General features: G+C 48.9%; 61 protein-coding genes and 2 tRNA genes (2 of these 63 cut by a window edge). 25 read left to right on the forward strand and 38 right to left on the reverse strand.

What is annotated here, in order from left to right; all coding sequences use genetic code 11:
• A protein-coding gene (fliS, locus tag U0008_RS12745) for a flagellar export chaperone FliS (protein WP_025796593.1) crosses the window boundary here: on the forward strand, positions 1–137 show its 3' end. 277 nt of this gene lie to the left of the window's left edge; the window shows 137 of its 414 coding nt (coding positions 278–414); its start codon lies off the left edge, out of view; the stop codon is at positions 135–137.
• Positions 137–499 carry a flagella biosynthesis regulatory protein FliT gene (gene fliT / locus U0008_RS12750; protein WP_043493742.1) on the forward strand — a complete coding sequence of 121 codons (363 nt, stop codon included), beginning with the start codon at positions 137–139 and terminating at the stop codon, positions 497–499. The genes fliS and fliT overlap by 1 nt, the downstream gene beginning before the upstream one ends.
• Positions 500–704: 205 nt before the next feature.
• Here the strand turns inward: fliT and U0008_RS12755 are convergent, their stop codons facing one another.
• A complete protein-coding gene (locus U0008_RS12755) occupies positions 705–965 on the reverse strand; it encodes a putative hemolysin (protein WP_043493872.1) in 261 nt (86 codons plus the stop codon).
• Between the two features lie 272 nt (positions 966–1237).
• On the opposite strand from U0008_RS12755, the gene U0008_RS12760 reads away from it, so the two are divergent.
• Positions 1238–1900 carry a DUF3313 domain-containing protein gene (locus tag U0008_RS12760; RefSeq protein WP_025796596.1) on the forward strand — a complete coding sequence of 221 codons (663 nt, stop codon included), beginning with the start codon at positions 1238–1240 and terminating at the stop codon, positions 1898–1900.
• Positions 1901–2164: 264 nt separating this feature from the next.
• On the opposite strand, the gene U0008_RS12765 is transcribed toward U0008_RS12760, so the two are convergent.
• From U0008_RS12765 to fliE, 5 genes are all read right to left on the reverse strand, one after another.
• Entirely contained in the window at positions 2165–2482 is a 318-nt protein-coding gene (locus U0008_RS12765; protein ID WP_043493744.1) for a hypothetical protein, read from the reverse strand.
• Positions 2483–2608: 126 nt separating this feature from the next.
• On the reverse strand, positions 2609–2821 hold the full coding sequence (locus U0008_RS12770; protein WP_025796600.1) for a hypothetical protein: 213 nt from the start codon (positions 2819–2821) through the stop codon (positions 2609–2611).
• A gap of 207 nt (positions 2822–3028) precedes the next feature.
• Positions 3029–3379: a DUF1869 domain-containing protein gene (locus U0008_RS12775; RefSeq protein WP_043493747.1), complete on the reverse strand. Its 351-nt coding sequence runs from the start codon at positions 3377–3379 to the stop codon at positions 3029–3031.
• Between the two features lie 12 nt (positions 3380–3391).
• The gene (locus U0008_RS12780) at positions 3392–3724 is read right to left on the reverse strand and encodes a TehB family protein (RefSeq protein WP_043493749.1); all 333 of its coding nucleotides are present in this window, start codon (positions 3722–3724) and stop codon (positions 3392–3394) included.
• A gap of 1001 nt (positions 3725–4725) precedes the next feature.
• Positions 4726–5040 carry a flagellar hook-basal body complex protein FliE gene (fliE, locus tag U0008_RS12785; protein WP_025796725.1) on the reverse strand — a complete coding sequence of 105 codons (315 nt, stop codon included), beginning with the start codon at positions 5038–5040 and terminating at the stop codon, positions 4726–4728.
• 296 nt (positions 5041–5336) lie between these two features.
• Here fliE and fliF point away from each other — a divergent pair, with 296 nt between their 5' ends.
• From fliF to fliR, 13 genes are all read left to right on the forward strand, one after another.
• Positions 5337–7052 carry a flagellar basal-body MS-ring/collar protein FliF gene (gene fliF, locus U0008_RS12790; protein ID WP_043493754.1) on the forward strand — a complete coding sequence of 572 codons (1716 nt, stop codon included), beginning with the start codon at positions 5337–5339 and terminating at the stop codon, positions 7050–7052.
• Complete coding sequence (gene fliG, locus U0008_RS12795; RefSeq protein WP_025796729.1) at positions 7049–8041, forward strand: flagellar motor switch protein FliG; 993 nt, start codon at positions 7049–7051, stop codon at positions 8039–8041. The genes fliF and fliG overlap by 4 nt, the downstream gene beginning before the upstream one ends.
• The gene (gene fliH / locus U0008_RS12800) at positions 8034–8795 is read left to right on the forward strand and encodes a flagellar assembly protein FliH (RefSeq protein WP_043493756.1); all 762 of its coding nucleotides are present in this window, start codon (positions 8034–8036) and stop codon (positions 8793–8795) included. Before fliG ends, fliH begins: the two co-directional genes overlap by 8 nt.
• Positions 8792–10153 carry a flagellar protein export ATPase FliI gene (gene fliI / locus U0008_RS12805; RefSeq protein ID WP_025796732.1) on the forward strand — a complete coding sequence of 454 codons (1362 nt, stop codon included), beginning with the start codon at positions 8792–8794 and terminating at the stop codon, positions 10151–10153. The genes fliH and fliI overlap by 4 nt, the downstream gene beginning before the upstream one ends.
• A gap of 66 nt (positions 10154–10219) precedes the next feature.
• A complete protein-coding gene (gene fliJ / locus U0008_RS12810; protein WP_025796734.1) occupies positions 10220–10660 on the forward strand; it encodes a flagellar export protein FliJ in 441 nt (146 codons plus the stop codon).
• Entirely contained in the window at positions 10657–12066 is a 1410-nt protein-coding gene (locus U0008_RS12815; protein ID WP_043493759.1) for a flagellar hook-length control protein FliK, read from the forward strand. Before fliJ ends, U0008_RS12815 begins: the two co-directional genes overlap by 4 nt.
• An 823-nt stretch (positions 12067–12889) precedes the next feature.
• Positions 12890–13369 (forward strand): flagellar basal body-associated protein FliL, encoded by a 480-nt coding sequence (gene fliL, locus U0008_RS12820; protein ID WP_025802264.1) that lies wholly within the window; start codon positions 12890–12892, stop codon positions 13367–13369.
• Positions 13370–13374: 5 nt separating this feature from the next.
• Positions 13375–14388, forward strand: coding sequence for a flagellar motor switch protein FliM (gene fliM / locus U0008_RS12825; protein ID WP_025802266.1), 1014 nt, complete (start codon positions 13375–13377; stop codon positions 14386–14388).
• The gene (fliN, locus tag U0008_RS12830) at positions 14381–14806 is read left to right on the forward strand and encodes a flagellar motor switch protein FliN (protein ID WP_025802268.1); all 426 of its coding nucleotides are present in this window, start codon (positions 14381–14383) and stop codon (positions 14804–14806) included. The genes fliM and fliN overlap by 8 nt, the downstream gene beginning before the upstream one ends.
• Positions 14806–15207: a flagellar biosynthetic protein FliO gene (gene fliO, locus U0008_RS12835; RefSeq protein ID WP_043493762.1), complete on the forward strand. Its 402-nt coding sequence runs from the start codon at positions 14806–14808 to the stop codon at positions 15205–15207. The genes fliN and fliO overlap by 1 nt, the downstream gene beginning before the upstream one ends.
• The gene (gene fliP, locus U0008_RS12840; RefSeq protein WP_043493764.1) at positions 15207–15953 is read left to right on the forward strand and encodes a flagellar type III secretion system pore protein FliP; all 747 of its coding nucleotides are present in this window, start codon (positions 15207–15209) and stop codon (positions 15951–15953) included. The genes fliO and fliP overlap by 1 nt, the downstream gene beginning before the upstream one ends.
• Before the next feature lie 25 nt (positions 15954–15978).
• On the forward strand, positions 15979–16248 hold the full coding sequence (fliQ, locus tag U0008_RS12845; protein ID WP_008813840.1) for a flagellar biosynthesis protein FliQ: 270 nt from the start codon (positions 15979–15981) through the stop codon (positions 16246–16248).
• 8 nt (positions 16249–16256) lie between these two features.
• Positions 16257–17042, forward strand: a complete 786-nt coding sequence (gene fliR / locus U0008_RS12850) for a flagellar biosynthetic protein FliR (RefSeq protein WP_043493767.1) — start codon at positions 16257–16259, stop codon at positions 17040–17042.
• An 85-nt stretch (positions 17043–17127) separates the two neighbouring features.
• Here the strand turns inward: fliR and flgL are convergent, their stop codons facing one another.
• The 11 genes from flgL to flgB all read right to left on the reverse strand — a co-directional run bounded on the left by flgL (position 17128) and on the right by flgB (position 27564).
• On the reverse strand, positions 17128–18108 hold the full coding sequence (gene flgL / locus U0008_RS12855) for a flagellar hook-associated protein FlgL (protein ID WP_025802278.1): 981 nt from the start codon (positions 18106–18108) through the stop codon (positions 17128–17130).
• Between the two features lie 15 nt (positions 18109–18123).
• Entirely contained in the window at positions 18124–19809 is a 1686-nt protein-coding gene (flgK, locus tag U0008_RS12860; RefSeq protein WP_043493769.1) for a flagellar hook-associated protein FlgK, read from the reverse strand.
• A 319-nt stretch (positions 19810–20128) separates the two neighbouring features.
• On the reverse strand, positions 20129–21067 hold the full coding sequence (gene flgJ, locus U0008_RS12865) for a flagellar assembly peptidoglycan hydrolase FlgJ (protein ID WP_043493771.1): 939 nt from the start codon (positions 21065–21067) through the stop codon (positions 20129–20131).
• Positions 21067–22188, reverse strand: a complete 1122-nt coding sequence (locus tag U0008_RS12870) for a flagellar basal body P-ring protein FlgI (RefSeq protein WP_043493876.1) — start codon at positions 22186–22188, stop codon at positions 21067–21069. Before U0008_RS12870 ends, flgJ begins: the two co-directional genes overlap by 1 nt.
• Before the next feature lie 65 nt (positions 22189–22253).
• Entirely contained in the window at positions 22254–23057 is an 804-nt protein-coding gene (gene flgH, locus U0008_RS12875; protein WP_025802286.1) for a flagellar basal body L-ring protein FlgH, read from the reverse strand.
• A 14-nt stretch (positions 23058–23071) separates the two neighbouring features.
• Complete coding sequence (gene flgG / locus U0008_RS12880; protein ID WP_004092136.1) at positions 23072–23854, reverse strand: flagellar basal-body rod protein FlgG; 783 nt, start codon at positions 23852–23854, stop codon at positions 23072–23074.
• 39 nt (positions 23855–23893) lie between these two features.
• Positions 23894–24649 (reverse strand): flagellar basal body rod protein FlgF, encoded by a 756-nt coding sequence (locus U0008_RS12885; RefSeq protein WP_025802288.1) that lies wholly within the window; start codon positions 24647–24649, stop codon positions 23894–23896.
• Between the two features lie 68 nt (positions 24650–24717).
• A complete protein-coding gene (flgE, locus tag U0008_RS12890) occupies positions 24718–25974 on the reverse strand; it encodes a flagellar hook protein FlgE (RefSeq protein ID WP_025802290.1) in 1257 nt (418 codons plus the stop codon).
• 53 nt (positions 25975–26027) lie between these two features.
• A complete protein-coding gene (gene flgD / locus U0008_RS12895; RefSeq protein WP_025802292.1) occupies positions 26028–26729 on the reverse strand; it encodes a flagellar hook assembly protein FlgD in 702 nt (233 codons plus the stop codon).
• 11 nt (positions 26730–26740) lie between these two features.
• Positions 26741–27145, reverse strand: coding sequence for a flagellar basal body rod protein FlgC (gene flgC / locus U0008_RS12900; protein WP_025802294.1), 405 nt, complete (start codon positions 27143–27145; stop codon positions 26741–26743).
• A gap of 5 nt (positions 27146–27150) precedes the next feature.
• The gene (flgB, locus tag U0008_RS12905) at positions 27151–27564 is read right to left on the reverse strand and encodes a flagellar basal body rod protein FlgB (RefSeq protein WP_025802296.1); all 414 of its coding nucleotides are present in this window, start codon (positions 27562–27564) and stop codon (positions 27151–27153) included.
• A 227-nt stretch (positions 27565–27791) separates the two neighbouring features.
• Here flgB and flgA point away from each other — a divergent pair, with 227 nt between their 5' ends.
• From flgA to U0008_RS12920, 3 genes are all read left to right on the forward strand, one after another.
• A complete protein-coding gene (gene flgA, locus U0008_RS12910; RefSeq protein ID WP_043493775.1) occupies positions 27792–28472 on the forward strand; it encodes a flagellar basal body P-ring formation chaperone FlgA in 681 nt (226 codons plus the stop codon).
• A 186-nt stretch (positions 28473–28658) separates the two neighbouring features.
• On the forward strand, positions 28659–28958 hold the full coding sequence (flgM, locus tag U0008_RS12915) for a flagellar biosynthesis anti-sigma factor FlgM (RefSeq protein ID WP_025802300.1): 300 nt from the start codon (positions 28659–28661) through the stop codon (positions 28956–28958).
• A 13-nt stretch (positions 28959–28971) separates the two neighbouring features.
• Positions 28972–29397, forward strand: a complete 426-nt coding sequence (locus U0008_RS12920; protein WP_025802302.1) for a flagella synthesis protein FlgN — start codon at positions 28972–28974, stop codon at positions 29395–29397.
• A 246-nt stretch (positions 29398–29643) separates the two neighbouring features.
• On the opposite strand, the gene U0008_RS12925 is transcribed toward U0008_RS12920, so the two are convergent.
• The 9 genes from U0008_RS12925 to efeU form a co-directional block, all read right to left on the reverse strand.
• Positions 29644–30048, reverse strand: a complete 405-nt coding sequence (locus U0008_RS12925) for a flagellar protein FlhE (RefSeq protein WP_043493777.1) — start codon at positions 30046–30048, stop codon at positions 29644–29646.
• On the reverse strand, positions 30048–32123 hold the full coding sequence (flhA, locus tag U0008_RS12930) for a flagellar biosynthesis protein FlhA (protein WP_043493780.1): 2076 nt from the start codon (positions 32121–32123) through the stop codon (positions 30048–30050). The genes U0008_RS12925 and flhA overlap by 1 nt, the downstream gene beginning before the upstream one ends.
• Complete coding sequence (gene flhB, locus U0008_RS12935) at positions 32116–33267, reverse strand: flagellar biosynthesis protein FlhB (RefSeq protein WP_043493782.1); 1152 nt, start codon at positions 33265–33267, stop codon at positions 32116–32118. The genes flhA and flhB overlap by 8 nt, the downstream gene beginning before the upstream one ends.
• A 180-nt stretch (positions 33268–33447) precedes the next feature.
• A complete protein-coding gene (locus tag U0008_RS12940) occupies positions 33448–33792 on the reverse strand; it encodes a TehB family protein (protein ID WP_040044580.1) in 345 nt (114 codons plus the stop codon).
• 18 nt (positions 33793–33810) lie between these two features.
• On the reverse strand, positions 33811–34953 hold the full coding sequence (norW, locus tag U0008_RS12945; RefSeq protein ID WP_043493785.1) for an NADH:flavorubredoxin reductase NorW: 1143 nt from the start codon (positions 34951–34953) through the stop codon (positions 33811–33813).
• Between the two features lie 10 nt (positions 34954–34963).
• A complete protein-coding gene (gene norV / locus U0008_RS12950; RefSeq protein WP_025802316.1) occupies positions 34964–36361 on the reverse strand; it encodes an anaerobic nitric oxide reductase flavorubredoxin in 1398 nt (465 codons plus the stop codon).
• Between the two features lie 221 nt (positions 36362–36582).
• Entirely contained in the window at positions 36583–37881 is a 1299-nt protein-coding gene (gene efeB / locus U0008_RS12955) for an iron uptake transporter deferrochelatase/peroxidase subunit (RefSeq protein ID WP_043493789.1), read from the reverse strand.
• 65 nt (positions 37882–37946) lie between these two features.
• Positions 37947–39071: an iron uptake system protein EfeO gene (efeO, locus tag U0008_RS12960; RefSeq protein ID WP_043493791.1), complete on the reverse strand. Its 1125-nt coding sequence runs from the start codon at positions 39069–39071 to the stop codon at positions 37947–37949.
• 44 nt (positions 39072–39115) lie between these two features.
• Positions 39116–39961, reverse strand: a complete 846-nt coding sequence (gene efeU, locus U0008_RS12965) for an iron uptake transporter permease EfeU (RefSeq protein WP_025802322.1) — start codon at positions 39959–39961, stop codon at positions 39116–39118.
• A 425-nt stretch (positions 39962–40386) separates the two neighbouring features.
• Between efeU and U0008_RS12970 the strand changes: the two genes are divergently transcribed.
• The 4 genes from U0008_RS12970 to mtfA all read left to right on the forward strand — a co-directional run bounded on the left by U0008_RS12970 (position 40387) and on the right by mtfA (position 46059).
• A complete protein-coding gene (locus U0008_RS12970) occupies positions 40387–40569 on the forward strand; it encodes a GDFGVC terminal motif YodC-like protein (RefSeq protein ID WP_040044585.1) in 183 nt (60 codons plus the stop codon).
• 276 nt (positions 40570–40845) lie between these two features.
• Complete coding sequence (locus tag U0008_RS12975; protein WP_043493794.1) at positions 40846–42480, forward strand: phosphoethanolamine transferase; 1635 nt, start codon at positions 40846–40848, stop codon at positions 42478–42480.
• Between the two features lie 430 nt (positions 42481–42910).
• Entirely contained in the window at positions 42911–45103 is a 2193-nt protein-coding gene (locus U0008_RS12980; protein WP_043493797.1) for a sensor domain-containing phosphodiesterase, read from the forward strand.
• 161 nt (positions 45104–45264) lie between these two features.
• Positions 45265–46059 (forward strand): DgsA anti-repressor MtfA, encoded by a 795-nt coding sequence (gene mtfA, locus U0008_RS12985; protein WP_043493800.1) that lies wholly within the window; start codon positions 45265–45267, stop codon positions 46057–46059.
• On the opposite strand, the gene U0008_RS12990 is transcribed toward mtfA, so the two are convergent.
• The 5 genes from U0008_RS12990 to U0008_RS13010 are packed head-to-tail and all read right to left on the reverse strand — an operon-like array spanning position 46052 to position 49227.
• Entirely contained in the window at positions 46052–46705 is a 654-nt protein-coding gene (locus U0008_RS12990; RefSeq protein ID WP_043493802.1) for an energy-coupling factor ABC transporter ATP-binding protein, read from the reverse strand. The two genes, mtfA and U0008_RS12990, sit on opposite strands and share 8 nt — an antisense overlap.
• Positions 46699–47511: an energy-coupling factor ABC transporter ATP-binding protein gene (locus U0008_RS12995; RefSeq protein ID WP_051874149.1), complete on the reverse strand. Its 813-nt coding sequence runs from the start codon at positions 47509–47511 to the stop codon at positions 46699–46701. The genes U0008_RS12990 and U0008_RS12995 overlap by 7 nt, the downstream gene beginning before the upstream one ends.
• Entirely contained in the window at positions 47481–48203 is a 723-nt protein-coding gene (locus U0008_RS13000) for an energy-coupling factor transporter transmembrane component T (protein WP_043493804.1), read from the reverse strand. The genes U0008_RS12995 and U0008_RS13000 overlap by 31 nt, the downstream gene beginning before the upstream one ends.
• Entirely contained in the window at positions 48203–48784 is a 582-nt protein-coding gene (locus U0008_RS13005; RefSeq protein WP_043493807.1) for an ECF transporter S component, read from the reverse strand. Before U0008_RS13005 ends, U0008_RS13000 begins: the two co-directional genes overlap by 1 nt.
• Positions 48781–49227 carry a PPC domain-containing DNA-binding protein gene (locus U0008_RS13010; RefSeq protein WP_025802340.1) on the reverse strand — a complete coding sequence of 149 codons (447 nt, stop codon included), beginning with the start codon at positions 49225–49227 and terminating at the stop codon, positions 48781–48783. Before U0008_RS13010 ends, U0008_RS13005 begins: the two co-directional genes overlap by 4 nt.
• Positions 49228–49402: 175 nt before the next feature.
• On the opposite strand from U0008_RS13010, the gene U0008_RS13015 reads away from it, so the two are divergent.
• Both U0008_RS13015 and U0008_RS13020 read left to right on the forward strand, forming a co-directional pair.
• Positions 49403–49478, forward strand: a tRNA-Asn gene (locus tag U0008_RS13015).
• A gap of 202 nt (positions 49479–49680) precedes the next feature.
• A tRNA-Asn gene (locus U0008_RS13020) sits at positions 49681–49756 on the forward strand.
• Between the two features lie 180 nt (positions 49757–49936).
• Here U0008_RS13020 and tmaR read toward each other — a convergent pair.
• The 7 genes from tmaR to U0008_RS13055 form a co-directional block, all read right to left on the reverse strand.
• Positions 49937–50260, reverse strand: a complete 324-nt coding sequence (gene tmaR / locus U0008_RS13025; protein ID WP_025798203.1) for a PTS system regulator TmaR — start codon at positions 50258–50260, stop codon at positions 49937–49939.
• 252 nt (positions 50261–50512) lie between these two features.
• Positions 50513–51925 (reverse strand): NADP-dependent phosphogluconate dehydrogenase, encoded by a 1413-nt coding sequence (gndA, locus tag U0008_RS13030; protein WP_043493810.1) that lies wholly within the window; start codon positions 51923–51925, stop codon positions 50513–50515.
• A 230-nt stretch (positions 51926–52155) separates the two neighbouring features.
• On the reverse strand, positions 52156–53322 hold the full coding sequence (locus tag U0008_RS13035) for a nucleotide sugar dehydrogenase (RefSeq protein ID WP_043493813.1): 1167 nt from the start codon (positions 53320–53322) through the stop codon (positions 52156–52158).
• Between the two features lie 48 nt (positions 53323–53370).
• Positions 53371–54387 (reverse strand): UDP-glucose 4-epimerase GalE, encoded by a 1017-nt coding sequence (gene galE / locus U0008_RS13040; RefSeq protein ID WP_043493816.1) that lies wholly within the window; start codon positions 54385–54387, stop codon positions 53371–53373.
• A gap of 14 nt (positions 54388–54401) precedes the next feature.
• The gene (locus U0008_RS13045; protein ID WP_043493882.1) at positions 54402–55304 is read right to left on the reverse strand and encodes a sugar phosphate nucleotidyltransferase; all 903 of its coding nucleotides are present in this window, start codon (positions 55302–55304) and stop codon (positions 54402–54404) included.
• 1 nt (position 55305) lies between these two features.
• Positions 55306–56262 carry an NAD-dependent epimerase/dehydratase family protein gene (locus U0008_RS13050; protein ID WP_043493820.1) on the reverse strand — a complete coding sequence of 319 codons (957 nt, stop codon included), beginning with the start codon at positions 56260–56262 and terminating at the stop codon, positions 55306–55308.
• Positions 56263–56275: 13 nt separating this feature from the next.
• A protein-coding gene (locus tag U0008_RS13055; RefSeq protein WP_043493822.1) for a glycosyltransferase crosses the window boundary here: on the reverse strand, positions 56276–56937 show its 3' portion. 358 nt of this gene lie beyond the right edge of the window; only the last 662 of its 1020 coding nucleotides appear in the window; its start codon lies off the right edge, out of view — the gene reads right to left on this strand; it ends in the stop codon at positions 56276–56278.

The raw sequence follows: 56937 nt of genomic DNA on the forward strand, positions 1-56937 counted from the left end.
TTAAACGCCTGTTACATGCTAATCTTCATAATGATGAAGTTACAATCCAACATGTCACGGACCTGTTAGATAACATTGCCGATGCGTGGCGTCAGATCGGCCCACAATCTCAACCTACTCAGCAGGACCACTTATAATGTACGGAATACAGCCTTTGTCACACGCGTACCGTCACATCCTTTCGCTCAGCGAAAGCATGCTGGAACTTGCTAAGCGTTCTGAGTGGGACTCGCTCGTTAAACTGGAGATGGAGTATCTGCAAGCGGTGGCAAAAACCACCGAGTTGATGCCAATTTCCGAAGTAGACTCCGCGATACAGGCGGAGCTGCGCCGCATTTTAGCTAAAATTCTCGATAACGAAGCAGAAATTAAGCGCCTACTTCAGGCGCGCATGGATGAGTTGAGCCAGATAATAGGAAAAACTTCACGCCAACAAGCCGTCACCCACACCTATGGGCAATTTTCCGACAACGAAGGGTATCCTGGCGATTTGCTTTAATTTTTTTATTCAACACCAGTCATTTCCATACTCAGGCATAAATTTTAGTAAAACGCTTTAAACAATAATATTTCAATAAGAAAGACAGCGAATGATTATATCAGCCATATTGCTATGGCATTAATAATCAACATTAATTTTTAGTAAAAAGCGAATACGCTTAACTACATTACTTTTAATAAAAATTATATTCCAGGTGAATTAATTAGGAATGGTCACGTCGGTATAGTGCCCATTCATCTATTCTCTCTCCCGTTGGTAATAAACAGTCCGTACTCACGCCAAGCTCGGTTGTTTTATTAATTTCTTTGCCTCCCAGTTTTAAACAATACACTGAGGCTGGATTTGGCATCCCTATCGCTCCCTTTGCAGGCGTTGCATCTGCAGGAGAAACCGTGTTACTTGACACACAACCCGCTAGCATAAGGCTGCTCATCCCAACAATTGCCAACATACGTACTTTCATCATTTTGTTAATCATCCTAAGAAAACAAAAAAAACATTCTCGTTTTTCTCACCCGCACAAACAGGTAATTACTCCTGTTCATTATAGGGTTTATCAGCAAAAACGTTAACTTTTTATATAAAAAATAAATGAATTATATAATTACATTATTTGAAATAATTTATTGGTTAAAAATAGTGAAACTGACACCACAAAACTAATCAATTTATAGGTAAACCTATGAGATTCTGCTATATCTTAGCTTGGCGCTTCTCTCATTTGGAAAAGGATCTATGGCTACGCTTCGTAATCTTAAAACTGCGCTATTAATCGGCGCACTGGCTCTAACCGGCTGTGCAACCAAAACTGCAACCCCTGAGCAGTATTCAGGTTTTTTAAAAGACTATTCAAACCTAACAGAAACTAAGTCATCTTCAGGTTTGCCCGTTATGCGCTGGGTTGATCCAAGCTTTAAATCCAGCCACTACGACAAACTGATTTACAACCCAGTGACCTATTATCCTGAGCCTAAACCTACCACGCAGATTGGTAAAAACGTGTTAGATGGCGTGCTTAACTATACTAATACCAAGCTAAAAGCGGCGGCAGCCCAGCGTTCTACGCTAGTGACACAGCCCGGTCCAAACACGTTGATTTTCCGCGGCGCTATCACCGCGGTTGATACCAGCAAAGAAGGATTGCAGTTCTATGAAGTGATCCCAATTGCAATGGTTGTAGCGGGTACACAAGCCGCAACCGGCCACCGCACCATGGATACGAACTTGTTCTTCGAGGGTGAGTTAATTGACTCTCAAACCAACAAAACGGTAATGAAAGTGGTACGTAAAGGTTCAGGCAAACAATTGTCTAATTCTAATCAGCTGCTGACCGTAGATGATCTGAAAACTGTCATTGATAACATGGCAACCGACGCCACCATGTTCGATGTGAAATAATTCATCACAGCGAGTAAGACAGAACTTTTATAGCCAGCCGCTAAACTCGGCTGGCTTTTTTTATGCCCTTTGCCGTTGGTAGAACATCGAGGCAAAAAAAATCCCGCACCAAACGGCACGGGAAACCATACTAGAAATTTGAAAACAAACGTTCTGAAGCAATGAGCGATGGGTTTGAGCAATCTGAACGATTCCCCATCGCTGTATACAAGATTATATAGCGAGTGAGTTTAAAGTGCAAACACCCAATGCAAGCTCAATGCGTTAGCGTTTTTTTACTGCGTAGGAGCAGGTGTAGGCCATGCGTTTCAGCGTTGGGACAGTGCTTGCTAGCGGAGGAATTTGTGTCGCATTATCAAAGCCATTTTCTTTGCAGTAGCTTAACGCATCGGCGTCCATCGCTGCTTTATTCACTTTTTCAGGATCGTAACGATAGATAACGGCCTGATTGGCTTCATGCTCATCTAATCTCACAAAACCATTTGGTGTACTTACACACCCAACCAAAACGGCAGGTAACAACATGGAGAACAATGCAGGTAAAGACACGGGTAACAACGGAGAAAGGATATATTTCTTCATAAGAATCTCACACAAGGTTTGTTCTTATGATAGCCGTAAGCGATTCAGCCATAAACCAGATAAATACGAATAACGCTCTTTCTGTAGGAAAAAAGACCACTTTCGCAGTCTTTTCATCTAACGTGGTTACAGTTTAAACAAGCCTTTAATGACAATTTTGGCAATAGCCGGATTGTTTTCTTTGGCTCCTTTAATCAGGTATTGATTAATCGCCGCCAAAATTTCATGCGGTGATGGCTCTTCTTTTTCCGCGCTGACAAGATGCGAGCCATTTCCTTGAAAAATGACTTTGCCATCGACATCTAAACCTTCATAGTAACTAATGTAGCTAACCTTCATATCAAATCCCGTATATTTTATCTGATTTATAAACCGCTGTTATATCTAACAGCACGTTAGGTCATTATTTTATCATCTAAAATCGGGTTAGATATGTAGACTCTCTTACAACTGAATTCAATTTTACAGCACAACAAATATCATATTTTGGTCAGCATAGGTACCGATACGCCAACCACAATATGATATTCTTCCAAACAGATATTGTTACCAACCACACACGTTAGTTTCTTCGTCGGAGTCATAGCCGCGAACGATATTGATGAGATCTTTAAGCGCATCAGATGACGTAGCAGGATCTTTTAAATCTTCAAGTGTTGAAAAATGTTTATCCACTGATACGCCATTATTTTTATTAGTGACTGTCAGTGTAAAACCTGCACCATTATTATTTTTATCATCGAGATTATTAATAAGTTCAATAACCAATCCGGTCGCAACATCTGGAATGTATAATGCCATCGGTTTTAGATACGTTTTCTCTGCGCTATGCTGGCTACTCTCATTAGAGAGAGCAATGGCATAACCTTTATTCTCAACTGTATTTTCAACTGTCATTATACTGCCCTCTTACTCTTCTAATAAAATATTGGGATCAACGTAAAAATCTACGTTAAACACCGTATCTTCAGATAAGGCTTCAATCCGGTGCCATTTTTCAGGAGGAAACACGCCAAACTGCCCAGCCTCAATGGTAAGCGTTTCGATAACTTCAGGGCTGGTTTCGTCTGCGTAGCCGTAATAACGAATAGTCCCCTGCATCACACACAGGCGAGGATAGACACCTTGACGTGTGCCCGCGTCTAGATGGCGTTTCCAAATTGAAGCGGGAGCCGTCTCTTTCGTCCACAAGGGCGTCGTGCGTGTATGAACATAGTTGGTTGGTATAATGATGCGTTGCATATTTAAACCTCATATTAACTACCGCTCATCAAGAATATGGGCAGTACATGTGAATATGATGCATATCATATACCTTTTATTGGGCGACGTTAAACGATTAACTTGAAGACATATATTTTTTCAAAAAAATAAAGGTCATCCTAATACCTCTTTCTATTTACACCAAGAGATAGACGCCACCCTCTTAAGGGTTATACGCAAGCGCATCACTATTTTTTAAATCAATGAATAAAATTAAAGTGAGGATGAGAATTATATATTTACAATACTCTGCGTGGACTTACATGAATTAAGAATATTCTGATGAGAATGAGATTAAAACAGAATAGATCTATCGTTCTTTTTTCATACAAACAATCTGAGGAAAATTTCCCCACAGCATTAGCATGGTTTTAGAGCAGTCCGTTGCGGATGAAGAATATCGACAGAAAGTGACACCTACGAACCGCAGTGTACTAGGTGCGTATCGTCGTCTAAACAATTATAAGGAAGATAAACAGACACTAATCAATGCGATAGCGGATACACCGAAAAGTGAGCCTAGCGCTAATAGCAAATACATCTGTTTGATTTTATAACCCATATTGCCGCCTATGCTTATCTGAAATGAGGCCTACCTAATAGGTTCCGACCATTATCTTCAAATACTAGCCACGCAACGTACACCTTACAATCATACTAATCCGATAATGGCTCCGCTCCCTATGTTCGGTATAACATTGCAACGTCGTTCATCATTCACATAATACTGACTCAAAGATAAACGCTGTTAACATCAAGTGTAGCTATCAACGGCACAACGCCACCTAAACAACTCGGTGAGTCGATATAAATAATAATCCCTAAAATTCAAATTGCCGTATTAAATAATCTATACACCCAAAATAATTTAAGTTGCTTAAAGTATAAGGCGTATAAATCACCCAACTTCGCCGCCAGCGTCGCGCCACAACAAAGTTGAGTGGTTAATATTAAGCATTACAAACAGATAACTAAGACGATTAAACCTGCATATTCATAATATCTTGATAGGCCGCAACTAAACGGTTACGCACCTGAATCCCCATCTGTAGCGAGATCCCTGACTTTTGCAAATCAACCATCACGTCGTTTAACGCTACGCCCGGCACGCCCATTTCAAAGTTTTGCGCCTGAATCTTGGCATTATTCTGCGTATCACTGATACGGTTCACTGCGGCTTTAAGTTCAGCGGCAAATGCCCCCTGTGGGGCCTCACTGTTTTGGCTGCGGTTTGCAGCTGATACAGCCGTTGCCTGAAGCTGCTGAAGTACACCTTCAATACCCACTATCGCCACTGCCGATACCCTCTTTGTCTGTGTTTACCAAATGGCTTTTACCCATAAGGCATCACCCTAACATAGAGATCAAAGAGTAAAGCCGCTAAATAGACGCAAAAATAGGGCCTTATTCTCCCATCAAATTCCCTCTCTACGCAGAATAATACCCTGCCTACTTTTGTAAGCCGCAGACCTTCCAAGAAAAGGCTCTGATTGAATACATTTCGCTGATAGCGCGTCAGGGAGTTCGTTTTGCAAGACATCAATTTATTCCGAGATTCTTTCTCGGCCCAACTGAAAGACAAGGTAAGCACATGAACGCTTCAGCCAACGGTAGCGCTGGCACCACAGCAAAAAGCGGGGATGGCGGTTTCGCTAGCATAGTGAATCGTCTGCGTGCTAACCCCAAAATTCCACTGCTCATTGCCGGTGCGATTGCTATCGCCGTTATTGCAGTACTGGCTCTGTGGGCTAAATCGCCTGATTATCGGGTTCTTTATAGCAACATCAGCGATCGGGACGGCGGTGCTATTGTCACCCAACTCACCCAGATGAACATTCCCTATCGCTTCACGGATAATGGCACTGCGCTGTTAATCCCGGCGGAAAAAGTTCACGAGACTCGTCTACGCCTCGCGCAGCAAGGCCTGCCGAAAGGAGGAGCCGTTGGATTTGAGCTTCTGGATCAAGAAAAATTCGGCATCAGCCAGTTCAGTGAGCAAATCAACTATCAGCGCGCGCTGGAAGGCGAACTTTCTCGCACCATCGAAACATTAGGCCCCGTTCAGACAGCGCGCGTTCATTTAGCATTACCGAAACCTTCACTCTTTGTTCGAGAACAAAAGCAGCCTTCAGCATCCGTTACCTTAAATCTGCAACCAGGCCGCGCTTTAGATGAAGGACAAATCAACGCCATTGTCTATATGGTCTCCAGCAGCGTTGCAGGCTTACCCGCGGGGAATGTCACCGTGGTCGATCAAGGCGGACACTTGCTGACTCAGTCAGACGGTACTGGCCGCGATCTCAACGCCACGCAGTTGAAATACGCGAACGAGGTCGAAAGCCGAATTCAGCGCCGCATCGAGGCTATCTTGCAGCCGATGGTCGGCAACGGCAACGTGCATGCGCAGGTTACCGCGCAAATTGATAACGCGGTTCGTGAACAGACCGACGAAGAGTACAAACCGAATCAGGGCACTAATCAGGCTGCGGTTCGCAGCCAACAGCTGAGCGACAGCTCTCAGTCCGGCGGTCAACTCTCTGGCGGCGTTCCTGGTGCATTAACCAATCAGCCTGCCCCACCTCCGACGGGGAATATCACGAATCCTCCGCAGGCTGGCGCAAATGCCAATGCGGCGAACGCCCAGCGCCCTGCCTCCACCATTGACACCAACGGTCGCCGGAGTAGCTCCGCATCCAATGCACGCCGTGATGAAACCATCAACTATGAAGTGGATCGGACGATTCGTCACACCCAGCAAAAAGCGGGCAACATCGATCGCCTGTCCGTAGCCGTCGTCGTTAACTATGGCACCAACGCTAGCGGTAAAAGCATTCCGTTAACGCCACAGCAAATTGAGCAGGTCACTTCGCTGGTTCGCGAAGCCATGGGCTTCTCCGCAACGCGCGGCGATACGTTAAACGTGGTCAATACGCCGTTTACCGCCGATGTTGAAGACAACAATGCGGTTCCATTCTGGCAACAAGCAAGCTTCTTTGATCTGCTAATGACGATCGGGCGCTACCTGTTGGTACTGATTGTGGCCTTCATTCTGTGGCGCAAACTGGTGAAACCGCTGTTGAACAAACAGCTGGCTAACGCGCAGCCTGCTCGCCGAGTTGAGCCTACGCCAATTGTCACCACGCCGGTTCAACCGGCTAAACCAAGCAATGAAGAAGTGCAGAATCGTCGTAAAACACAGCAACGTGCCACGGCTGAACAGCAGGCACAGCGTGTCCGTGATATGGCTGAGCAAGACCCTCGCGTGGTTGCGCTGGTCATTCGCCAATGGATGAGTAACGAGCAATGACCATGACCCCAACTGAAAAAAGCGCCATTTTATTGATGACCATCGGTGAAGACCGCGCGGCAGAGGTGTTCAAGCACCTCTCTACCCGCGAGGTGCAGCATCTCAGCACCACGATGGCGACCATGAGTCAGGTTTCTCACCAGCAGTTAGGCGAAGTGCTCAACGAGTTTCAAGACGAAGCTGAGCAGTACGAAGCGCTCAGCGTCAACGCCAGCGACTATCTGCGTTCAGTATTGGTTAAAGCGTTAGGTGAAGAGCGTGCTTCTAGCCTGTTGGAAGACATTCTGGAGTCGCGCGAGACCGCCAGCGGCATCGAAACGCTCAACTTTATGGAACCTCAGGCCGCAGCCGATATTATTCGCGATGAACATCCGCAGATTATCGCCACTATTTTAGTGCATCTGAAACGCGCTCAGGCCGCTGATATTCTGGCTCAGTTTGACGAACGCCAGCGCAACGACGTGGTACTGCGTATCGCAACCTTCGGTGGCGTTCAGCCGACGGCACTACAAGAACTGACCGAAGTACTAAACGGTTTGTTAGATGGTCAAAACCTCAAGCGCAGCAAAATGGGCGGTATCCGCACGGCGGCAGAGATCATCAACCTAATGAAAACCCAGCAGGAAGAGTCTGTTATTGAAGCCATGCGTATCTACGACGGTGAACTGGCGCAAAAAATTATCGACGAAATGTTCCTGTTCGAAAACCTGGTCGACGTCGACGATCGCAGCATTCAGCGCATCTTGCAGGAAGTGGAGTCCGAATCTCTGCTCATCGCCCTCAAAGGTGCCGACGAAGCGCTGCGCGAGAAATTTATGCGCAATATGTCGCAGCGTGCAGCCGATATTCTGCGCGACGATCTCTCCACGCGTGGGCCAGTTCGTCTATCGCTGGTCGAAAGCGAACAGAAAGCGATTCTGTTGATCGTTCGCCGATTGGCGGAAAGCGGCGAAGTGGTGATCGGCGGCGGCGAGGATGCTTATGTCTAATCCTCCTAACCCGAAAGATGGATTCCGCAAAGCGGTATTCCCCAAAGCCACCATTGAAGAAACCAATCAGCAATGGCAGCGCTGGGAGATGCGTGATTTTTCAGCGCCGCGTAAGCCTAAAATGCCCGCGTTTAAAATGGAGCCTCTGCCTCCTGCTGCGGAGTCTACCCCCGCAACCATTGCGCAGGCTGAGTTAGAACAGCTACGTGAAAATGCTCAAATGCAGGGTTACCAGCACGGATTACAGCAAGGCGAAAAACAGGGCTACGATGCAGGCTTTCAACAAGGCCTCAACGAAGGTCGTTCTCAGGGATTGCAGCAGGCGCAAACTGAGCAACAACCCGTACTCGACCATTGGCGACAGCTTGCTCAAGAGTTCCAGCATTCATTACAGGCCATGGACAATGTGATTGCCGCACGTCTGATGCAAATGGCGCTGACCGCCGCCAAGCAAATCATCGGTCAGTCGCCGGTGTGCGATGCCAGCGCGGTGCTGCAACAAATTCAGCATCTGATCAATCAAGAACCGCTGTTTAGCGGCAATTTACAGCTGCGGGTGAATCCGCAAGATTTGCCGATTATTCAGCAACAGCTCGGCGTACAGTTAGAACAGCAGGGCTGGCGTTTACTTGCCGATACCCAGCTACACCGCGGCGGCTGCAAAATCAGCGCCGAGGGCGGTGAACTTGACGCCAGCATCGCCACCCGTTGGCAAGAATTATGCAAACTGGCGGCTCCGGAGTTGCCACTATGACTCAACGCCTCAACACGTGGCTAGGCACCTTAGATGCCTTTGAAAAGCGCATCCCGCAGATCCCACCTGCGCGGCGCTACGGTCGTTTAACCCGAGCGACGGGGTTAGTTCTCGAGGCCAGTGGTTTACAGCTGCCTATCGGCGCAACGTGCCTGATTGAGCGCTATGACGGCGTGAAAATTCAGCAGGTTGAAGCTGAAGTCGTTGGCTTTAATGGGCAGCAGCTGTTTCTCATGCCGTTAGAAGAAGTTGATGGCATTGTGCCTGGAGCGCGAGTTTGCTCCCAAAGCGGTGGTTTACAGTCCGGTGGTAAACAGCTTCCGCTTGGCCCCATGTTACTAGGACGCGTGCTCGACGGCGGCGCAAAGCCCCTTGATGGACTTCCTCCACCGGAAGAGGCCGATCTCGGCGGGCTCACCACGCTGCCTTTTAACCCTTTGCAGCGCACGCCGATCGTTGACGTGCTCGACGTTGGCGTTCGTGCCATTAATGCCCTGCTGACCGTGGGACGTGGACAGCGTATGGGGCTTTTTGCCGGTTCCGGCGTGGGTAAAAGCGTGCTGCTCGGCATGATGGCGCGTTATACACAGGCCGATGTCATCGTCGTGGGGTTGATTGGTGAACGTGGCCGTGAAGTTAAAGACTTTATCGAGAATATTTTAGGCGACGAAGGACGTAAACGTTCGGTAGTTATCGCCGCACCGGCCGATGTCTCTCCCCTGTTGCGTATGCAAGGGGCCTCTTACGCCACGCGCATTGCGGAAGACTTTCGCGATCGCGGCCAGCATGTATTGCTGATCATGGATTCCCTCACCCGCTATGCCATGGCGCAGCGTGAAATTGCACTGGCTATCGGTGAACCGCCAGCGACCAAAGGTTATCCACCGTCGGTATTTGCCAAACTACCGGCGCTGGTTGAACGTGCGGGTAATGGTACTCACGGTGGCGGTTCGATCACCGCGTTTTATACGGTACTCACCGAGGGTGACGATCAGCAAGACCCTATCGCCGACTCGGCGCGCGCTATTTTGGATGGACACATCGTTCTGTCACGCCGCCTAGCCGAAGCGGGACACTATCCGGCAATTGATATTGAAGCGTCGATCAGCCGCGCGATGACGTCGCTTATCAGCGATGACCACTACGCCCGTGTCAGACGCTTCAAACAGCTACTTTCGAGCTATCAGCGCAACCGCGATCTCATCAGCGTGGGCGCTTATGCCAAGGGCTCCGATCCGCTATTGGATCAGGCCATTACACTTTATCCGCATTTGGAAGCGTTTTTGCAACAAGGGATCTTCGAGCGCAGCGGCTATGCCGATGCCTGCTCAAGTCTTCAGGCTTTGTTCCCCGCATAGGGGTACTCAATAGGCATCTCTGTACGCTGGATAAGTTCAGCGCACACGCAGAGATAGGAGGTAAAAATGTCTTCACCGATGGGCACGCTACGTGACCTTGCACAGCAAGATGTTGATGATGCCACCACCGCACTAGGCAAGTCGCAGCAAGCGTTTTTACATGCAGAACAGCAGCTAACTATGCTGCTCAATTATCAAGATGAGTACCGTCAGCGTCTCAATCAGGGGATGAGCGGCGGAATGGATGCATCTAGCTGGCGAAACTATCAGCAGTTTATTCGCACACTGGATCAGGCGATTGACCAACATCGCCTACAGTTAAACCAGTGCAATATCAGGCTCGCGACCGCCACGCGTTGCTGGCAGGAAAAACAGCAACGCCTGAATGCTTTTTGTACGCTCCACGAGCGCCAAGAGCATCAGCTAAAAATGCAGCTCAATAAACAAGATCAAAAACGGATGGATGAGTACGCCCAGCGTGCCGCCATGAGGAGAGAAAAATCATGACGTCCCCACTGCTTGCTGCTGCGATAACAAATCCTACAGCAACCAATGCGAGTGCCTCGTCGGCCAAATCATCGAAGAAAGCGGCTGCGCCTTTCTCTGACGTGCTGTCTCAGGCACACTCACCGAGCAAAGAGAATCGGGTACCACAAGCTAAAGCCAATAAAACGACTTCAGGTTTGGCCGAAAAAACAGACCTTAAAACGTTGCAAGCAGCGCTGACCAAAGCATTACAAAATCAGTCCGCTAAGGGTAAAGATGCCCAAAAACTAGTCGATCAATTAGCATCGCTAGATCCTAAACAGCAGCAGAAATTGCTAGCATCGCTAGACCCTAAACAGCAGCAGAAATTGCTGGCATCGCTCGGTGCCTCTCTCGCAGAGATAAAACCGGCTGGCAAAGGCGATCACCCGCCTGCGTTGACGGAGACAATAACAGACAAAGGCACCGAACAAGCGGGACAAGCCGCCATCAGCGCCCTGTTTGCTATGCTGCCCGATGCTTTGCCAAAAGTTGCCGCGTCTGACACCGCAAACGGCCCTGAAATCAACGTGGCGTTGAATGCAGTCACATCCGATCGCGCAGCCCCCCTTATGAATTTGCTTACGGGTGACGACAAAAAAGATGCCAAGCTAGATCTTGGAACATTATTAAAATCCGATAAGCCAACCGCCGACGCGGACGTGGACGCCCAACCATGGGATCTCTCGTTAGCCACGGTGCCGGGTAAAAAGAGTGATCCATCAGCACTTAAATCTAGCGTTGAAACCAGCGCCACACCGCTAAACACCACCGAGATCCCGCTAAAACTGGCCCCTCAAATGGAGGATGCTCGCCTGCCGCGCAACGATCTCAATCTTTCGCAGCAGCCAGCGCATACGCTAAGCCAAGCGATGCACAATATTGCGGTGAGTAGCCCAGTAGTTACCCCACAAGCAACCGCGGTTCCTGCCGCGCCGATGCCAACGCCGGTGCTGAATGCTCAGTTAGGCAGCAGTGAATGGCAGCAGGCATTGAGTCAGCAGATCCTCATGTTTAATCGCAGCGGTCAACACAGCGCCGAACTGCGCCTGCATCCACAGGATTTAGGATCGCTGCAAATCAGCTTACGCATCGATGATAACCAAGCGCAGCTGCACATGGCATCGGGTCACAGCCAGGTGCGCGCAGCGCTGGAAGCTGCCCTTCCCCAACTGCGCACCGCATTGGCGGACAGCGGTATTCAGCTAGGGCAAAGCAGCGTGGGCAGCGAAGCCCAACCGCAGTGGAACGGCAGCCAGCAAAACGCCTCCGACCGACAAGCCACTTCCGGCGGATTTAGTGTGGATGGGAATAATGACGATAGGATCGTTACGGCCAGCGTTTCGGCTAAGTCGGTGAGAGTTGGGGGAGTGGATATCAGTGTTTAAATTTCATTTCATTAGATTGAGTGGAGTTGTGGGGTAAGGTTTCGTTCGTTTAGCTTACATGTGGTTGCGATGTAAGATTTCGTACGCTTTTAAGCTCCGAGTTACTCTTTAATATGGTGCCCGCGTCCGAGCAAGGCGGCTCAATCGCCGCCGCCTTGCATCCCGGCTTGGCACCGTTTTTCAGCCTGCTTCGCAGGTTCCCTCATCTCGTCATTCCGGCTTTAACGGAACGAACGGCAATCGCCATCCTGGCTCCTCCGTTCTTTCGCCGACGTCCCTGTCGGCGAATCCTAGCCTTCATTCCTCTCCTCGGCAGAAAAACAACGTGCCGGAAAAGGTCAAACCCAAAAGATAACAGACAAAAACTTTATCTGTTTTTTAGTTTAAGTATTGGGAGAAAGAGCAACGCTAACAGGATGTTAGCGTTAGGGGAGGAGGCGCCAAGGATGGCGCATGCCGACCCGGCGCGGAGATGGCATCTCGGATAAAAGCGCGCGAGTTGAGAGCCCCCGCGCAACGGGGCTCTCATCGGACGCCTTCGATTGGGCTACATATGAAAACAGTTATTGATAGGCGGTCGAAACCTTACACCATATCGCACAGAGAACAGCTGGCCGAAATCTTACACCACACTCCCTCATCCCCACCGCCGAGCTAATACCCAAGATTGCACAACAACTGCCCAAGGCATTAGCCATCCACCGCAATTAACCCCATTTTCACCCTCTATTCCCCCCATTGAACACCCGCGAGCCAAGGATAATAGACAGCACAAGTAAAATTCATGTGCGCTTCTTCGCACCGTAACAGGAATCATCCCCTTATGTCTGAAACCACACTCCCCAAGAACACTAAGCGGCGTGCCAAGTGGGTATGGATACTGTTAATTCTTATTGCTGCGGGTGCTGGTGGCGGTTTTTATGGCTGGAAATACTATCAGCATCAAGAATCCCTCGCCGAAAGCAAACCGGTTCCACCGCCGATGCCGGTATTTATGCCTCTCGATACCTTCACCGTTAACCTGATCAGCGACGGTGAAGATGCCGATCGTGTGCTTTATATCGGTTTAACCCTGCGTTTACCCGATGAAGCCACGCGTAAACGTATGAACGATTATCTGCCTGAAATGCGCAGCCGTTTATTGATGCTGCTTTCGCGCCAACACGCCGCCACGCTGGCCAGTGAACACGGTAAAACTCAGTTAATGACTGATATTAAAGCCGTGCTCATGCCGCCAATTGCTCCCGGTCAGCCAAAGCAGATCGTTAGCGACGTGTTGTTTACAGCCTTTATCCTGCGGTAATCACTATGTCTGATAGCATTCTGTCACAGGCCGAAATTGACGCGTTGCTGAACGGCGATAGCGACAATGGAAAGCCTGACAACGAAATTCCGCTCGCGGGCAGCGAAAGCGACGTTCGCCCCTACGACCCGACCACTCAGCGTCGGGTGGTACGTGAACGTCTGCAAGCACTGGAAATCATCAACGAGCGCTTTGCCCGTCAGTTTCGTATGGGGCTATTTAACCTGCTGCGCCGTAGCCCTGATATCACGGTCGGTGCGGTTAAAATTCAGCCCTATCATGAGTTCGCCCGTAACCTTCCGGTGCCAACCAACCTCAACCTTATTCACCTCAATCCGTTACGCGGCACCGCGCTCATGGTATTTGCGCCAAGCTTAGTGTTTATGGCGGTGGATAACCTGTTTGGTGGCGACGGTCGCTTCCCAACTAAAGTCGATGGACGTGAGTTCACCCATACCGAACAACGCGTGATTAAACGCATGCTGCGCTTGGCGCTGGATGCCTATCGCGATGCGTGGAGCGCCATTTACAAACTGGAAGTGGAATACGTTCGATCTGAAATTCAGGTGAAATTCACCAACATCACCACTTCACCGAACGATATCGTGGTCACAACGCCTTTCACGATTGAAGTGGGTGCGCTGAGCGGCGAATTTAATATTTGTATTCCTTTCTCGATGATTGAGCCGCTGCGCGAGCTGCTGGTTAACCCACCGTTAGAGAACTCTAAGCAAGAAGATCAGCACTGGCGCGATACGCTCAGCAAACAGGTTCAGCACTCTGAACTAGAGCTCGTCGCCAACTTTGTTGATATTCCTTTACGCCTGTCCGAAGTGCTTAAGCTTCAGCCTGGCGATGTATTACCCATTGAAAAACCTGAAAAACTTATCGCCAATGTGGATGGCGTTCCCGTTTTAACCTGCCAATACGGCAGCCAAAATGGCCAATATGCACTGCGCGTAGAACGATTAATCAACCCTATTTTAAATGCTCTGAGCGAGGATCAGCCCAATGAGTGACGTCAACAAGCCGTCTGCCGAAGGTCATGACGACGCCGCCGACCTGTGGGCGGAAGCGATGAACGAACAGCAAACCACCGAAAATACCTCGGCGGGAAATGCTGCGGATGAGATTTTCCAAAATCTTGATAATCCATCACCGTTAGCCGGCAATCTGCACGATATTGATTTGATTTTAGATATTCCGGTCAAACTGACGGTGGAATTAGGTCGTACCAAGATGACGATCAAAGAGCTGCTGCGTTTGTCGCAGGGTTCGGTGGTTGCGCTTGACGGTCTGGCCGGCGAACCGTTGGATATTCTGATTAACGGTTATCTGATTGCCCAAGGTGAAGTGGTGGTGGTTGCCGATAAGTTTGGCGTCCGTATCACCGACATCATTACGCCATCTGAACGCATGCGTCGTCTGAGCCGCTAATGATCCCCGCTACTTCAACATCCACCAGCGCGCCTGCGGCACCCGCGGTGCCAACGGGCAGCGTACTGACACAGGTTGGCAGCACGCTGGGTGCCATACTGCTGCTGATTTTAATTATCGGCTGGCTGGTTAAACGCTTAGGCTTTGCGCCTAAAAACAGCCGCAATAGCATGCTTAACGTGCGTGCCAGCTGTTCGCTCGGCGCACGTGAGCGCGTGGTGGTGGTTGAAGTGGACAATCAATGCTTGGTGCTCGGTGTAACCAGTCAGAACGTCACCCATCTGCATACTTTCACCGCTCCCCTTGCTGAAGATGAACCCGTTGAGAAAAAACAGGACTTCAGCCAGATTTTCAAGCAGGTGATACAGCAACAATTTGGTAAGCGCGGAGATAAGTCTTAATGCGCACTCAGCGTTTAATCCTTGGCCTTGGCGCCATAATATTACTTCTGGCTAGCCCATTGGCGCTGGCGCAACTGCCCGGCATTGTTTCACAGCCGCTGGCAAACGGCGGACAAAACTGGTCGTTGCCGGTTCAAACGCTGGTTTTCCTCACCTCTTTAACGTTTTTGCCCGCCGCATTGCTGATGATGACCAGCTTTACCCGCATCATCATCGTGTTGGGATTATTACGCAGCGCATTAGGCACACCGTCTGCGCCACCCAATCAGGTTATGCTAGGGCTGGCGCTGTTTCTCACCTTTTTCGTGATGTCACCGGTGTTTGATAAAATTTATCAAGACGCTTATCAGCCTTTTAGCCAAGACAAAATCACCATGGACGTCGCCATGGATCGCGGTGCCCAGCCGCTGCGCGAATTCATGCTGCGCCAAACTCGAGAAACCGATCTGGCGCTGTACGCCAAATTAGCTAATCTGCCGCAGATGTCAGGCCCAGAAGACGTACCGATGCGTATCCTGCTGCCCGCTTACGTCACCAGCGAGTTAAAAACGGCCTTCCAAATTGGCTTCACCATTTTCATTCCCTTTTTGATTATCGACCTGGTGGTTGCCAGCGTGTTGATGGCGCTCGGGATGATGATGGTTCCACCTGCCACCATTTCGCTGCCGTTCAAATTAATGCTGTTTGTCTTAGTCGATGGTTGGCAGTTGTTATTGGGCTCGCTGGCGCAGAGTTTTTACAGTTAACCGCCTCACTCACTGAGTAAAAAATATGACTCCAGAATCCGTAATGGCGCTCGGTTATCAGGCGATGAAAGTGGGATTGGCCTTGGCGACACCGTTGCTGTTAGCTGCGTTAATCAGTGGTTTGGTGATCAGTTTGCTACAGGCCGCCACCCAGATTAACGAAATGACGCTGTCGTTTATCCCTAAAATTCTGGCCGTGTTCGCGACCATGGTCATTGCGGGTCCGTGGATGCTCAGCCTTTTGCTGGATTACATGCGCACCCTTTTCACCAGCATTCCCTCCATCATCGGCTAACGCGGGCGATGATCTCATTTGACACTTCCCAACTGGCCTTATGGCTGGGTCAGTATTTCTGGCCGTTTGTACGTATGCTGGCTTTAATCAGCACCGCACCGCTGCTGAGTGAAAAAGCCATCAGTAAAAAGACCAAGGTTGGCTTGGCGATGGCGATTACTTTTCTGCTAGTGCCTAATTTAGGCAGTAATCCAACGCCAGTGGTTAGCATTAGCGGCCTATGGCTGGTTACCCAGCAAATCTTGATTGGCGCCGCACTTGGCTTAACCATGCAGTTTGCTTTTGCCGCCGTTCGCCTCGCGGGCGAAGTGATTGGTCTGCAAATGGGACTTTCATTTGCCACCTTTTTTGACCCTTCTGGTGGCCCCAACATGCCGATTTTGGCGCGTTTGCTTAACCTGCTGACCATGTTGTTATTTCTTAGTTTTAACGGTCATCTGTGGATGATTTCTATTCTGGCAGACAGTTTTCAAACCCTGCCCATCAGCGAGCAACCGCTTAACGGCAACGGTTTTTTGATGCTTGCTCAGGCCGGTAGCCTGATTTTCATTAATGGGCTGATGCTGGCGCTTCCCCTTATTACCTTGTTATTGTCACTTAATACCGCGCTGGGGCTGCTCAATCGCATGACGCCACAGCTCTCTATTTTCGTGGTGGGTTTTCCCCTCACGCTCACCATCGGTATGCTTTCGCTTAGCCTGATGATGCCGATGCTGGTGCCCTTCAGTGAACATCTCTTCAGCGAGATTTTCGAGCGTTTAACCCAAGTGATCGGCGGCATGCAGGGGTTGTGATTTCACCGCTCCGCGTAACTCGCTTGCATAAAAAAGCCCCGCTATTGCTAGCGGGGCTTTTTGTTTACATAGCGTATGACGGAGATTAGCGAATCATCTGGAACAGAGACATCCCCTGCATATCCGTAAACGCTTTATAAGATGCTTGTAGAGACACCTGACGCAGGCTGTAGTCTGAAATGGCCTGATACCAATCAACGTCCTGTGTTTGGCTGATTCGGCTGGTGTAAGTCATGGCACGTTCGCTGCCTACCGCATCCAGAGAATCCAGTTCTTTCAGGTTAGTCCCAAGCTCAGCGCGTACCTGTGAGACGTTATTCAAACTGTTACGCAGACCGCGGTTGGCGGAGTCAAGCGCATCACTTACGCCCTTTTTCACCGTTTCATCCGCGCCTGCAATCGGGGTTTTCAGCGCATCAATCGCCTTTTGCAAAGTGCTAAAGATATCGCTATTCACGGAACCATCGGGCTCTTTTACCGGATTGCTGGATGCTTGTTGGAACACATCGGAACCGGTGTGGCTGATGGTCATATCGCGCGCCGCATCAACTTTTTGCGTCACAGCTGTATCACCGCCCTTATAGGTTACGGTCACGCTGCCGGTCGCCGGATCGGTCACTTTCGTGAAAGGCGCAGTATCATTTTTGAAACCGGCAAACACGTAGCGGCCATTGCCGTCGGTGCTGTTGGCCAGATTCAGTAGCTGATCGCGAATACCTTCCAACTGTTTGGCGATAGAAGCGCGGTCATCATCACTTTTGCTGCCTGAAGACGCGCCATCGACGAGTACCGGCGTGGCATCTTGCAGGGAGGAAGTCACCTGCTGCAACACGCTCTCTTCCAGCGATACGCCTTGACGCGCATAGCCGCGCGCCATCGTATACTGGTCGTTTTGAGCCTGAGACTGCTTCAAACCAACCAGTTGCGATGCCGCTAGCGGATCGTCTGAAGGGTTGATCACTCGCTTACCGCTTGAGAGCTGCTGGCCAACGCGCTGCCATTCAGACTGTGCATCGGTGATACCACCCATATTCTGTTGGTACATCATGCTGGTGCTAAGACGCATGGAATAACATCCTTCTTATCGAATATTAAGCAGAGCGCTAAATAGCGTCGTCGCCGTCTGAATAACCTGAGCATTTGCCTGATAATACTGCTGGAAACGCATCAGATTGCCGTACTCTTCATCAAGATTTACACCTGAAACCGACTGCTGTTGTAGAGCCAACTGTTTCACTACGTTGCCCTGTGCGGTGCTATCCACTTTCGCACTGTTAGTTTGGTTACCAACAGTGCCCACTAACCCTGCATAGGCTTCGTTGAAGGTGGATTTGCCCCCCACGGTCTGCGCTTTTTGCAGATCCAACATTTTCTGGGCGTTGGTGTTATCACCTTTACCGGTGGAATCAATCACCAAGTTGCCGCCTGCATCGTACTTCGGAGTACCCGCACCGATTTTGGCCGCGTCGGTAATCGCCACGCCAAAACCTTGTACCGCGCTTGAGGTGGTTTTCAGCGTGAAGCTATCGTTCTTCGCTGCTGCTGGCGCAACCGTGACTTCTAAACCATCAAACTTCAATTTGCCATTCGCATCAGGCGTAAGGTTGGTGATTTTGCTGTTGTCGGAAAGGCGCGTTATCTGCCACTTGCCATCTTTGTCATATTCCAAACGGTAATCTGTTGCCTTCGTTTGGCTAACGTCCGTGTAGGTGGCCGAAATAGATGCGCCCGCCGCTTGGCTATTATTGCTGTTAGCGTAAGAAGAAGGCTGACCAATGGTGAAGAACGGCTCGTTGCTCGTGAGATCGCCATTGAGATCGACACCGGCTTGCTGAACTTTATTAAAGCTGTCGGCCATAGAAAGCGCGATCTGCCCAAGCTGGTTGCGCGCGTTATCCAGCGCGCCGCTGCGGAACTGCAATATGCCGCTCAGACTACCGCCGGTGATGCGGCCTTCAGGCACTTCGCTGGCCGCTCCTGACCCGCGATTATAGCCAACCGTCAGACGCTGAGGGTTGGCGCTCGAAGGGATAGCTTCTAGCTTGTAGCTAGTTCCACCCTGTACCAGCGATAAACCACCGGCAAACGAGACGCTCATTGAGCCCTCTTGCATGGTGATTTCTACATTCGCAATCTGATTCAGCTCGGTGGCCATCTGATCGCGCAGGTCGAGAAGATCGTTTGGTGCGTTGCCACCGCTTGCGCCGGTAAGGCGTGAGATTTGATCGTTAAGGCTGGCAATCTGTTTGGTGTAATTATTGATCTGTTCAACGCTGTTACTGACGGTCAGATTCGCGTTGCTCTCAAGATTCTTCAGATATTCATCTGTGGTTTTAAACTGATTCACCAAGCCGTTAGCCTTAGCTAATACGGTTTGGCGTGCTGCCGGATCGCTAGGGTTGCTGACTAAATTTTGCAGGTTGGAGAAGAAATCCTGCATATTCGCCGACAGACTGTTGTTGCTGTCTGCCAAGAGGTTATCGATTTGCGATACCTGCTGGTAATACGCGGTGGTCGAGGCGTAATCACTCTGTCCTTGGCGCAGTTGGTTAACGATAAAAGAGTTATATTCGCGGTTAATACCGCTTACGTTAACCCCGTTGCCGATAAAGCCCGTTGGCGTGCTGGTTCCGCCGCTTTGTGCAAAGCTGACGGTTTGGCGGTTATAGCCTTGGGTGTAAACATTGCTCAAGTTATTACTCGCGACGCTCAGCGCGGTCTGTGCGGCGCTTAGTCCACTCATTGCGCTGTTGATTAAGTTAGCCATTCGGGTTCCTTTAAACTTTAAAAAGCCTCACGTCATCACGCGGCAAGGCTCTTGTTGTTGAAGTTGTTATCGGCGGGGTGGAGGTAAACTTGAGGAGAAACTGTGGCTCAAAGCGAACTTATTTTGCCGTTTTTTCTCTCTCAGGCTTTCGATGTTGAAATGAAATACCCCCTCCCAACCACCCCCTTGTCAGGGGGAGGAGCATATCGAGATTTCATGCGACTCCAGCGGCTCTCCTTGAGGAAGAACGCATCGAGCTTTGATGCAACTCCGTTCGGTTCCCTCCCCTGTCAGGGGGAGGGTTAGGGTGGGGGCTGCCCTAAAACAACTTCTCCAAATCCGTGGTATAGGCCTTCACCGCCTGCGCACCCGCATTTTTAATCTGCCCTATCACCTGCACCAGTTTGCTGGCGTAGTTCGGGTCAGTGGCGTAGCCCGCTTTCTGTAAAGCGTGCGCAGCCTGCTCTGGCGTATTGGCATTGGCGACGTTGGCATAGCGTGGATTATTGGTAATCAGTTGAACGTAATCGCTGATCGCTTCCAGATAAGAACCATAAACACGGAACTTGGCCTTCACTTTGTGTGCCGCTCCGTTTTCATATTCCGTGGTGGCGATCTCCGTGGTTGGGCCGTCCCAGCTTTTCCCTGCTTTGATACCAAACAGGTTGTAGCTGCGCGAGCCATCCGGCGTAGGAATTTCACGCTGTCCCCAACCGGATTCCAGCGCAGCCTGTGCCACAATCAGCTGATGCGGAATCCCGCTTTGCTGGCTAGCGACCCGTGCCGCACCGCTTAACTGGGTGACAAATTCCCCGTTGTTGGTGGGCATCGGTGAGCCATGCTGCGGAATACGCGGCATCGCTCGACGCATCACCTGTTCAAGCGCCCGAACCGGCATACTTTGGATAGTCTCGCCATCCAGCGCCATTGGGGTACTTCCCACGCTGTCTGGAATAGACGTTTTACTACCGGAAAGCTGCTGAACCAGCATATCGGCAATGCCTAAACTGCCCGACATCTCCTGCGCAATCTGCTGGTCATACATCGACGTATACAGCTTAGTTTGTTCGGTGCTTAGCTCCCCATCCTGAGGCAAGGCCGCACGCATGCTTTTCAGCATCATTTGTACGAACATCCCTTCCATCTGCTTGGCGGTTTCACGAATCGCTTGTTCCGATCCCGCTGCCGTATGGCGTTTGAGCTGGTTTAGCGCCTGCGCGTCATACGCCGCACTTCCTAGAGAGAAGCTATCATTCATCAGATAATTTCCAATTTGGCACGTAAACAACCGGCGCTTTGCATGGCTTGCAAAATGGACATCAGATCGTTAGGAGTTGCGCCCAGCGCGTTCAATGTGCGCACTACGCTGTTTAGGTTGGCGCTAGAGCGAACCTGCTGTAGCGAGCCCTGCCCCTGCTGAACCGAAATCTGCGTATTTGGCGTTACCACCGTTTGCCCACCGCCAAACGGCGTATTGGGCTGGCTGACGGTGTTTTGACGATCCACCACTACCGATAAATTCCCCTGCGCAACGGCACAGGAATCCAGCTCAACGTTACGGTTCATCACCACTGAGCCGGTACGCGAGTTAACGATAACCTTGGCGTCAAAGCTGCCGACAGACACTTCAATGTTCTGAATATTCGCCAGCACCCGCACCTGATTACTATTGCCCTGCGGCACCAAAACCTGCACGGTACGAGCATCTAGCGGCGTGGCCGAACCCATTCCACCAAAACGGTTAATTGAATCGCTGATCCGTTGTGCCAAGCTGAAGTCTTCATCATTAAGCTGAAGGTTAATGACATTGCTGTTACCAAAGGTGCTGGCAATTTCACGTTCAATGGTGGCACCGCCGGTGATACGCCCGCCCGCTAACTGATTCACCTGAACGCTGCTGCCACCCGCCGAGGCTCCGGCTCCGCCCACTAACACGTTGCCTTGTGCAAGTGCATAAACCTGATTATCAACCCCTTTCATCGGCGTCATCAGCAACGTACCGCCACGCAGGCTTTTCGCGTTACCCATCGACGACACTACGACGTCAATGTTTTGCCCTGCCCGCGAAAACGCGGGCAGCTTGGCGGTTACCATCACCGCAGCCACGTTTTTAAGCTGCATGTTGGTTCCCGCCGGCACGGTAATCCCCAGCTGTGACAACATGTTGTTCAGGCTTTGGGTGGTAAACGGAGTTTGCATGGTTTGGTCGCCCGAACCATCTAACCCAACGACCAACCCATAGCCGATAAGGGCGTTATCACGTACGCCCTGAACGGTCGTGAGATCACGAATTCGCTCGGCGCTCGCGCTTTGTGTTACCAAACCAAGACACACGACCAATCCAACTAATAGCGTTTTTGTCCGGTATGCTGCACGCATAGAGCCATATTTCAGTAAGCTCATCTTTATAAAACCATTCCTTATCAACATAGGGTCAGACCTTATTAATACGGTGAAAGGTTGAGGAAGAATCGCTGCAACCAACCCATGTTTTGCGCTTCGTTGATATACCCGCTGCCAACATATTCGATGCGCGCATCAGCCACCTGCGTGGAAACCACGGTGTTGCTGCCGCTGATGGTGCGAGGATTCACGACGCCGGAGAAACGAATAAATTCGGTTCCTTGGTTAATCGCAATTTGTTTTTCGCCCACCACTTTCAGGTTGCCATTGGCTAAAACTTCGGCCACGGTCACGGTAATAGTGCCGTTAAAGGTGTTGTTCGCGTTGGCTCCGCCCTTACCGCCAAACTGGTTGTCACCCGACATATTCATATCGGCACGCGCGTTGCCAAACAGCCCTTCCAGATAGCGCGGCGTGGTCGCCACTTCGAAGCTGGATTTGCCGTTACGGCTGGCGTTCGCCGAAGAGCTTTTGCTGGCGCTGACGTTTTCTTGCAGCGCGATGGTGAGCGTATCGCCAACGTTGCGTGGGCGGCGATCCTCAAACAGCGGCTGGTAGCCGTAGTTCATCGGCTGCACGCTTTGGAAGATAGAACCATTGGCAATGGGGGGTGCCGCCGGTGCCGGTGAGGCCGTGGTGGTTCCCTTCACGATTTGATCGTGAGGAATGTAGGCACAGCCGGAAAGCAGTAAAGCCGCACTCAGTGCGGCACTTATAATAAGTTTGCTTGAAACCCCCTCCCAGCCTCCCCCTTTGCAGGGGAAGGAGCCGATCGCGTTCCTACCGTCCCCAGACATTAGGGGTAAGGCGGGGTTATAGCGTACGTCTGACGTCTCAATAAACATGCGGCTATCAGTCCTTAGAGCTGCGTTAAGCGCTGCAGCATCTGGTCAGACGTTGTCACGGCTTTACTGTTGATCTCATAGGCGCGCTGAGTTTGGATCATGTTAACCAGCTCTTCAGCCACATTAACGTTAGAGGTTTCAACATAGCCTTGATACAACATGCCAGCGCCATTCAGGCCAGGCGTGCTTTCGGTCGGTGCGCCAGAGCTTTCTGTTTCTTGGTACAGATTCTCACCCACGCTTTCCAAACCCGCATCGTTAATAAAGGTGGTTAGCGTCAGCTGTCCAACCTGCGTGGTCGCGGTTTGACCTTGCTGATTCACGCTCACAATACCGTCACGGCCGATGGTCAGCTTGGTGGCGTTGGCAGGGATGGTGATCGCAGGAACCACTTGGAAACCACTTGAGGTTACCAACTGACCATTTTGGTCAACCTGAAATGAACCATCACGGGTATAGGCCAGCGTGCCGTCCGGTTGCTGTACTTGGAAGAAGCCTTGGCCTTTGATTGCAACGTCGCGGCTGTTGTCGGTTTGCGACAGGTTGCCTTGGCTATGCAGACGCTCGGTAGCAACAGGACGCACACCGGTACCAATCTGTAAGCCCGAAGGCAGCGTGGTTTGCTCGGAAGATTGTGCTCCCGGCTGGCGCAGCGTCTGGTACATCAGATCTTCAAATACCGCACGTTGGCGTTTAAAGCCGTTGGTGCTGACGTTTGCCAAGTTATTGGCGATAACGTCCATGTTAGTTTGCTGGGCTTCAAGCCCGGTTTTTGCGATGTACAGTGAACGGATCATTCAAACACTCCTACAGTTATTCCAATCGCGCAGCGGCTATTAACTCAATGACAACAGCTGGTTGGCTTTTTGTTCGTTGTCATCCACGCTGCGAATGACCTTCATCTGCATTTCAAAACGACGGGCGTTGGCGATCATATCGACCATCGTATCCACCGGTTTAACGTTGCTTCCTTCCAACACGCCGGGCATCAGACGAACCTCAGGATCGAGCGTCAGCGTGGCACCCCGTTGCTGCTGTGCCTCAGCCGTGAGATGAAACAGGCCATCGTCACCGTGCTGAACTTCCTGCGCCGTGGCTTTCACCAGCTTCAAGCGTCCAACCTGAGTCGTGGTGTTTGGCTGGTCGCCCGCGCCGAGCGCGGTGATGGTGCCGTCTGCCGCGATAGTGACTTCAGCGCGATCGGGAATCGCGATTGGGCCGTTATCGCCAATCACCAAATTGCCCTGCGAGGTCAACTGCCCCGCGGTGTTGATCTGCAAATTACCGTTACGGGTATAAGCTTCCGTACCGTCGGCATTACGCACCGCCAGCCAGCCATCCTGCTGCAAAGCCACGTCCAGAGGGCGTTCGGTATAGTCCAGCTTGCCCATACTCATGTCGTGCATCGGCGTTGACGCCGCGACCAGTGTGCGGGTTTCAATGCTATCGCCTTCTACCGGCACGGCGCGTAGCGCTGCCAACTGTGCACGAAAGCCGGGGGTGCTGGCGTTCGCCATGTTATTGGCGGTTATTGACTGCTGTTCGAGGGTTTGGCTTGCGGCCCCCATCGCGGTATAAATCGCGTGATCCATAGCATCTGCCTGTTACCTCTGAGCGCAGCGAGTTTCCTCTGCGCCCAGAAGATGTGGGTAAGTGATAATTAACGCAGGTTAACCAGCGTTTGCAGGATCTGATCCTGCGTTTTGATGGTCTGCGCGTTGGACTGGTAGTTACGCTGGGCAACAATCATGTTGACCAGTTCTTTACTCAGATCGACGTTAGACGCTTCCACTGCGCCGCTGGTTAATGCACCCAAGCCGCTTGCGCCCGGCACCCCCACAATCGCCTGACCTGACGTCCCGCTCTCTTTCCACATGTTGTTGCCCTCAGACTGCAAGCCTTCTGGGTTGGCAAAGTTGGCCATCACAATCTGGGCAAGAAGCTGAGTTTGCTGGTTGGAGTAGGTGCCGGTGATAGTGCCATCATCGTTAATCTGATAGCCGGTCATCTCACCTGCGGCATAGCCGTCTTGGTTTTTAGCCGTCACGCCGTCTTTACCGGTGTTTTGCTGCATGGAACCGGTAAAGGTCAGGTTGAAGTCTTGCGCAGGCGCACCGTTGTTCGCCGCCATCTTCAGCGCTAAAGGCGTGCCAGAATTTTGCAGCGTACCGTTTTGGTCAAACACAAGTTGCCCCGCGTTCTGCGGTGCTGAGCCCGCGGCAGCAGCGCTGTCCACGCTATATACCGTCCACGGCGTCGTCGTTTTACCCGTTGTCGCTGGTGGTACTGGGGCTGCGGTAACCGGATCACCCTTCACAAAATAGAGATTCATATTGTGGGAGTTGCCCAGCGAATCGTAGGTGGTGATAGAAGTGGCGTAGGTATAGGACTCAACGTCGTCCACTTTGAACGGGGTATTCTTCGGTGCTTCATGCGCCGAGTTCAGGTTCATGCTCATGTTGCCTGAGGTACTGGCCTTGGCCGGCATCATGCCGGTTGGGATCTGAATCGCTGAAGGTTGCGCACCCTGCTGAATGGTTGGCGGTGAACCCGCGGCCGGATAGCCGGTCAGGAACACGCCCTGAGCGTTGGTCAGGAAGTTGTCCTGATTTTTGGTGAACTGTCCATTACGCGAGTAATACACGCCACCGTTGGCATCTTGCATACGGAAGAAGCCGTTGCCGCTGATCGCCACATCCAAACCACGGTTGGTGGTGGTGGTGATACCGTCGGTAAAGTCCTGCTGTACGCTGGCGACTTTTACGCCTAGACCCACTTTTGAGCCTGCGAACATATCGGCAAAAGTTACCGAGCCAGATTTAAACCCTACGGTTTGCGAGTTAGCGATGTTGTTGCCAATAACGTCGAGGTTACTGGCGGCGGCGTTTAAGCCGCTGACTGCTTGGTTGAATCCCATGTGAGGTCCTGTATCTGAAGGTCAAAATAAGCGATTAGATAAATCCGTCAGTGCTACAAAATCTGGCGCACGTCATCAAGCGAAGCAGTGCCCGCCATACCGAGTTCCAGCAAAGCACCATTGCCGTTTTTGGTCACGCCGTTAACCATGCCAAAGTGCAGCGGCTGAACCACCATCGGCTGGCCTTGATTGGTTGCGCTAACGCTGAAGGTGTAAGCACCGTTTGGCACATTGGTGCCGTCGGTTTGCGTACCATCCCAGGTATAGCTGTGAACGCCCGCGGTTTGGGTGCCCAAATCAATTTGTTTAACCACCACGCCGTTGGCATCGCTGATGCTAACCACAACGCTTTGCGCACCACTTTCCAGCTCAAACCCAAACGGAGTGGTGCTGGTGGTGGTATCGCCTTCGTTTTTACCAGCCAAAATATTTTTGCCTGGGATCATCACGCCATGACCAATTAGGCTACTGGCCTGTAAAGACTGGTTGCTATTGATCTGGCCAGAGATAGAACCCAGCGTGGTATTGAGTTTTTCAATGCCGCTCACGGTGTTGATCTGCGCCAGCTGGCTGGTCAGCTCATTGTTTTGTAGCGGATTGGTTGGGTCCTGATTCTTTAACTGCGCAACCAGAAGCGTCAGGAAGCTGTTGCTTAAGTCCTGACTGTTTTGGCTGGTTAGCCCGTTACTGCTGTTGGTTTTGTTGGTTGCGCTAGAAATATCAACCGGATCATTAAGCGAGACAGAAACTGCCATAGCGCCTCCTGTTATTGGCCAAGCGTTAATGTTTTCATCATTAACGATTTGGTGGTGTTGAGGACTTCGACGTTTGCCTGATAGCTGCGTGAGGCGGCGATGGAGTTCACCATTTCCCCAACAACGTCAACGTTAGGCATCCGCACATACCCTTTGGCATCGGCTAACGGATTACCCGGTTGGTACACCAAACGCTCTGGCGACGGATCGTCCACCAGCTGCGAGACTTTCACTCCGCCGGTTTCCTGCCCTGGCGCAGCCTGAACTTCAAATACCACCTGCTTGGCGCGGTATGGCTCGCCGTCAGGTCCGGTTACGCTGTCGGCGTTGGCCATGTTGCTGGCCGCCACGTTCATACGCTGCGACTGAGCCGCTAGCGCCGAACCGGAAATATTAAAAATGTTGAGCATCGACATGGTCGTTATCCTTGTTGCAACACAGACATCATGCTTTTGATCTGCCCGCTGATAACGGTGAGATCGGTTTGGTAACGCAGACTGTTATCAGCGAACTCTGTACGTTCACGATCCATATCTACGGTATTGCCATCCAGCGAAGGCTGATCGGGCACGCGGTAAAGCATGTCCAGTTCAGGCGGCTGGAAATTCTGAGCTGGGATATGACGGCTGGAAGTCGTGGTAAGAGAGACACCACTGCCGTTCACTCGGCCTTGTTCAATGGCTCGCGTGAGCTGTGATGAAAAATCAATATCTCTGGCTTGAAAGCCAGGGGTATCAGCATTGGCGATATTGGCAGCCAGGATTTCCTGACGCTGTGCGCGTAGGTTTAAAGCTTCTTGCTGAAAACGTAACGCAGCATCCAGTTTATCGAGCATACCTTCTCCGCTAAGTGGTTTAGGACGTGCTGCCGCCGCATACAACGGGCCAGCAGATCGTCAAGAATGACAATTTGGAGTGGATAGCATAGACGCGGGTGAATACAGACGATGGGAGGAATAAGCGCATAATGCGGCGCTATTTGTGGCCTTTATTTTGCGGTGAAGACGTTAGACTAAGGAACTTAAGTTATCCCAATGCCGTCATAATCGCCTGCGGAGGCCATATGCGTTTTGGCTCATTAAAACCGCTGTTCATCCTGAATGCTGCCCTATTAGGGGGGGGATTCTTGCCAGCCGCTCAGGCGGCATCAGCGCTTGAAGAAGGGTTACACCAATTTTTTAGCCAGCAATACAGCGCTGTGAATCAGCAGGTAAACGTCAATATTCGATCTCCTCAGTCACAATGGCCGAAGTGTGAAATGCCACAGTTTTCCATGCCCTCTTCTGCACGTCGCTGGGGAACCGTGAGCGTGCTTGCCCAATGTCCGCAGGATAAACGCTATTTGCAGGTTGAAGTTCAAGTGACGGGGGAATACCCCGTTGCTCAATCTCCGTTGACGCGCGGGCAGCATATCAGCCCAGCGGATTTTAAAATGACGCAGGGACGTTTGGATAAGCTTCCGGCGGGCAGCATTATGGAAATAAGCCAGCTCGACAGCGCGGTATTAACGCGTGATTTAGCCGCAGGCCAAACGGTCACCGCATCAATGATCCGCCGTTCATGGATAATCAAAGCGGGACAGTCGGTGCAGATTTTGGCTCAGGGAGACGGCTTCAACGTCACCAGCGAAGGGAAAGCACTCAACAATGCGGCTATCGCCGACAGCGTTCGGGTTCGGCTAGCATCAGGGCAAATTATCACCGGTAAGGCCACCGAGCAGGGCTCAATAACGCTGTTAATGTAATCATTTCAGGCTTCGACGGCGTTTTTTAGCGTTTTTTGAAAAAAAAATGCAATAAATCGAGCGAAAAAAGCAATTATGACTAAAGTTATTGGCTGCCGGGCCGATGGTACAAACAGAGAAAAACACGTTGTCGCTGTGTTTAATGACAGAACAGGCTAGCGCCAACTAACCAGTGAGATAATGACAATGAGCATAGATCGCACCCATTCGCTGAGCGGTGTAAGCCCGATTCAGCCAAGAGAAGCATCCGAAATTCAGCAACAGAAACGCAAAGAGGCAGCCAGCCAACCTGCGGTTGACGGCGCACAGGTTAAATTAAGCGATGCGCAGTCACGCTTGATGCAGCCTAACGGCCAAGATATCAACGTTGAACGCGTTGAAGCGTTGAAGCTGGCTATCCGCAACGGCGAGTTGAGCATGGATACCGGAAAAATTGCCGACGCGCTGTTGCAGGACACCCACGATTTACTGAAATCAAACGACTGACAGGTAGTCATTTATGCCCGGAACGTTAGACGTGCTGCAACACATGTTGGACACCCTGAAAACGCTTGAAGTTGAGCTTGAAAACGAACAGTCACTATTGTGTGCCGGTCGTGTAGACGCAGTGCGTTTACAGGCCGCCACGTTAGAAAAAGAGAATCTGCTCGCCACGCTTCGCCATCAGGAACAGCATCGTCATAATACCGGCGATCAAGCCCCCTATTCAGAAGATGCCGAACTTTCCACGCTGTGGCAAAACATCATGGATCTCACCAAGAGATTACACGATATGAACCAGCACAACGGCATGCTGCTTAACCAACACCTCACTCGCAATCAAGGCGCACTGGATACGCTGAAAAGCCGTCATGGCCAGTCGCTGTATGGCCCTGATGGACAAGCGCAAAGCGGGATGATTACGGGTAGAAAGTTGAGTATTTAGTTCTTACTTTCAGAAATACCCCCTCCCAGCCTCCCCCCCTTCGCAGGGGGAGGAGCAGATTAAGATATTCTTATATCTCGAAGATAGCATTTGTACTTCCCCACCTACGGCATAGATAACCTTCCTTTTTTAAAAGAAAAGCAGATCGAGGTTCCTAGATATCTACACGGTTTGATTCCCTCCCCCATTAAAGGGAGGGATGAGTATTAGCGCTCGTCAATGTTTAAAAAGGTGAGATGGTTCGCCTCAGCGATAATTCACAATCACCTGCTGACTCACCACACGCACCGGTGGGTAAATCACGCCTTTGCCCGGGATTTGTAGCGTCATCGTCAGCGGAGATGCGGCGGATTCGCCTTGTAGCGCAGAGCTTTGTCCATTGGCACTGTCCAGCCAAAAGCAACGTAGCGGAGAGCAAAGCTGTACTGCTAATCCTGCTGGCGCAGGATTGAGCAGTTGATAACGCCAAACCACATCTTGAATCGTGGCTCCAGCAGGAATTCCCACCGAAGGACTTAACGAACGTGACGTGACGCTTACGCCCTTATGGCTGAGCGTTGCACCAGTGCTATCCGCCGACCAACTACCGCCCGCGGCGCTGGCACAACCGGATGAGATCATCAAAAGAGCGAGTGAGATTACGCGTTTCATTATGCTGAACCAATGGTTGACGTCATTCGTATCTGGCGGTTGTCGCTGATTTCCATATTTGACAATACCACCAACTGAGGCAACGAACGGTGCAAGAAACGCGCGAGCAGTGGGCGCAGCGCGTGGTTGACCAGCAATACCGGCGGTGCGCCGAGCAATTCCTGACGCTGCAATGCCTGTTGCGCCTGCTCTAATAAGCGATCGGCCAAACCGGGTTCTAAACCACCACCGCCTTGTAATGCCTGTAATAACAAGCGCTCAAGCGGCGTGTCCAAACCAATGACTTGAATCTCGCCTTCGCCTGGGAACCACTGTTGAGTAATCGCACGGCCTAGCGCCACGCGGATCACCGACGTCAACTCATAAGGATCGCTTTGCGTTGGCGCATGTTCAGACAGCGTTTCAATGATCGTACGCATATCGCGGATTGAGACTTTTTCCGCCAGTAGATTTTGCAGAACTTTGTGCAACGTCGTGAGGGTGACGGTGCCCGGGATCAGATCGTCGGTCAGCTTAGGCATTTCCTGCGTAACGCGCTCTAACAGCTGCTGGGCTTCTTGGCGACCAAACAGTTCGCTGGCATGATTTCCAACCAAGTGGTTGAGGTGCGTTGCCACTACCGTGCTGGCTTCGACCACGGTGAAGCCTTGAATCTGCGCTTGTTCACGCAGGGCGTTATCAATCCAAATAGCAGGCAGACCGAACGCCGGATCGACCGTGGCTTCGCCTTCTAAGGTGCCCGCCGCGCTGCCCGGATTAATCGCCAACCAGCGGCCCGGATGTGCCTCACCGCGTCCCGCTTCAATCCCTTTGAGCAGAATACGATAGCCTGACGGACTGAGCTCCAGATTGTCACGGATATGTACCACCGGCGGTAAAAAGCCCATGGTTTGTGCAAACTTCTTACGAATGCTGCGGATACGCCCGAGCAATTCGCCGTTTTGTTGGAAATCGACCATTGGGATCAGGCGATAGCCCACCTCCAGACCCAGCGGATCTTCAAGCTGGACATCTTCCCACGTGGCTTCGACTACCGGTGGCGCTTCAGGGATGGCTTGCTCTGCCTGCGAAGGTGCCGCGCGCCCTTCTCGCTTGCTGATCCAATAGGCAATACCCAGTAATGCTGCGGTAAATAGCAGGAACACCAGATTTGGCATCCCCGGAACAAGGCCCAATAGCCCGAGCACCGAAGCACTTAAAATCATGACGCGTGGATTGCTAAACAGCTGGTTCACCATCTGCTCGCCAACGTCTTGATCGGTACTGACGCGCGTCACGATCACACCCGCCGCGGTGGAGATAACCAGCGCAGGGATCTGCGCAACCAGCCCGTCACCGATGGTCAGCAAGGTGTAGGTTTCCGCCGCTTGCCCAACGGGCATACCGTGCTGAATAACCCCCACCAGCAGTCCGCCAACCACGTTGAGCGCCATGATCATCAGCCCCGCAACCGCATCACCGCGCACGAATTTACTCGCACCGTCCATGGAACCGTAGAAGTCGGCTTCCTGCGTCACTTCGGAGCGGCGTTTTTTCGCCTCATCTTCACCAATCAAACCGGCGTTAAGATCGGCGTCAATCGCCATCTGTTTGCCCGGCATACCGTCTAAAACAAAGCGAGCCCCAACTTCAGCAATACGCCCCGCACCCTTGGTGATAACCATGAAGTTTATCAGCACCAAAATGATGAAGACCACGATGCCGATGGCAAAGTTACCGCCTACCAAGAAGTGACCAAACGCTTCGATAACCCGACCCGCTGCGGCACCACCGGTATGCCCATCCAGCAAGATAACGCGCGTGGATGCCACGTTCAGCGAGAGTCGCAGTAAGGTGGAGAACAGCAGGATGGTGGGGAACGCCGCAAACTCCAGCGTGCGCTGGGTAAACATCGCCACCAGCAGCACCATAATCGACAGCGCAATGTTGAAGGTAAACAATAAATCTAGAATGAATGGCGGCAGCGGTAGCACCATCATGGAAAGGATCATCAGGATCAGGATTGGGCCAGCCAGCACCTTCCACTGGGCTCCATTCATTCCCTGTATGCGTAATAACGCAGCCAAATTACTCATCGGTGGTCTTCTCTCCGGCAAAATCCAGTGCTTCCGGCACTGGCAAGTTTTGTGGTTTCTTCGGTGCTAAACCGCCCTCTTTCTGCCAACGTTTTAGCTGGTAGACCCACGCTAAAACTTCGGCAACCGCGGCGTAAAGCGTGGCGGGAATATGGTGTCCAATCTCGCTGTGTTTATAGAGCGCACGGGCGAGCGGCGGTGCTTCTAGCTGAGGGATTCGATGCTGATTCCCCAGCTCTTTGATACGTAGCGCGATTTCTCCGGCCCCTTTCGCTAACACTTTTGGAGCGCTCATTTTGTTTTCCTGATACTGCAAGGCCACCGCATAGTGTGTCGGGTTGGTCACAATCACATCGGCCTTAGGTACATCGCTCATCATGCGGCGACGCGCGGCAGCACGTTGTTGCTGGCGAATGCGTCCCTTCACATGGGGATCGCCCTCTTGTTCTTTAAATTCGTCTTTGATTTCCTGCTTGGTCATTTTGAGTTTGTTGATGTTGCTCCAGATCTGGTAGAAGACGTCGAACGCCACCATCGGCACCAGCCCTAATACAATCAACAACCCGCACATCCCAATCAGATGCAGCGCATCACCCATCGCGTCGAGTGGCGACTCTGCAATTAAGGCCAGCATTTGTCCCCAGTAATGCCAGATAAACCACCCGGCAACCCAGCTAACCAGAACCACCTTCAGCACGCCTTTCAACAACTCCGCTAGTGCCTGGCTGGAAAACAAGCGCTTTAATCCCGACAGCAGACTCATCTTGCTTAAATCAAACTTGATCGAACCCGGATTAAAGAAAAAACCGCCGATCAGCATCGGCGCGGCCCAGCCGACCATCATCAACCCCAACAGCACGGGCATGAGCGCCGCCACGGCCTGCTGCAATAAGTTGCCAAGCTGGCGCAACATCTGTTTGTCATTGCTTATTAATAGCTGGTCGAACTGTAAGCCCTGCGAAATCATCGCCGAAAGCTGGCGCGCCAAATGCTCTCCGCCGATCAATAGAATAGAAATACCCGCCGCCAGCATCAGCATCGAGGTGAGCTCACGTGAACGCGGTACTTGCCCCTTCTCACGTGCTTTTTCAAGTTTGTGGGATGTGGGGTCTTCTGTTTTTTCTAGATCGCTATCTTCTGACACCGCGCAATCCCAAGGCTTTTGCTAAAGATGAAAATTAGTCAGTGCATAGGATGACAGATGAGAAAAAAAGCCATGGCGAGAATAAAGGGGAGAAATTTAGGTTTATTGCGGGATCGTTTGAGGTTGATCCTCCCCTTGCTTGGGGAGGAGGTAAAACAACGAGAGACACAGTGCTAGAGGTTAGCAATCAACCACTTTGGTTAAATCGCTCTTCTCGGCATCCGCGCTATCTTGAGCGAAGAAATCCAAATTGAAATAGGTGTCTTCGGTCAGCAGCTCGACTTTGTGCCAGTATTGCGGCGGTGAAACGCCAAATTGGCCTGCATTGATAGTGACTTCAATTTCTGGCGTCTGCGCCTGTTCGTTGGCAAAACCATAATATTTGACCGCGCCCTGCATCACAGAAAGTCGGCCATACACCCCGGCTTTGGTGTTGTGGTGGCTTAGCAGCGCCGCAGGTACGGTCTGGCGATTGAAGAACGGTGTGCTACGAGTAACATGATAGTTTGCTGGGATCTTGAACATAGTCTTCACCTTTTCACTTTATATTGAGAGCTGACGCAGCAGCGCCAAACCTTGCATTTGAGCGGTACCGCCCGCGATATAACCCACTAATTTTTCGTCGCGATAGGCCTTTGCCAGCAGGCTGTCGGCATCCTGTTCTATCTGCCAATCTACGTCGGCAGCCCGTGTTTCCCCCGCTAGCTGTAGCGGGAAACGCGGCGTTTTTACATTGACTGGCATCACCGGCAGCGTGACGTGGGTCGGTTCACCCGCGATCGTTTTAGCCAACGCGGCGGCACACTGCGAAATCGGCTGTAAGAACGGCCATAAGCGACCATCGATCTGCGCCACATCACCCAAGGCGTAAATATCGGGATCGGAGGTACGAAGCTGGCTATCAACCACAATGCCGCGTTCAACGTTCAGCCCCGCCTGTGCGGCAAGCTCGCTATTTGGGCGTAGGCCTGCGGCACAAATAACATGGTCGAACTCACGAGCTTCTCCGTTAGTGAAAGTCGCTCGCACGCCGTGAGGCAGACGCTGTAGCATCTCCAACGTGTTGTTCAGCAAAAGCTCGCAAGATAGCGTTTGTAACGTTTCTGCCAGTCGCTGCGCGGCAAACTCAGGCAAAAGATTCGCCAGAAGCTGCGCGGAAGGATCGCATACGCTAACCTGTTTACCCGCAACGGCGAGATCGTGCGCAATTTCAGTGCCGATCAAACCACCGCCGAGCACCAAAACTCGCTCGCCTTGCATCATTCGTTCACGCAGGTGGCGATATTCTTGCAGGCTGTTGAGCGTTTTGATGTCATCACTCGCATCTCCCGCTACCGGAGGAACAAAAGCGCGAGCCCCCGTGGCTAAAACCAGTTTGCTATAGGCCAACGTACGACCGTTGACCACAATCGTTTGTTCCGCGGGATGAATTTCCTCAACGCGCTGTTCGGTGAGCAGCATCATTTTTAGCTCTTGGCGCAGTTCCTGAGCGGTTTTGCGCGTCAACTGCTCTGCGCTTTGTTGCTGGCTAAAAGCATGGCTCAGCTGCGGTTTGGCGTAATCTACGCCGTCATCGGCGCAAATCATCACTAACCCTGAGGTCGGCTGTAACCGGCGCACATTGCGCGCCAGTTGCAGCCCTGCATGACCACTTCCAACAATAATGACAGGATGATTCTCAGCCATAGTCTGTTCCTCAATCGGCAGGATAGAAGTCGTCTTTACCCATCAGGCACACTGGGCAGAGGAAACTGTCTGGCACATCTTCCCATGCGGTACCGGCCGGAACGCCCTGATTTGGCTCACCCAGTTCAGGATCGTAAACCCATGAACAGGTGCGGCAGATCCATTTACCTGAAGAGGATTTTTCTGCGCCTGCGCAACCGCTGTCACAACATGCTGGAGCACCAAGCTGGCGGGCAAATTCAGCGCCAAAGGCTTCACACTGAGCAACCGCGTCTTCAGTCGGTTTCCACTCTGCTTTGATACCGCGCATCATCATAAATCCGCAATCTTGCAGGCGCGAAGAGATACGGTCGACGGCACCACCGCTCCAGCCGTGGCTACCAAACGCCGCCGCGGCTTTGCCGGTAAAGCGCAGGCCCTGCATCTCTTCTAGTAACCCTGCCACCTGCGGCAGCATCACGTTATTGACCGTTGGAGATCCAACTAAAATCCCTTTGGATTTAAACACTTCGGTCAGTACGTCATTCTTATCTGAGTTTGCCAGATTGAACTGTTTGACCACCACGCTAGGATCGGCCTGACGAATACCGCGAGCAATCGCCTCAGACATGGTGCGCGTGCCGTTCCACATGGTGTCGTAAATCAGGGTAATTTGGTTTTCCTGATAGCTGTCTGCCCATTTGAGATAGTTTTCAACGATTTGCGCCGGATTATCGCGCCAGATAATGCCGTGCGAAGTACAGATCATATCGAGCGGCAAATTCAGTGATAACACCTCTTCAATCTTTTTCGTGACCAGTTTGCTGAACGGCGTCAGGATATTGGCGTAGTACTTGATGCATTCGTTATACAGTTCGTTTTGGTCAATTTCGTCATTGAACAAACACGCACTGGCGAGATGCTGGCCAAAAGCGTCGTTACTAAACAGCAGAGCGTCTTCCGTCATGTACGTCATCATGCTGTCTGGCCAATGCAGCATTGGCGCTTCAACGAACACTAATTTTTTGCCATTGCCGATATCAATAGAATCGCCGGTTTTTACCACGCGGAAATTCCAGTCTTGGTGATAATGACCTTTGATGGAGTTCACGCCGTTGGCGGTGCAGTAAATGGGGGTGTTCGGAATTTTGGCCATCAGCGCAGGCAATGCGCCGCTGTGGTCGCTTTCTGCGTGGTTGGCAATGATGTAATCAATTTTATCGAGATCGATTTCACGCTCTAAATTCGCCACAAATTCGGCGGCGTAAGGTGTCCAGACGGTATCGATCAGAACGTTCTTTTCTTCTTTAATCAGATAGCTGTTGTAGCTAGAGCCTTTGTGAGTCGAGTATTCGCTGCCGTGAAACTCGCGCAGTTCCCAGTCTTGTTTACCAACCCAGTAGACGTTGTTTTTTACCTGAATAGCCATGACCCACTCCTGATTATTGCTCTTTCTTAAATATGCATTTCAAATGCGTCTTTGCAATTATAGTATTTAATATGCATTTCAAATGCAACTTAAAGAATGCACTTTTTCTTGAGGTAATCCTTGAGGAGTATCTGCGAGCTTTGGCGGTGAAAACAAAAAACGCCAGCAAGATGCTGGCGTTAAAATAGTGAGTTTAGGTTCTTATCTCATTCATATTTCAGCTAAATCTTCTGGAACAGTCCCTCGCCCAGATAGTGATTTTTATCTTTCACTCCAGGTAGAACAAAGAAATATCCACCACCGATCGGTTTGATATATTCCTCTAACGCTTCGCCGTTCAGGCGTTTTTGCACGGTAATAAAGCCTTTATCCAGATCGTGCTGATAGCACACAAACAGCAATCCCATATCCAACTGGCCGGAATTGGATACGCCCTGTGAATAGCTGTAGCCCCGACGCATCATTAAGCTGCTGTGCGTTTCTTGAGTGCGAGGATTAGCCAGACGAATATGCGCATCCAGCGGAATCACTTTTCCCTCAGGATCCTGAGTGTAATCCGGTTCATCGTGTTCATGCGTCATGCCGAGTGGCGCGCCGCTCGCTTTATCACGACCGAAAATTGTTTGCTGCTCTTGCAGCGGTGTGCGATCCCAAAACTCCACGCGGAAACGAATAATCCGCACCGCCTGATAGCTGCCGCCCACCGCCCATGCTGGTTCTTTTTGGTCAGCGCTGACCCACACAATGTCGTTCATCAGAGGCTTGTCGTCGGCGTTTGGGTTTGCCGTACCATCTTTGAAACCCAGAAGATTGATCGGCGTTTCTTTGCCATGGCTTTGTGCCGCATGGGTTGAGATGAAGCCCTCCCGCCGCCAGCGCACGCTGAGTAAGTCGGGCGTGTATTTGATAATGTCGCGCAGTGCGTGGATCACGCTGTCGTTGCTGTTGCTGCAAATTTGGAGCAACAGGTCGCCGTGACAGATCGCCGCATCCAGCGAGTCATTAGGGAAACGCGTCATTTTTTGCAATTGAAGCGGCTTGAGCGCAGCCAAGCCAAAACGCTGATCGAACAGGGAATCCCCTACTGACACGGTAATCGTCAAATTATCAGGATAAATGTCCGGCCCCATGATGCCGGAATCCATCGGTGGCAATTTGGCATCTGCGTGCGGGGCTTCGCCGCCGTGCGTCAAAAAGGCAATCCGCTCGGTGAGCAGTTTCATTAAGCGTTGTAAATCTTGAGCATTCGTCGCCAGCACGTCAAAAGCCACCAGCATGGCTGAAGCCTGCTGCGGCGTCAGTACGCCAGCCTGGTGTTCCCCATAGAAAGGCTGCTTCTGCCAGCGCGCATTCTCGGGGGATTTATCCGTCGCTAACGGTTTGGTGCCGGTATCGGCCTTCACTGCTCCACCTAATACCAAGGCGCCGCTTAATGCGCCAGCGCCTAACAGTAAACGGCGGCGGGAAGGCATTTCGGCCTCCCCTGTCAGCCCGGTGATCGGGCATCCTTTACCACTCATTTCTCTAACCCCAGTATTTCGAATCCCAATTTTGTGCAACTAGCGTGCTAAGCGCATCGAGGATCTTAATCGAGCCCTAACACACCACGCAGCTGTGCCAAATCTTCTGCCAGCGCAGTGATCGGTCCTTTCATCGCATTGCGATCTGCGGTGGTGAGTTTTTCATAGGACTCATAGCCGTCTTTGGTGCGGTATTTGTCTAAAATGGAATCAACGGTTTTAAAGTTGGCGTCAATTTTGGCGAGCAGCTGAGGATTCGCTTTTTCCAGCATCGGACGCAGCAGATTCACAATCTTTTGCGCACCATCGACGTTGGCACGGAAATCCCACAGGTCGGTGCGGCTGTAGCGATCTTCTTCACCGCTAATTTTGCTTGCAGCCACTTCTTCGATAAGACCTGCCGCGCCACCGACAACTTTGCTTGGAGCAAAGGTCAGCGTCGTCACGCGGGTTTGTAGTTCGAGCACGTCTTTCATCAGACGATCCGCATAGCCGTCCATTCCTTTGGTGGTTTTGTCACCAAACAACACTTTTTCTAGACGGTGGAAACCGGTGAAATTAGGATCTTGGGCCTTTTGTTCGTAGTCGTCTTCACGCGCATCAATGCTGCCATCGAGATCGGAGAACAATTCTGCAATCGGTTCGATACGTTCATAATGCTGACGCGTTGGAGCATAAAGTTTTTGTGCCGTTGCCAGATCGCCTTTTTTCACTGCATCGGTGAAGGCTTTAGTCTGCTCAACCAGCTGCTTAACTTCTTGCATGACATAAATTTTGTATTCTGCAATCGGCCCCACCAGCGCCATTGCGTCAGTCTTTACCGCGGCTGCGCCGTCGGCGGCTTGAACAATGATTTTTCCTTTCGGATTACTGAGCAGCCCGCAGGTCATATCGTATTCGCCCGGCTCAAGGGTTGCCGTCATTTTTTGGGTGAACCCTGGGGCGATGTTTTCGCGCTCTTCCACCACCATGACGCCTTTAAGGATTTCCCATTCCAGACCTTTTTGGCTGTTGTTATGCACGATGAACTGGGTTTTTCCGGCAGGAATTGTGAGCGTCATCGGCTCGCACTGTTTGTCATTGACCGCGATTTTCACCTGCGGCAATGCGTCAGCGGCAAGTGCCGCGGTCGCAGGTAAAGTCAGTAAAGCTAAAGACAGCGCAGTGCGGCGAAAAGTCGTGCTAGACATAGAAATAACTCCCTGAAAAATAGGATAATAGTATTGAAAACTCATTAGCGTGAATGACCTGCTTTACCGTTTACCGCCGCGACATCTGTGCGCTGTGGCATGAAGAAGAAAATCAGTGCTGGGATCAGATACAGGAAATAGACCAACACTTCGCTCACCGAAGGGGCCTCTTGATAGCCTAAAATGCCTTCTAAAAAGGTTCCTAACAGTGAATGGGTTGAAAGCACGTCGGTGAGATTGAAGGCGATATCTTGCAGATAATTCCATAGCCCAGCCTCATGAAAAGCGCGGATAGCACCTGCGGCAAGGCCTGCAGCAACAAACAGAATGAAGAGGCTTGTCCATTTAAAGAACTTAGCTAAGTGCAGTTTTATCCCCCCCCAATAAATCATCATGCCGACGAGAATTGCTGCGACCAAACCCAGTACCGCGCCGATGGGCGCCTGAACGCCAACATCTTGCTGAAATGCCGCCAATAGGAAGAAGACCGACTCTAGTCCCTCTCGCGCCACGGCGAAGAAAACCATCGCTACCAGCGCCCAGCCCTGACCTTTGCCTGCGCTGAGTGCGTTATCAATCGCCCCTTCGAGATGTGTTTTTACCGAGCGGGAAACTTTACGCATCCAGAAAACCATGTAGGTCAGAATGCAGACCGCGACCACGGCAACCAGTCCCTCGAACAATTCCTGCTGTTTTTGTGGGAATTCGCCAGTAGTTTCATTGATGAAGATCCCCAATCCTAAACAGAGCGCAGCGGCGAGGATTACACCAATCCAGACGACGCCCAACCACTGCGAACGCTGGGTTCTCTTTAAATAACTGGCGATAAGACTGACGATCAACGCAGCCTCAAGGCCTTCGCGGAACATGATGAGGAAGGGAACAAACATGCTTTTCTCTCTTGCCTGCGCACAATGCGCATGTAAAGAACCGTAAAAATAATGATACCGATTATCATTACTGTTAATAAAAAAACAAGCGTTCACCTCATATTATTTGTGAATTAAAGTGTGGCTAGTTGTTACCTTCTGGTATTTGAAATGAAAATAACTTTTAAAAACAAAGCAATGGTTTTTTTAAGTGGAATTTTTTGCAGAGAAATAAAGAACCATGCGAGTGAAAAATAGGCATCGACATCACTGGAAAGTTATTCAATTTTTATCACCATAGACATCGGTTCTTTTCACTATTTATCTGGGCCAGCTTAGTCTATTTTATAATTCATTCCTTATTTGAATATCTTTGAATATCCAAATATTCAATAAGATAAACAGTTTCTGTTTATTCTTTAGCCCGATGTATTGAGGAGAGAAGCATGAGTTTTTCAGTTGGTGATAGCGTGCAAAAAACCAGCGGTGGCCCACGTATGACTGTTGTCGCGGTTAACGACAATGAGATTACCTGTTCATGGAATGAACTAGGAAACGAAAAACAGGAAACTATAACGGCTTCCCATCTGGCCCTCTATCAAGAAGACGGTGATTTTGGCGTTTGCTAATTACTGGCAAATTTTCATCTAATCAGCCCAATGATTTAACGCCGCATTGATAACCCAAGCGGCGTTTTTTTTATTACAAAATATCATTCACTATGGAAACGCTCAGCCGTTTTCACTCGCTGAGTTCTTATCACCTGAAGCCTTGATAGCTTAAGGCTATCTTAAGTTTGGCTCGCTAATCTGCCCCACTATAAAGCGGTTTTATTTATTACGCTTAATTCTTGTCCACTGTTCTATAAGACATGGTCATTTAACAGGTTTTGGGGAGCGTTTACCTTGCAGCGAAAGGCGTTGAGAGTCAGTTTTTTATCACTGACCATTATTTTGGCCATTTACTTTACTCTCGTAGTTAACTTACCGATTTTATTGCATTTCTATCGAATTTTGACTTCGCTAGATAACTATAAGCTTGGCTTTGCATTTTCAATCCCACTGGTGCTGATTGCTGCCCTGAACTTTGTTTTTACTCCGTTCACGTTTAAACCGATTTTCAAACCTTTCTTTTGCATCATTCTGGTGGTCAGCGCCTTTGCTAGCTATGCGCAATTGAAATACAAGATCATTTTCGATCGCTCGATGATTGAAAACATTTTTGAAACCAATCCCGCCGAAGCTTCGTCGTACTACAATTTCTCGGTGGTATTGTGGGTGTTATTCACCGGCATTCTGCCCTGCGTGATATTAATGAGAACCCAGATTATCTATGCGCACGGCTTTCTCGCCCGCTTTGGGCTGCGTTTAGTTTCTATGCTGGTGTCACTTTTGATTATTGCGTTGGTTGCTAGCCTCTATTACCAAGACTACGCGTCCGTTGGACGTAATAACCGCTCGCTAAATTTGGAGATTGTGCCAACTAACTATCTCTATAGCGCTTCGCAGTATATTAATCGCCGCTATCTGACCAAACCCATTCCGTTCCGTAAAATCGGTGACGATGCGAAACTGGTGCAGAAAACGGGCAGTAAACCAACGCTGGTCTTTCTAATCGTTGGGGAAACGGCTCGCCATCAGAATCAGCAGCTACAGGGATATGCTCGCCCAACCAACCCTTATACCAGCCAAGAACCCGACCTGATTTATTTCTCAAAGGTCAGTTCATGTGGTACAGCAACGGCCATTTCAGTGCCTTGTATGTTCTCGAATATGCCGCGTACACACTTTGATAATAACATTGCCCGCAACAGTGAAGGATTGATGGATATCTTGCAAAAAGCAGGGGTGTCTACTTACTGGAAAGACAATGATGAAGGATGTAAGGGCGCCTGCGATCGCATCCCAACACAAATAGTGCCAGCGAACAGCGACAAAAATCTTTGCGATGGCGAAACCTGCTACGATGCCGTGCTATTAAACGATTTGGATAAGCTCATTCCAGCAGATGGGAAAAATAAGACGCTAGCATTCCACCTTATCGGCAGCCATGGTCCAACCTACTATAAACGCTATCCTAAAGAGTTTCGTTTCTTTGTCCCTGACTGCCAGCGTAGTGATATTGAAAACTGTACCCAGCAGGAATTAGTGAATACCTATGATAACACCATCCGGTATACGGACTATGTTGTGAGCCAGTTCATTCAACGGCTTAAAGGATACGAAAAAGACTATAACGTTGCGTTGTATTATGTGTCTGACCATGGTGAATCATTGGGCGAAGACGGTTTGTATTTACATGGAACACCTTATAAGTTTGCACCTGATGAGCAAACTAAGGTCCCAATGGAAATGTGGCTATCAGATGGCTTTGTTCAAGCCAATGGAATCGATCGTGATTGTGTCGCCAAGCTGGCCAAGACAAACGACTATTCACACGATAATCTCTTCCATACCATGCTGGCCATGATGAATGTGCAGACTAAGGAATACGATCCTAGCTTGGATATTCTTAAAAGCTGCCGGACAGCGAAACCGTGATAGCGCCATGAATAGGATGATCGTTATCACAATTTGAATTATTAGAAAGCCACGAATACAACGTGGCTTTTTTATTTGAATTAAATTACTCATAACAAATGCACCACATTCCTTAGAGTTAGAGAGCAGAGGAAACTCCGGTAATAAAACTTCCGCCATAATGGCCTTGTATTTGTAAGCACTAATCCCCTTGCGGAATAAACTCTTCCGCAGATTAACAACCTGAATGAACACGCCTCCACTTCATATTTGTTTTTATAATGTAAATTATTAGTTTAATTGAAAAAATAGATAATAAATGTCACAATTCAGCTATTCAGAGAATTTTCAGTTCTACTGTAATCTACAGATATCATTCTCCTATACGCTTGAATGTATGCGGTGAAATTATATTTTTACATTAACTCTAACCGACTAATGCGAACTCGCGATGGCTTTTAAATTCAGCTCAAACTTGAGAAAACAAATAACGGCGTTTATTGTCACTCTGCTTTTTTTCTCCATCGCTCGCAGTATCTCTCCGCATGCCGTTATCTATTACGAGAACGTTCATTTAGCTTATTTACCCGTCAGTTTAGCGACGGCAATGATCCTGCTATTTGGGCGAAATGTATTAATCCCGCTGACGGCGGCGTACTGCCTCAGCTATCTGATGATCCCTTTCTTCACGCCCTCATCGGCAGTGGCAATGACCTTGAGTATCGTTATCCCTTTGGCTGGCTGCTCATGGATCGTTGAGATAATTTTAGGCAAACGCTGGCGCTATAATATCGGCAATAAAGGGATCGGTGTACGCCTGTTTTGGCTAGGGCTAATTGCCCCATTCTGGATGAAGGTCATGATTGTGGCTTGCGGCACGCTCATCGACGCACCGCCAACGCTTGAGCGCTATTTTAGTCTGAGTGCTGATGTCTATACGCTGATCAATATTCAAAATCTGATCATCGCTGCGGTTATCTTTAGCATCATATTCTATTACGGCATAAGAATGTTGCTAAATTGGCGCTATGCTCGAACCTTTTTCTTGTTTGACCTAAAGTTGGCAGTGAGCAATGAAGGCCGCTTAATCAATATCTGTTGGTTTGTATTACTTGCCCTATTCTTGATTGTATTTTGCTTACCCTTCAATACCGTATTGTTTTCAGGCTTTGTTGCCCCCGCGATATTTGTTCATTTTAACTACGGCATCAAACGCTTTAGTACCCGCTTAATCATTATGCTGTGGTCGTTTACTGCTCTTATGCTACTAACCTATAGCAAAAGTTTTTTACACATCGCCAATAATGCCTTTGAGCTTACCTTTATCTCCTCGGTATTTATCGCATTCACTGTTTCTATTTTTTATCTGTCGATGATGTTTAAGAAAAGTGATTGGATGCAGAAAGTCTACGCGCTAATGGCGTTGACCGATCCCATGACGAAGCTACCCAATTTACGTGCGCTCGAACATCATGTCCGCGCACATCCTAAAGGCGTGCTGTGTCACCTGCATCTTTCCAGCCTTGAGTTGCTTAGCCGTCATTATGGGCTTCGTATGCGGATCCATTGTAAACAAAGTATTGCTGCCATCATCCATAGCCACTTAGACAGCGGTGAGCATGTATATCAATTGCCTAGCTGCGATTTACTTATTTTTCTATCTGGCAGTGAAGACGAGAATATTCCCCGTTTAAATGCACTCCGCCAAAAGCTCAAAGAATATCCGCTAAGCTGGAATAATATTCAGGTTGAACTGCACTATGGATTATCTTACGGCGAATTTAATCGTGACACCGATAACCTTCATCGCTGCATTGGCCAGCTAAGTTATCTGTGCGAAAAAGCATGTGAAGAGGATCGTCTCTTATGCCTCGATGAAGGCAATCAGGTCGTCGCAAGTCAGGTTTCAGACCGTGTGGTGCTGTTACAAAAAATCAAAAATGCCCTTAATGAAAATAACATCATGCTGCATGCACAGCCGATTGAGCACAAAAATGGCACCCGCTATTACGAAATTTTGGCACGTCTAAAAGATAACAATGAGATTATTACGCCAGATAAATTTATTCCTTTAATTGCAGAATTTAACCTGAGTCCACGCTTCGATCTGCTGATGGTAGAAAACGTGGTCAAATACATACGGTCGCAAAATCTAGATACAGAAGAAATATGCTTCTCCGTTAATCTGATGCCTCTAACGTTGATGCAGCACCGTATTGCCGAGCGCATCATTGCTATTTTTGAACAACACCAAGTTCCCCCTTCTGCCGTTGTTTTTGAAGTGACCGAAGAGCAAGGCTTCATCAATGCCGCGGCTGCCCACCATTGCATCAGTACGTTACGCGACTATCATTTTCAAATTGCCATTGACGACTTTGGTACCGGATTTGCCAACTACGAGCGTTTAAAAAAGTTGAATGCCGACATCATCAAAATCGATGGTTATTTCGTCAAAAACATTACTAGCAACCGCGTTGATCAGATGATCATAAAATCTATCTGCGAAATTGCGGGGGAAATGAAATTAAAAGTCGTCGCGGAATACGTGGAAACACAAGAACAGCGCGATGTATTGATCACCTTGGGCGTAGAGTATCTGCAAGGGTATCTTTTAGGCAAACCCGAGCCTTTAATTATTACATAGCAACATATTGATTTATTTATTCAAGCGAGCAACAGCGTGGGCTTAATCACAGACTAATTGTAAAAAAAGTGATTATCTACGCGCCTTAGTTTACTGTTTTATCCTTACGCTTTTTCATGATAAAACAGTGGTGAATAAACCATCATGTTGCGAGCATTCTAATGATTAAGTGGCCTTGGAACGCAGGTGAAAATCGCCCTCTTGCCAATTATCCCTGGGATGAGGCGTTAGCTATTCCTCTGCTTGCAACCCTCACACCAGCCGAATCGTATAAATTAACGCTGATTGCCTCAAAATTCTTACAGCTGAAACGCATTGTTCCATTACAGGAGCTCTGTCTTTCCCCCTTGCTTGAGGCTCGCATCGCGTTACTCTTTTCACTCCCCGTGCTCGAACTTGGTATTGATTGGCTTGATGGCTTTCATGAGATTCTGCTCTACCCTGAGCCTTTTATTTTTCATGAAGAATGGCAAGATGACATCGGCCTCGTTCATACCGGCCCTATGGTGCAAGCAGGACAATGTTCGGCGCAGGGACCGGTTATCTTGAACTTGATGGATGTGAAAGACTCTTTCGATCTTTCTGGCTATAACCTTATCATCCATGAAACGGCACATAAGCTCGATATGCGTAACGCTGGCGTCGCTACCGGTATTCCCCCCATTGCGCTTAAAGACGTTGCTCAGTGGGAATATGATCTGCAAGCGGCGATGAACGCGATTCAAGACGAAGTGGACGTTGTCGGAGAGGCAGCCACCAGCCTTGATGCTTATGCAGCAAGCGAACCAGCAGAATGCTTTGCAGTGCTTTCTGAATACTTTTTTAGCGCACCGGAACTACTCTACGGACGTTTTCCCTGCATGTATGCGCATTTTGTAAAATTCTATCAGCAGGACCCACTTGCTCGACAGCAGCGCGCACAGGCGAGCGATCTGTGCGCCATGAATGTTAAATAGCTATTCGTGCTGTTCTCTCATTGACCAGAATAGTGCGTTGGAAATGACGCAGAGAGAATTCAGGGTCGTGGCTTATCGCTATCACGGTAGTTCCTTGATGACGATTTTCTTCCAACCAAGCTTCAAAAATCCCCATCCAATACGGATCAAAATCTCGGCTCGGCTCGTCTAAAAGGAGTAAGGGGGGCCGCATAGCACATAGGCACGCAACGGCGACCATACGGCGCTGTCCACTGTGTAAATCGAGCGGGTGTTTATTCGCAACGTCGGCTAAGCCACATGTTTCGAGAGCATGTTGAACTCGCGCCTCAATAATTGCCGACGACAAACGCTGTAACCGCAGTCCAAACCGGATTTCATCTCGTACTGAACTATGGAACAACTGACGTTCAACTTCCTGAAATAAAAAACCAATCTGGGCCGATTTTTCTACTGACTTCAATTGCGCAAGATCTACGCCATTCAAATACACCGATCCACTGCTCGGTTTAAGTAAGCCCGCAGCGAGCCGAAGCAGAGTCGATTTCCCCGCACCGTTTTCTCCGGTAATCACCCATTGTTCACCATGCTTGATATGCAAGTTCACATCTTGAAGGCAGTCACTCTCCGCCTCCCAACCAAACGCCATATTTTCTATGTTTAGCATCGCTGGCAGCCTCGCATAAAAGGAGTAAACACCTGCGATATCTCATTGAGACTCTGAGTTTCTTGCAGCAATTCAGTTTTCAGCTGTTCGGGCAATACCACTTGTTGCATTAATGACGTAGGAAGCGCTTCATCAAAAGAGCTAGTACTGCCTTCTTTCAGTAATACACGCTGCGGGCAATAATCTGCCGCAGGGAAAAGACGATGTTCAAGCATAATCACCGAACACTGCAACTCTTGCACATAGCATTGAATAGCATCCAGTACTTGGTACGTTGCCTCTTGGCTTAATCGCCCTAACGCCTGATCGAGCACTAATAATTTTGGATGCATGACCAAAGCACAGGCGAGTAATACCCTCTGCGCTTCGCCACCCGATAGCGTTTGAGGGTTACGTAACCGGAGATGTTGGCACTTAAAGCGCGTCAACGCAGTCTCCACCCGACTCATTATTTCAGCTTTAGGCAATGCTAAATTCTGTGGTCCAAAGGCTATTTCATCCTCAACGGTAAAGCAGCAGCCAGAGAACTGTAAATAGGGCGATTGTTGAACCCACTGGCAAGTGTGTTTCATCTCATTCTCAAGCAAAATGTTGCTCCCCAACACCTCGCCCCTACCGTCAACATGCCGCAACGAGCGAGCCTCAAGAACGCCAACCAAAAATTTAGCCAGCAGACTTTTTCCAGAACCATTGCCCCCTAGAACGGCAAGCCATTGTCCTTCTTCTAGTTTTAAGGTTATTGGCCCTAGCTGAAAAACATCGTGCACATCCACCACTAGCCGATCGATATCGAGTGATAAAGCCAAAACGCACCTCCTTCGACGAGCAAACAGCAAAGTAAAACAACGCGTAAAAAGGGCTCCCAGCGATGTTCGAAGATAGGTTTCAGCACGGTACGATGTGGATAGCGACGAAATGCCCGCGCATCTAGCGCAGAACTTCGCGTAGTTAAATCATTGAGGCTTTGCAATAGTAGAGGTGAAAGCAATGGCACAATCGTTTTCAGCCGCTGAATAAGGGTGCCATCAAAACTCACGCCACGCGCGCTTTGCGCTTCTTTAATCGAGGCTAATTGCTGCTTAAGCTGCTCCTTAAGCAGCAGAGGGCCAGCGCACAAATAAGCGATGCCAACAGGTAAACGGCTAGAGAATAAGGCAGCAACAAACAGCTGAGTGGGCACCTTTTGCAGCCACAGTTGGGCAGCGGCGAAGAAAACGAGCAGGCGTAGCCACAATTCGACGGCAAAGATGGGAGCGGCAAAACTGATTTTGTCACTATGAGAAAACAACGATTGCAGCCAGTGGCTATGAACGAGCCACAGCCCCATCCCCATGGGGATCATAAATACCATCACAATTTTGATACGCCAGCGAGCTTGTGGCCACATCATAATCATGGCCACAGGCACCATGCCCCACCCCATGAGAATCGGCAGAGGTAGAAACAGCGCGCTAACGGAATACCAGAGCCAGAGCGCTAGCCATGTGAAAGCATGCATTAACGTATCGGAGCCATATGAGGGAAATTATGGCGCGTGCGCTCTGGCATGCGGCGTAGAAGCGCCCATACGATCAACACGGTTAAGATTTTATCAATGAGATTCACACCGACAACGGTGAAGGCAACGGACTCTTGCAGCCCTTCGCCCACAGCATGCAAATAAGCCACCACGAAGTCAGCACCGCTTCCTGTCGCACCACCAAACAGATAAGTTCGAATAGGCACAGCGACTACCGTTAAACACAATGTGATTACTACGCCAGTTATCACGACACGGCCAAACGATTTAAACCACCCCGCACGCGCCATCACACCGGCAACACAGCCAATAACCATGGAAACAGGCGCAAAAGCAGCCGCAATCGGGCCAGTTAAAAGCCCCCAGAGTAAGTTAGTCACTAGCCCTGTAAACAACGCAACCCACGGTCCCGCCAGCACTGCGCATAGCACCGTGCCAATCGAATCTAAAAAAAGTGGCAGTTTAAGCATAGAAATCATCTGCCCTGCGATCATGTTAATCGCGACACAAATGACAATCAGAACTAAGCTACGGCTAGAAAATTGGCGTTTCTCTTTCATTTACGCTCATCCTTAAGATTGTTGCGGGGTGCGATAGCTAACTCTTCGTAGCCAGATAAAACACAGTGCTGACGCGAAAAATCGGCATCACACAGCTCACCAATGATGACTTCTAACGTCGTTCTAACGATATTTCCAGGCATAACATGGCCGCCGATCATTCGTCCGGTTTCATCGGCAACCGACATATGCAGATGTTCGAATTGGCTATCTAAAGTTCCACCGAGGGCGATAACTTCAAATTTCCCTTCAATTAAGCTAGTGCGCTCGCATCCAGCGTACCGCAATGAAACGGTCGAGAGGCTTCCAACTACCGAAGCGATCCAACCAGCTTTAATATGATTATTTGCAATAAACTGCCTTAACTCGGCAATTAACTCTGTTCCCGGCAGCAGTCTGAGGGGATAGAACTGGCTCGATGAGACTAAATCCTTAGCACGCATAAGTATTCCAGTATGTGATTAAACCGCACAATAGTAAGAAAAATAAAAGAGTTACTTTGCGATAAAGAACAAAGTTTTAGCTTTTTGTGCACTTAATCAGCAATCAATCTCACTATTTTAATTAGCCGTTGACAGTCACCGCCGTGCTCGCTAATATCTGCCCCGTTCAAACGATTCCTCTGTAGTTCAGTCGGTAGAACGGCGGACTGTTAATCCGTATGTCACTGGTTCGAGTCCAGTCAGAGGAGCCATATTTGAAAAGCCTGCTTAAGGAAACTTAAGCGGGCTTTTTGGTTTTCAGCAAAAAAGCTTGCTTCGCTTTTCAGTCATAATTAGTGGCAAAGAGACAAATATTCATCATTCTGCTTAGAAGATAAGCGAACAGCGTAAAAATAGCGATTTAGGCTTTACAGTCTCATGGCAGGCCGCTATTATTCGCCTCGTTCAAACGATTCCTCTGTAGTTCAGTCGGTAGAACGGCGGACTGTTAATCCGTATGTCACTGGTTCGAGTCCAGTCAGAGGAGCCATATTTAAGAAACCTGCTTAGGAAACTAAGCGGGTTTTTTGCTTTTTATTACACACTTTATATTCAAACCGAATCTAAGCGAGCGAGGGATTTCATCAAAAAATACGCATGGTGTGATAAGAATGGAACAACCTAATGGGGGTGCAGGCAGAGCGGAGTGCCCTGCCTGTGGGATAGGATCTTACTTAGCTTCGCCTTCGCCCAACGCTTTAAGCTTTTTGGAAAGCTCACGACGCTCTTTAGACAGATCGGCGTTCTTGATGATGTAGTCATCAACACGATCTTCGTAGTTGCCACGCATATCGGCAATGATCGCCTGAATCGCTTCAACACTCATACCTGGCTTGATGTATTCACTCAGGTTGTCTAACAGCAATACGCGTTTCTGGTTATCACGGATTTTTTTCTCATTATCCACGATTTCACGCTGTAACTTGTTTTTACGGCGGAACATACGCACAAATTCCAGAACGTTTTGGAAAGTCGGCTTATTCACATTTTCCATCTTGATACCTTTGCTTAAGTAGAAAACTTCAAATCAGGCTGTGACTAACAAGATACCGTTTCACGGCTTCGAGTTATAGCCTCTCACTATTCTTATATTACCCAGTTTAGCCACTCGGCAACATGATAAAAACACCTCGAATAGTGAATAAAGATGACTAAATGCTGCAATTTTGCGCAAACGCATCGATTTTTGGCGAAAAAAATCCGGGCAAGCCCGGATTTAGGTATCTACGCTTAAATGCGCAAAATATTAGTCTTGCAGCCACTCGGTGTGGAATACACCTTCTTTGTCAGTACGCTTATAAGTATGTGCGCCAAAGTAGTCGCGCTGCGCCTGAATCAGGTTAGCCGGCAGTACCGCCGAGCGATAGCTGTCGTAGTAAGAAATCGCAGCAGAGAAAGTTGGCGTTGGGATACCATTCTGTACAGCGTAAGACACCACGTCACGCAGCGCTTGCTGGTATTCATCAGCAACTTGCTTGAAGTACGGAGCCAGCAGCAGGTTTGCAATTGAGTCATCCTGAGCATAGGCGTCAGTGATTTTCTGCAGGAACTGTGCACGAATAATGCAGCCGGCACGGAAGATTTTAGCAATCTCACCGTAGTTCAAATCCCAGCTGTATTCTTCTGATGCAGCACGCAGTTGAGAGAAGCCCTGCGCGTAAGAAACGATTTTGCCGAGGTACAGCGCACGGCGAACTTTCTCGACGAACTCAGCTTTATCACCACTAAAGACCTGAGCTTTCGGCCCAGACAGTACTTTAGATGCTGCGACGCGCTGATCTTTCAACGAGGAGATGTAACGCGCAAACACTGACTCGGTGATCAATGACAGCGGCTCGCCCAGATCCAGAGAGCTCTGGCTGGTCCATTTACCGGTGCCTTTGTTTGCAGCTTCATCCAAGATCACATCAACCAGATATTTACCTTCTTCATCTTTTTTGGTGAAGATATCTTTGGTAATGTCGATCAGATAACTGTTCAGTTCGCCTTTATTCCATTCGGTAAAGGTTGTTGCCAGTTCATCGTTAGACAGATTTAAACCATGTTTCAGCAGAGAATACGCTTCAGCAATCAGCTGCATATCACCGTATTCGATACCGTTATGAACCATTTTTACATAGTGACCAGCGCCATCAGAACCGATATAGGTTACGCATGCTTCGCCGTCTTCTGCAACTGCAGCAATTTTTTTCAGGATAGGAGCAACCAGTTCATAGGCATGCTTCTGACCACCAGGCATGATCGATGGCCCTTTCAGCGCACCTTCTTCACCACCAGAAACACCGGTACCAATGAAGTTAAAACCTTCGGCAGACAGTTCGCGGTTACGACGAATCGTGTCTTGGAAGAAGGTATTACCGCCATCGATCAGGATGTCGCCTTTTTCCAGATAAGGCTTCAGAGAATCGATAGTCTTATCGGTAGCTTCACCAGCCTTCACCATCAACAGGATACGACGAGGCTTCTCAAGGGATTCAACGAATTCCTGTACCGTATAATAAGGTACTAAATTCTTACCCGGGTTCTCAGCAACGACTTCGTCGGTCTTGTCCGTGGAACGGTTAAAGATGGATACGGTATAACCGCGGCTTTCGATGTTGAGCGCAAGGTTGCGCCCCATCACTGCCATACCGACAACGCCGATCTGTTGTTTGGACATTGGAAACTCCTGTCTAAGGGATGATACCTGCGAGGACTCTCCTCACAGCACATGTGTGGCAGCTATGTTAACTCAGCTTGCAGTTAATGGGATAGCGATTGATGCGATAGATGTTTCAAGCGTTCAGAAGGTGTACGCATACGTTTGCTAAAACTGTGAGTTTAAAATATAAAAAAAGCCCGCAAGCGGGCTTTTACATTTAGTTCACGAACTCGCGTGCTCACTAAGGATTAATCGCCGCCAAATAGATCGCGGGTATAGACTTTATTCGCCACATCCATCAACTGCTCATCCATGCGGTTAGAGATAATAATGTCAGAACGTGCTTTAAATGCGTCCAGATCGCGCATCACTGGCGAATTAAAGAAGCTATCTTCTTCCATCACCGGCTCATAGATCACTACCTCAACGCCTTTCGCTTTAATGCGTTTCATGATCCCTTGAATCGACGACGCCCGGAAGTTATCGGAACCGCTCTTCATGATTAGACGGTAGATGCCTACCGTTTTCGGCTGATGCGACAAAATCGATTCGGCAATAAAGTCTTTACGCGTGCGGTTTGCATCAACGATAGCGCCGATGAGATTATTTGGTACTGATGAATAGTTAGCCAGTAGCTGCTTGGTATCTTTCGGTAAGCAATATCCACCATAACCAAACGATGGATTATTGTAATGATTACCGATACGGGGATCTAAGCAGACACCATCAATAATCTGACGCGTGTTCAAACCAAGCGCTTCTGCATAGCTATCCAGCTCATTAAAGTAAGCCACACGCATCGCCAAATAGGTATTGGCGAATAATTTAATGGCCTCTGCCTCAGTTGAATCAGTGAAAAGAACCTGAATATCTTCTTTAATTGCACCTTCAACTAGCAGTGCGGCAAATTTCTCTGCCCGCTCTGATCGTTCACCAATCACAATTCTCGACGGATAAAGATTATCGTAAAGTGCGCGCCCTTCACGTAAAAATTCAGGTGAGAAGAAAATGTTATCAATCCCAAACTCTTCACGAATTTTCTGCGTGTAACCAACTGGCACCGTTGACTTAATCACCATCACCGCATCAGGATTTATCGTCAGCACATCTCTAATGACTGACTCAACCGACGTTGTGTTGAAATAGTTGGTTTTAGGATCGTAATCCGTTGGCGTTGCAATGATGACAAAGTCAGCGCCTAGATATGCATCTTCTTTATCGATGGTTGCGCGGAAGTTGAGAGGCTTGTTGATCAGATAGTTTTCAATATCAGAATCAGAAATTGGCGATTTTTTCTGATTTAACAAATTAACTTTTGACTCGAGGATATCTAATGCAACAACCTCATGATGCTGAGAAATCAAAACACCGTTTGACAGCCCAACATAGCCTGTACCGCTGATTGCTATTTTCATAGCTAGCCTTGTTTAAGCAAAATAAAGAAATGATTATATACAGCGAAATTAAACGGTGTATCCATCAGGATTGTTTTTTTGCCAATTCCAGCTATCCCGCATCATTTCATCCAGTTGACGAGTCGCTTTCCAGCCAAGTTCTTGCGCAGCTAGTGAGGAGTCAGACCAGCATTCAGCAATATCGCCAGGGCGTCGTTCAACAAGTTTGTAGTTCACACTAATACCAGAAGCATTTTCAAACGCAGCGATAAGATCTAATACAGAGTAACCAACACCAGTTCCTAGATTAAATGTTTTAAATGATGCCCCTTTATCTTTATGATCTAAGGCCGCCAAATGCCCGCTAGCAAGATCCATGACATGAATATAGTCACGAACTCCGGTGCCATCTTTTGTTGGATAATCGCCCCCATATATAGATAAGCAAGTTAACTTACCGATAGCTACTTGAGTAATATAAGGGAGCAAATTGCAAGGTACTCCACTTGGATCTTCGCCAATTTTGCCTGATGGATGAGCGCCGACAGGGTTGAAATAACGTAAACAGGTAATGCGCAACTCAGGATTTGCTGAAGCTACATCACTCAAGATTTGCTCTACCATCAATTTCGATGTTCCATAAGGATTGGTTGTTCCACCAACTTTGCACCCTTCATGGAGAGGAATTATCTCCGAATTCCCATACACTGTCGCAGAAGAACTAAAAATGAAACTCTTGACACCAGCAGAAAGCATTTCGTCTAAAAGGACAAGACTTCCATTAACATTGTTTTCATAATATTCAATTGGCTTTTGTACCGACTCGCCAACAGATTTAAGCCCAGCAAAATGAATGACATCTGTTATTTTATGCTGCGCAAAAATAGCCCTTAGCGCATTACGATTAAGAACATCTTCAACATAAAGCGTCAACGTCTTGCCTGTCAAAGCTTCAATTCTAGATAGAGACTCTCTTGACGAGTTAGATAAGTTATCTATAACTACAACATCATCTCCACGCTCTAAAAGAGCGAGGACAGTATGGGAACCAATATAACCAGCACCACCAGTAACAAGAATAGCCATACTAACTCCTGAATTTAATCCAACTTCATCTGTAGTTCTTTCAGCCAAGCCCGAAATTCGGAGCCTTGTGTCGGATGATTCAATCCGTAAGCGACAAAAGCTTCAGCATAGCCAAGCTTTTCACCACAATTGTATGCTTTGCCCACCATTCGATAAGCCTCGACAGGTAAATGTAGGAGAAGTGTCGCTATAGCATCAGAAAGTTGAATTCGCTCCCAAGCACCATAGCCAGTAGTCTCTAAAATTGGCCAGATAGAACCTGACAGAACATAGCGTCCTACTGCTGATAAATCTGAATTATACATTTCGGCATTTTCAGGTTTTTCTACAATAGAAGTCATACGAGCAGTTTGCCCAGGCTCTAATACCTCGTTATCGCAGTTAATAACCGAATACTCAGATAACTCCTCAATCGGTGTAGATTGTACAAGTACCTGGCTACGTCCAGTTTCACTGAAACGCTGTACCATCGATGCTAAATTCTCTCTCGAAGCATCATAGGTAGAGTCGTCTAAAAGGATATCAGGCAACACCACTACAAACGGATTATTACCCACTAGTGGTTTGGCGCAAAGAATGGCATGACCCAAGCCAAGTTGCTTGTGCTGGCGTACGCTATTAATCGTCACGCCTTTCGGACAGATTGACTGTACTTCAGCCAATAACTGACGCTTCACACGAGCTTCCAGTAATGCTTCTAACTCGTAAGAAGTATCAAAATGGTTTTCGATTGCATTCTTCGAAGAGTTAGTGACCAAAATAATCTCTTTGATGCCCGCAGCAACACACTCATTAACAATCTTCTGAATAAGCGGAATATCAACTATTGGCAAAAGCTCTTTTGGAATAGCTTTAGTTGCAGGCAGCATTTTCATGCCAAGGCCAGCGACAGGAATGACGGCTTTTAGATTAGTCATTTTAGTGTTTTTCCAAGAATTCATGGCGTACTGTATTCGCAATTCCTTGTTCAAGAGTCACTGGAGCCTCGAAACCTGTTGCAGCAATATTGTTAGACTTGAATTGAGTACGAGCACAAAACTTTTTAACACGGATACTACTCACTGGGAATTCTTTTCCGGTGATCTTCGACAGAATATCTAGACAATATCCCCCAGTGATACCAACTGTATATGGGATACGAATATTATTCTTTTTCCGATGCAAGGCCGTACAGATAACATCAGTCAGTTCATTCATTGTAAAATCAGGCTTATCTATGTAATTAAACACATGTCGACCGGACGAAAATGTTGTAGCAAACCTTAAGAACGCAGCAATATTTTCAACATAAGCCATAGATTTCTGATTATTGCCTGCGCCAATCATTAAGAACTTACCTGAGGCAATCTGCCGGAATAAATTGTAAACATTACCTCGATTATTTTCACCGAATACGACGGTTGGTCGAATTGTTACTAATGCTCGTTCAGCATCCTTGGCTTGCCATGCATCATATACATGCTCGGCTTCAAGCTTTGACTTACCGTAGTCATTGAACGGATGAAACTCACCATCCTCACCTGTTTCTTTCTCTACAAAACCATAAACAGCAACAGATGATGTAAAGACAATATGTTTTATTCCTAGTTTTTCTGCTGTATCGCAAACATTTTTTGCACCTTGAACATTTACATCATAATAAAGGCTAATTGGGCTAACGTTATCTTTATGCTCCGCGGCAAGGTTAATGATAATATCGCTACCGCTAAGCGCTGAAGTCAATGTGTCAGGTTTTGTAACATCGCCGAACACCCAATTATCAGGGAAAGACATACTTTTGTTTATATCAACAATTCGAAAGCTCAAACCAGCCGAGGCCAATGAGAATGACAAACGACTTCCAATAAAACCAGAACCACCTATGATAGCTATCATACCACTTACCTACTTATCCAATTAAGTCTATATAATTTTGTTTATTTCTGTTTATATCAAACTCACACATTACAAATGATGCATTTTTTCTATACTCATCATAATTATTAACTATTTTTTGCAAAGCATAACTTAGAGATTCTTTAGAATTTTGGTATACAATCCCATTCAAACCATCAAATATCAGCTCACGACACCCCCCTACATCACTAAGCAATAATGGCAAACCCGAACTTCCTGCTTCAATCGCAGACATAGGCAACCCTTCGCTATCAGAGCATAAGGCAAAAATATCGTATTCAAAATAATTATTAAACTCTGGAACCTCTCCTGCAAAAAAAATGTTATCACAGTGTTTGAACCTTGTTATTAAGTCAGATAGGTATTCTCCTCCACCTACAAAATATAGTTCAACAAATTTATTTTCTGCGACCACCTCGGCCAATAATTCTGGACGTTTAGGATATGTCATACGTCCGACAAAAACTATTTTAAGAGGTAAGTGTGTTATTTCCTTCACTGGTAATGGTGATATAGAATTCCTTATCACAACCAATTTCTTTTTATCAATTCTTATTATACTCCGTGCTTTCTCTAAATCACCATCAGATACACACAGAACTTTATCAGCAAGCATAGATAGGCCGCGCTCTATCATGCAGAGAACCTTCTTAA

It is taken from the genome of Hafnia alvei, assembly GCF_034424155.1.
Classification (GTDB): domain Bacteria; phylum Pseudomonadota; class Gammaproteobacteria; order Enterobacterales; family Enterobacteriaceae; genus Hafnia; species Hafnia alvei.

Bases quoted from the DNA above. Each gene is read 5' to 3' on its own strand.
- U0008_RS12920 (WP_025802302.1), top strand. From the start codon at position 28,972: ATGCCCGGAACGTTAGACGTGCTGCAACACATGTTGGACACCCTGAAA.
- gndA (WP_043493810.1), bottom strand. From the start codon at position 51,925: ATGTCCAAACAACAGATCGGCGTTGTCGGTATGGCAGTGATGGGGCGC.
- fliN (WP_025802268.1), top strand. From the start codon at position 14,381: ATGAGTGACGTCAACAAGCCGTCTGCCGAAGGTCATGACGACGCCGCC.
- U0008_RS13050 (WP_043493820.1), bottom strand. From the start codon at position 56,262: ATGATAGCTATCATAGGTGGTTCTGGTTTTATTGGAAGTCGTTTGTCA.
- flgL (WP_025802278.1), bottom strand. From the start codon at position 18,108: ATGCGTCTTAGCACCAGCATGATGTACCAACAGAATATGGGTGGTATC.
- flgD (WP_025802292.1), bottom strand. From the start codon at position 26,729: ATGGCAGTTTCTGTCTCGCTTAATGATCCGGTTGATATTTCTAGCGCA.
- U0008_RS12775 (WP_043493747.1), bottom strand. From the start codon at position 3,379: ATGACAGTTGAAAATACAGTTGAGAATAAAGGTTATGCCATTGCTCTC.
- U0008_RS12870 (WP_043493876.1), bottom strand. From the start codon at position 22,188: ATGCGTGCAGCATACCGGACAAAAACGCTATTAGTTGGATTGGTCGTG.
- flgC (WP_025802294.1), bottom strand. From the start codon at position 27,145: ATGTCGATGCTCAACATTTTTAATATTTCCGGTTCGGCGCTAGCGGCT.
- mtfA (WP_043493800.1), top strand. From the start codon at position 45,265: ATGATTAAGTGGCCTTGGAACGCAGGTGAAAATCGCCCTCTTGCCAAT.
- norW (WP_043493785.1), bottom strand. From the start codon at position 34,953: ATGGCTGAGAATCATCCTGTCATTATTGTTGGAAGTGGTCATGCAGGG.
- fliH (WP_043493756.1), top strand. From the start codon at position 8,034: ATGTCTAATCCTCCTAACCCGAAAGATGGATTCCGCAAAGCGGTATTC.
- U0008_RS12765 (WP_043493744.1), bottom strand. From the start codon at position 2,482: ATGAAGAAATATATCCTTTCTCCGTTGTTACCCGTGTCTTTACCTGCA.
- U0008_RS12980 (WP_043493797.1), top strand. From the start codon at position 42,911: ATGGCTTTTAAATTCAGCTCAAACTTGAGAAAACAAATAACGGCGTTT.
- flgH (WP_025802286.1), bottom strand. From the start codon at position 23,057: ATGTTTATTGAGACGTCAGACGTACGCTATAACCCCGCCTTACCCCTA.
- U0008_RS12755 (WP_043493872.1), bottom strand. From the start codon at position 965: ATGAAAGTACGTATGTTGGCAATTGTTGGGATGAGCAGCCTTATGCTA.
- U0008_RS12760 (WP_025796596.1), top strand. From the start codon at position 1,238: ATGGCTACGCTTCGTAATCTTAAAACTGCGCTATTAATCGGCGCACTG.
- fliP (WP_043493764.1), top strand. From the start codon at position 15,207: ATGCGCACTCAGCGTTTAATCCTTGGCCTTGGCGCCATAATATTACTT.
- U0008_RS12940 (WP_040044580.1), bottom strand. From the start codon at position 33,792: ATGTTCAAGATCCCAGCAAACTATCATGTTACTCGTAGCACACCGTTC.
- efeU (WP_025802322.1), bottom strand. From the start codon at position 39,961: ATGTTTGTTCCCTTCCTCATCATGTTCCGCGAAGGCCTTGAGGCTGCG.
- galE (WP_043493816.1), bottom strand. From the start codon at position 54,387: ATGGCTATTCTTGTTACTGGTGGTGCTGGTTATATTGGTTCCCATACT.
- flgJ (WP_043493771.1), bottom strand. From the start codon at position 21,067: ATGAATGATAGCTTCTCTCTAGGAAGTGCGGCGTATGACGCGCAGGCG.
- fliG (WP_025796729.1), top strand. From the start codon at position 7,049: ATGACCATGACCCCAACTGAAAAAAGCGCCATTTTATTGATGACCATC.
- flhA (WP_043493780.1), bottom strand. From the start codon at position 32,123: ATGAGTAATTTGGCTGCGTTATTACGCATACAGGGAATGAATGGAGCC.
- U0008_RS12925 (WP_043493777.1), bottom strand. From the start codon at position 30,048: ATGAAACGCGTAATCTCACTCGCTCTTTTGATGATCTCATCCGGTTGT.
- flgG (WP_004092136.1), bottom strand. From the start codon at position 23,854: ATGATCCGTTCACTGTACATCGCAAAAACCGGGCTTGAAGCCCAGCAA.
- fliT (WP_043493742.1), top strand. From the start codon at position 137: ATGTACGGAATACAGCCTTTGTCACACGCGTACCGTCACATCCTTTCG.
- tmaR (WP_025798203.1), bottom strand. From the start codon at position 50,260: ATGGAAAATGTGAATAAGCCGACTTTCCAAAACGTTCTGGAATTTGTG.
- fliM (WP_025802266.1), top strand. From the start codon at position 13,375: ATGTCTGATAGCATTCTGTCACAGGCCGAAATTGACGCGTTGCTGAAC.
- fliQ (WP_008813840.1), top strand. From the start codon at position 15,979: ATGACTCCAGAATCCGTAATGGCGCTCGGTTATCAGGCGATGAAAGTG.
- U0008_RS12885 (WP_025802288.1), bottom strand. From the start codon at position 24,649: ATGGATCACGCGATTTATACCGCGATGGGGGCCGCAAGCCAAACCCTC.
- U0008_RS12990 (WP_043493802.1), bottom strand. From the start codon at position 46,705: ATGCTAAACATAGAAAATATGGCGTTTGGTTGGGAGGCGGAGAGTGAC.
- U0008_RS13005 (WP_043493807.1), bottom strand. From the start codon at position 48,784: ATGAAAGAGAAACGCCAATTTTCTAGCCGTAGCTTAGTTCTGATTGTC.
- U0008_RS12770 (WP_025796600.1), bottom strand. From the start codon at position 2,821: ATGAAGGTTAGCTACATTAGTTACTATGAAGGTTTAGATGTCGATGGC.
- fliJ (WP_025796734.1), top strand. From the start codon at position 10,220: ATGTCTTCACCGATGGGCACGCTACGTGACCTTGCACAGCAAGATGTT.
- fliI (WP_025796732.1), top strand. From the start codon at position 8,792: ATGACTCAACGCCTCAACACGTGGCTAGGCACCTTAGATGCCTTTGAA.
- efeO (WP_043493791.1), bottom strand. From the start codon at position 39,071: ATGTCTAGCACGACTTTTCGCCGCACTGCGCTGTCTTTAGCTTTACTG.
- flgK (WP_043493769.1), bottom strand. From the start codon at position 19,809: ATGGCTAACTTAATCAACAGCGCAATGAGTGGACTAAGCGCCGCACAG.
- U0008_RS13045 (WP_043493882.1), bottom strand. From the start codon at position 55,304: ATGACTAATCTAAAAGCCGTCATTCCTGTCGCTGGCCTTGGCATGAAA.
- flgE (WP_025802290.1), bottom strand. From the start codon at position 25,974: ATGGGATTCAACCAAGCAGTCAGCGGCTTAAACGCCGCCGCCAGTAAC.
- fliF (WP_043493754.1), top strand. From the start codon at position 5,337: ATGAACGCTTCAGCCAACGGTAGCGCTGGCACCACAGCAAAAAGCGGG.
- U0008_RS13010 (WP_025802340.1), bottom strand. From the start codon at position 49,227: ATGCGTGCTAAGGATTTAGTCTCATCGAGCCAGTTCTATCCCCTCAGA.
- flgB (WP_025802296.1), bottom strand. From the start codon at position 27,564: ATGCTCGATAAACTGGATGCTGCGTTACGTTTTCAGCAAGAAGCTTTA.
- U0008_RS12815 (WP_043493759.1), top strand. From the start codon at position 10,657: ATGACGTCCCCACTGCTTGCTGCTGCGATAACAAATCCTACAGCAACC.
- fliL (WP_025802264.1), top strand. From the start codon at position 12,890: ATGTCTGAAACCACACTCCCCAAGAACACTAAGCGGCGTGCCAAGTGG.
- U0008_RS13035 (WP_043493813.1), bottom strand. From the start codon at position 53,322: ATGAAAATAGCAATCAGCGGTACAGGCTATGTTGGGCTGTCAAACGGT.
- norV (WP_025802316.1), bottom strand. From the start codon at position 36,361: ATGGCTATTCAGGTAAAAAACAACGTCTACTGGGTTGGTAAACAAGAC.
- U0008_RS13000 (WP_043493804.1), bottom strand. From the start codon at position 48,203: ATGCATGCTTTCACATGGCTAGCGCTCTGGCTCTGGTATTCCGTTAGC.
- fliO (WP_043493762.1), top strand. From the start codon at position 14,806: ATGATCCCCGCTACTTCAACATCCACCAGCGCGCCTGCGGCACCCGCG.
- efeB (WP_043493789.1), bottom strand. From the start codon at position 37,881: ATGAGTGGTAAAGGATGCCCGATCACCGGGCTGACAGGGGAGGCCGAA.
- flgM (WP_025802300.1), top strand. From the start codon at position 28,659: ATGAGCATAGATCGCACCCATTCGCTGAGCGGTGTAAGCCCGATTCAG.
- U0008_RS12780 (WP_043493749.1), bottom strand. From the start codon at position 3,724: ATGCAACGCATCATTATACCAACCAACTATGTTCATACACGCACGACG.
- fliR (WP_043493767.1), top strand. From the start codon at position 16,257: ATGATCTCATTTGACACTTCCCAACTGGCCTTATGGCTGGGTCAGTAT.
- U0008_RS12970 (WP_040044585.1), top strand. From the start codon at position 40,387: ATGAGTTTTTCAGTTGGTGATAGCGTGCAAAAAACCAGCGGTGGCCCA.
- flgA (WP_043493775.1), top strand. From the start codon at position 27,792: ATGCGTTTTGGCTCATTAAAACCGCTGTTCATCCTGAATGCTGCCCTA.